52 protein-coding genes and 2 pseudogenes are annotated in these 54,457 nt (G+C 35.5%); 19 read left to right on the top strand and 35 right to left on the bottom strand.

What is annotated here, in order from left to right; all coding sequences use genetic code 11:
• The 18 genes from ACFFHT_RS05755 to cyaY form a co-directional block, all read right to left on the bottom strand.
• The coding region (locus ACFFHT_RS05755; protein ID WP_382374421.1) for a thiamine pyrophosphate-binding protein at positions 1-97 on the bottom strand (97 nt) is incomplete at its 3' end.
• A gap of 28 nt (positions 98-125) precedes the next feature.
• On the bottom strand, positions 126-1,079 hold the full coding sequence (gene tal, locus ACFFHT_RS05760) for a transaldolase (RefSeq protein ID WP_382374326.1): 954 nt from the start codon (positions 1,077-1,079) through the stop codon (positions 126-128).
• Positions 1,080-1,116: 37 nt separating this feature from the next.
• Positions 1,117-2,166, bottom strand: a complete 1,050-nt coding sequence (locus ACFFHT_RS05765; RefSeq protein WP_382374328.1) for a triose-phosphate isomerase — start codon at positions 2,164-2,166, stop codon at positions 1,117-1,119.
• A gap of 4 nt (positions 2,167-2,170) precedes the next feature.
• Positions 2,171-2,851 (bottom strand): cyclase family protein, encoded by a 681-nt coding sequence (locus tag ACFFHT_RS05770; RefSeq protein ID WP_382374330.1) that lies wholly within the window; start codon positions 2,849-2,851, stop codon positions 2,171-2,173.
• Positions 2,852-2,865: 14 nt separating this feature from the next.
• Positions 2,866-4,158: a TRAP transporter large permease gene (locus ACFFHT_RS05775; protein WP_382374332.1), complete on the bottom strand. Its 1,293-nt coding sequence runs from the start codon at positions 4,156-4,158 to the stop codon at positions 2,866-2,868.
• Positions 4,158-4,634: a TRAP transporter small permease gene (locus tag ACFFHT_RS05780; RefSeq protein ID WP_382374334.1), complete on the bottom strand. Its 477-nt coding sequence runs from the start codon at positions 4,632-4,634 to the stop codon at positions 4,158-4,160. Before ACFFHT_RS05780 ends, ACFFHT_RS05775 begins: the two co-directional genes overlap by 1 nt.
• Before the next feature lie 43 nt (positions 4,635-4,677).
• Positions 4,678-5,655 (bottom strand): TRAP transporter substrate-binding protein, encoded by a 978-nt coding sequence (locus ACFFHT_RS05785; protein ID WP_382374336.1) that lies wholly within the window; start codon positions 5,653-5,655, stop codon positions 4,678-4,680.
• A 57-nt stretch (positions 5,656-5,712) separates the two neighbouring features.
• Complete coding sequence (rpiB, locus tag ACFFHT_RS05790) at positions 5,713-6,165, bottom strand: ribose 5-phosphate isomerase B (RefSeq protein ID WP_382374338.1); 453 nt, start codon at positions 6,163-6,165, stop codon at positions 5,713-5,715.
• 20 nt (positions 6,166-6,185) lie between these two features.
• Positions 6,186-7,139: a sugar-binding transcriptional regulator gene (locus ACFFHT_RS05795; RefSeq protein WP_382374340.1), complete on the bottom strand. Its 954-nt coding sequence runs from the start codon at positions 7,137-7,139 to the stop codon at positions 6,186-6,188.
• Between the two features lie 15 nt (positions 7,140-7,154).
• Positions 7,155-7,991: a sugar phosphate isomerase/epimerase family protein gene (locus ACFFHT_RS05800; RefSeq protein ID WP_382374342.1), complete on the bottom strand. Its 837-nt coding sequence runs from the start codon at positions 7,989-7,991 to the stop codon at positions 7,155-7,157.
• Between the two features lie 23 nt (positions 7,992-8,014).
• Positions 8,015-8,935 (bottom strand): amidohydrolase family protein, encoded by a 921-nt coding sequence (locus tag ACFFHT_RS05805; protein ID WP_382374343.1) that lies wholly within the window; start codon positions 8,933-8,935, stop codon positions 8,015-8,017.
• Between the two features lie 22 nt (positions 8,936-8,957).
• On the bottom strand, positions 8,958-10,232 hold the full coding sequence (locus ACFFHT_RS05810) for an MFS transporter (RefSeq protein WP_382374345.1): 1,275 nt from the start codon (positions 10,230-10,232) through the stop codon (positions 8,958-8,960).
• Between the two features lie 71 nt (positions 10,233-10,303).
• Positions 10,304-10,930, bottom strand: a complete 627-nt coding sequence (gene dhaL / locus ACFFHT_RS05815) for a dihydroxyacetone kinase subunit DhaL (RefSeq protein WP_382374347.1) — start codon at positions 10,928-10,930, stop codon at positions 10,304-10,306.
• Position 10,931: 1 nt separating this feature from the next.
• The gene (locus ACFFHT_RS05820; protein ID WP_382374349.1) at positions 10,932-11,936 is read right to left on the bottom strand and encodes a dihydroxyacetone kinase subunit DhaK; all 1,005 of its coding nucleotides are present in this window, start codon (positions 11,934-11,936) and stop codon (positions 10,932-10,934) included.
• Between the two features lie 19 nt (positions 11,937-11,955).
• A complete protein-coding gene (locus ACFFHT_RS05825) occupies positions 11,956-12,972 on the bottom strand; it encodes a 4-hydroxythreonine-4-phosphate dehydrogenase PdxA (protein ID WP_382374351.1) in 1,017 nt (338 codons plus the stop codon).
• A gap of 296 nt (positions 12,973-13,268) precedes the next feature.
• Positions 13,269-15,119 (bottom strand): DNA helicase RecQ, encoded by a 1,851-nt coding sequence (recQ, locus tag ACFFHT_RS05830; protein WP_382374352.1) that lies wholly within the window; start codon positions 15,117-15,119, stop codon positions 13,269-13,271.
• Entirely contained in the window at positions 15,109-15,951 is an 843-nt protein-coding gene (locus ACFFHT_RS05835) for a phospholipase A (RefSeq protein WP_382374354.1), read from the bottom strand. The genes recQ and ACFFHT_RS05835 overlap by 11 nt, the downstream gene beginning before the upstream one ends.
• A 21-nt stretch (positions 15,952-15,972) precedes the next feature.
• Positions 15,973-16,281, bottom strand: coding sequence for an iron donor protein CyaY (cyaY, locus tag ACFFHT_RS05840; protein ID WP_382374356.1), 309 nt, complete (start codon positions 16,279-16,281; stop codon positions 15,973-15,975).
• 110 nt (positions 16,282-16,391) lie between these two features.
• Between cyaY and lptM the strand changes: the two genes are divergently transcribed.
• From lptM to ACFFHT_RS05860, 4 genes are all read left to right on the top strand, one after another.
• Positions 16,392-16,517 carry an LPS translocon maturation chaperone LptM gene (lptM, locus tag ACFFHT_RS05845; RefSeq protein WP_382374358.1) on the top strand — a complete coding sequence of 42 codons (126 nt, stop codon included), beginning with the start codon at positions 16,392-16,394 and terminating at the stop codon, positions 16,515-16,517.
• Between the two features lie 24 nt (positions 16,518-16,541).
• The gene (lysA, locus tag ACFFHT_RS05850; protein WP_382374360.1) at positions 16,542-17,795 is read left to right on the top strand and encodes a diaminopimelate decarboxylase; all 1,254 of its coding nucleotides are present in this window, start codon (positions 16,542-16,544) and stop codon (positions 17,793-17,795) included.
• Between the two features lie 106 nt (positions 17,796-17,901).
• Positions 17,902-18,177: a helix-turn-helix domain-containing protein gene (locus tag ACFFHT_RS05855; RefSeq protein ID WP_382374362.1), complete on the top strand. Its 276-nt coding sequence runs from the start codon at positions 17,902-17,904 to the stop codon at positions 18,175-18,177.
• Positions 18,177-19,463 carry a type II toxin-antitoxin system HipA family toxin gene (locus tag ACFFHT_RS05860; protein WP_382374364.1) on the top strand — a complete coding sequence of 429 codons (1,287 nt, stop codon included), beginning with the start codon at positions 18,177-18,179 and terminating at the stop codon, positions 19,461-19,463. The genes ACFFHT_RS05855 and ACFFHT_RS05860 overlap by 1 nt, the downstream gene beginning before the upstream one ends.
• A gap of 28 nt (positions 19,464-19,491) precedes the next feature.
• On the opposite strand, the gene ACFFHT_RS05865 is transcribed toward ACFFHT_RS05860, so the two are convergent.
• Positions 19,492-20,793, bottom strand: a complete 1,302-nt coding sequence (locus ACFFHT_RS05865) for an MFS transporter (RefSeq protein ID WP_382374366.1) — start codon at positions 20,791-20,793, stop codon at positions 19,492-19,494.
• A gap of 184 nt (positions 20,794-20,977) precedes the next feature.
• Entirely contained in the window at positions 20,978-21,355 is a 378-nt protein-coding gene (locus ACFFHT_RS05870; RefSeq protein WP_382374368.1) for a PepSY domain-containing protein, read from the bottom strand.
• Positions 21,356-21,589: 234 nt separating this feature from the next.
• On the opposite strand from ACFFHT_RS05870, the gene ACFFHT_RS05875 reads away from it, so the two are divergent.
• From ACFFHT_RS05875 to ACFFHT_RS05905, 7 genes are all read left to right on the top strand, one after another.
• Positions 21,590-22,282 carry an AzlC family ABC transporter permease gene (locus ACFFHT_RS05875; RefSeq protein ID WP_382374370.1) on the top strand — a complete coding sequence of 231 codons (693 nt, stop codon included), beginning with the start codon at positions 21,590-21,592 and terminating at the stop codon, positions 22,280-22,282.
• On the top strand, positions 22,279-22,572 hold the full coding sequence (locus ACFFHT_RS05880) for a branched-chain amino acid transport AzlD family protein (RefSeq protein ID WP_382374372.1): 294 nt from the start codon (positions 22,279-22,281) through the stop codon (positions 22,570-22,572). Before ACFFHT_RS05875 ends, ACFFHT_RS05880 begins: the two co-directional genes overlap by 4 nt.
• A 122-nt stretch (positions 22,573-22,694) precedes the next feature.
• Positions 22,695-24,401, top strand: a complete 1,707-nt coding sequence (proS, locus tag ACFFHT_RS05885; protein ID WP_382374374.1) for a proline--tRNA ligase — start codon at positions 22,695-22,697, stop codon at positions 24,399-24,401.
• 86 nt (positions 24,402-24,487) lie between these two features.
• Positions 24,488-24,739, top strand: a complete 252-nt coding sequence (locus ACFFHT_RS05890; RefSeq protein WP_382374376.1) for a YhdT family protein — start codon at positions 24,488-24,490, stop codon at positions 24,737-24,739.
• A gap of 2 nt (positions 24,740-24,741) precedes the next feature.
• Positions 24,742-26,193 (top strand): sodium/pantothenate symporter, encoded by a 1,452-nt coding sequence (gene panF / locus ACFFHT_RS05895; protein WP_382374378.1) that lies wholly within the window; start codon positions 24,742-24,744, stop codon positions 26,191-26,193.
• Complete coding sequence (gene prmA, locus ACFFHT_RS05900) at positions 26,174-27,055, top strand: 50S ribosomal protein L11 methyltransferase (protein ID WP_382374380.1); 882 nt, start codon at positions 26,174-26,176, stop codon at positions 27,053-27,055. Before panF ends, prmA begins: the two co-directional genes overlap by 20 nt.
• A gap of 394 nt (positions 27,056-27,449) precedes the next feature.
• Positions 27,450-31,457 (top strand): autotransporter domain-containing protein, encoded by a 4,008-nt coding sequence (locus ACFFHT_RS05905; RefSeq protein WP_382374382.1) that lies wholly within the window; start codon positions 27,450-27,452, stop codon positions 31,455-31,457.
• Between the two features lie 58 nt (positions 31,458-31,515).
• On the opposite strand, the gene ACFFHT_RS05910 is transcribed toward ACFFHT_RS05905, so the two are convergent.
• From ACFFHT_RS05910 to ACFFHT_RS05925, 4 genes are read right to left on the bottom strand one after another with little or no spacing between them, the layout of a single operon-like run.
• Complete coding sequence (locus ACFFHT_RS05910; protein ID WP_382374384.1) at positions 31,516-32,259, bottom strand: amino acid ABC transporter ATP-binding protein; 744 nt, start codon at positions 32,257-32,259, stop codon at positions 31,516-31,518.
• Between the two features lie 2 nt (positions 32,260-32,261).
• A complete protein-coding gene (locus tag ACFFHT_RS05915; protein WP_382374423.1) occupies positions 32,262-32,945 on the bottom strand; it encodes an amino acid ABC transporter permease in 684 nt (227 codons plus the stop codon).
• Positions 32,946-33,003: 58 nt separating this feature from the next.
• Entirely contained in the window at positions 33,004-33,780 is a 777-nt protein-coding gene (locus ACFFHT_RS05920) for a transporter substrate-binding domain-containing protein (protein WP_382374386.1), read from the bottom strand.
• Between the two features lie 28 nt (positions 33,781-33,808).
• On the bottom strand, positions 33,809-34,627 hold the full coding sequence (locus ACFFHT_RS05925; protein WP_382374388.1) for a transporter substrate-binding domain-containing protein: 819 nt from the start codon (positions 34,625-34,627) through the stop codon (positions 33,809-33,811).
• A gap of 185 nt (positions 34,628-34,812) precedes the next feature.
• Between ACFFHT_RS05925 and ACFFHT_RS05930 the strand changes: the two genes are divergently transcribed.
• Positions 34,813-35,196, top strand: coding sequence for a YybH family protein (locus ACFFHT_RS05930; RefSeq protein WP_382374390.1), 384 nt, complete (start codon positions 34,813-34,815; stop codon positions 35,194-35,196).
• A 2-nt stretch (positions 35,197-35,198) separates the two neighbouring features.
• Here the strand turns inward: ACFFHT_RS05930 and lacZ are convergent, their stop codons facing one another.
• On the bottom strand, positions 35,199-38,249 hold the full coding sequence (lacZ, locus tag ACFFHT_RS05935; RefSeq protein ID WP_382374392.1) for a beta-galactosidase, LacZ type: 3,051 nt from the start codon (positions 38,247-38,249) through the stop codon (positions 35,199-35,201).
• Between the two features lie 319 nt (positions 38,250-38,568).
• Here lacZ and dusB point away from each other — a divergent pair, with 319 nt between their 5' ends.
• Entirely contained in the window at positions 38,569-39,543 is a 975-nt protein-coding gene (gene dusB, locus ACFFHT_RS05940) for a tRNA dihydrouridine synthase DusB (protein ID WP_382374394.1), read from the top strand.
• A 27-nt stretch (positions 39,544-39,570) separates the two neighbouring features.
• Complete coding sequence (fis, locus tag ACFFHT_RS05945) at positions 39,571-39,867, top strand: DNA-binding transcriptional regulator Fis (protein ID WP_065234168.1); 297 nt, start codon at positions 39,571-39,573, stop codon at positions 39,865-39,867.
• 99 nt (positions 39,868-39,966) lie between these two features.
• Here the strand turns inward: fis and ACFFHT_RS05950 are convergent, their stop codons facing one another.
• From ACFFHT_RS05950 to ACFFHT_RS05995, 10 genes are all read right to left on the bottom strand, one after another.
• Positions 39,967-40,296 carry a ComEA family DNA-binding protein gene (locus ACFFHT_RS05950; RefSeq protein WP_382374396.1) on the bottom strand — a complete coding sequence of 110 codons (330 nt, stop codon included), beginning with the start codon at positions 40,294-40,296 and terminating at the stop codon, positions 39,967-39,969.
• A gap of 184 nt (positions 40,297-40,480) precedes the next feature.
• A complete protein-coding gene (locus ACFFHT_RS05955; protein WP_382374399.1) occupies positions 40,481-41,032 on the bottom strand; it encodes an NUDIX hydrolase in 552 nt (183 codons plus the stop codon).
• Positions 41,010-42,143, bottom strand: a complete 1,134-nt coding sequence (locus tag ACFFHT_RS05960) for a hypothetical protein (protein WP_382374401.1) — start codon at positions 42,141-42,143, stop codon at positions 41,010-41,012. Before ACFFHT_RS05960 ends, ACFFHT_RS05955 begins: the two co-directional genes overlap by 23 nt.
• 196 nt (positions 42,144-42,339) lie before the next feature.
• Entirely contained in the window at positions 42,340-43,434 is a 1,095-nt protein-coding gene (gene glpQ, locus ACFFHT_RS05965) for a glycerophosphodiester phosphodiesterase (protein ID WP_382374403.1), read from the bottom strand.
• A 65-nt stretch (positions 43,435-43,499) separates the two neighbouring features.
• Complete coding sequence (gene glpT, locus ACFFHT_RS05970) at positions 43,500-44,957, bottom strand: glycerol-3-phosphate transporter (RefSeq protein ID WP_382374405.1); 1,458 nt, start codon at positions 44,955-44,957, stop codon at positions 43,500-43,502.
• Positions 44,958-45,260: 303 nt separating this feature from the next.
• Positions 45,261-46,151 (bottom strand): UTP--glucose-1-phosphate uridylyltransferase GalU, encoded by an 891-nt coding sequence (gene galU / locus ACFFHT_RS05975; RefSeq protein ID WP_382374406.1) that lies wholly within the window; start codon positions 46,149-46,151, stop codon positions 45,261-45,263.
• 85 nt (positions 46,152-46,236) lie between these two features.
• Positions 46,237-47,601: a phosphohexomutase domain-containing protein gene (locus tag ACFFHT_RS05980; protein WP_382374408.1), complete on the bottom strand. Its 1,365-nt coding sequence runs from the start codon at positions 47,599-47,601 to the stop codon at positions 46,237-46,239.
• Between the two features lie 28 nt (positions 47,602-47,629).
• Complete coding sequence (gene csrA / locus ACFFHT_RS05985; RefSeq protein WP_382374410.1) at positions 47,630-47,818, bottom strand: carbon storage regulator CsrA; 189 nt, start codon at positions 47,816-47,818, stop codon at positions 47,630-47,632.
• 111 nt (positions 47,819-47,929) lie between these two features.
• Positions 47,930-50,554, bottom strand: coding sequence for an alanine--tRNA ligase (alaS, locus tag ACFFHT_RS05990; protein WP_382374412.1), 2,625 nt, complete (start codon positions 50,552-50,554; stop codon positions 47,930-47,932).
• 323 nt (positions 50,555-50,877) lie between these two features.
• Positions 50,878-51,471, bottom strand: a complete 594-nt coding sequence (locus tag ACFFHT_RS05995) for a UbiX family flavin prenyltransferase (protein ID WP_382374414.1) — start codon at positions 51,469-51,471, stop codon at positions 50,878-50,880.
• Between the two features lie 238 nt (positions 51,472-51,709).
• Here ACFFHT_RS05995 and asd point away from each other — a divergent pair, with 238 nt between their 5' ends.
• The 5 genes and pseudogenes from asd to ACFFHT_RS06020 form a co-directional block, all read left to right on the top strand.
• Positions 51,710-52,822, top strand: a complete 1,113-nt coding sequence (gene asd / locus ACFFHT_RS06000) for an aspartate-semialdehyde dehydrogenase (RefSeq protein WP_382374416.1) — start codon at positions 51,710-51,712, stop codon at positions 52,820-52,822.
• Positions 52,823-52,878: 56 nt separating this feature from the next.
• Positions 52,879-53,469, top strand: coding sequence for a uracil-DNA glycosylase family protein (locus ACFFHT_RS06005; RefSeq protein WP_382374418.1), 591 nt, complete (start codon positions 52,879-52,881; stop codon positions 53,467-53,469).
• Between the two features lie 28 nt (positions 53,470-53,497).
• A complete protein-coding gene (locus ACFFHT_RS06010; protein ID WP_382374419.1) occupies positions 53,498-53,656 on the top strand; it encodes a zinc-ribbon domain-containing protein in 159 nt (52 codons plus the stop codon).
• A pseudogene (locus ACFFHT_RS06015) lies at positions 53,644-54,012 on the top strand (RDD family protein); the annotation flags it as partial. The gene ACFFHT_RS06010 and the pseudogene ACFFHT_RS06015, both read left to right, overlap by 13 nt.
• Before the next feature lie 147 nt (positions 54,013-54,159).
• Positions 54,160-54,457: pseudogene (locus tag ACFFHT_RS06020) on the top strand (hypothetical protein); the annotation flags it as partial.

A 54,457-nucleotide genomic window follows, 5' to 3' on the forward strand; every position in this document is an offset into this window, starting at 1 on the left:
TTCCCATTGGGGCACCTGGATGTCCTGATTTTGCTTTTTGTACTGCATCCATACTTAAAAAGCGGATCGCATTCGCACGTTCTCTTCTTGTAGGCATAAATTCACCCCTATATTCTTTGTTAAAATTAAAGTTTTACGAGAAGCATTGCTTCTAATTTCTCAATATCTGCAGCAAATTTACGGATACCTTCAGCTAATTTTTCCACGGCCATTGCATCCATATTATGTTGCCAATAGAATTCCGCTTCTGTCATTGCTGCTGGGCGAGGTAACACTTCACCTTGATAATCAAGTTTACGTGGTAATTCTTCATGACTCTCTTGTAATTCTTTTAATAATGCAGGAGAAATAGTTAAACGGTCACAACCTGCTAATTCAGTAATTTCTCCAATATTACGGAAGCTCGCTCCCATCACTACTGTTTTATAACCATATTGTTTGTAATAGTTATAGATTTTCGTCACAGAAATTACGCCTGGATCTTCACTTGGTGCAAACTCTTTTTTATCCCTATTCGCTTTATACCAGTCTAAAATACGACCAACAAATGGCGAAATTAAGTACACACCAGCTTCCGCACATGCCCGCGCTTGTGCTTCAGAGAATAACAACGTTAAGTTACAGTTAATTCCTTCTTTTTCCAGAATCTCCGCTGCACGAATACCTTGCCATGTTGACGCAATTTTAATCAAAATACGATCATTACTGATACCTGCTTCGTTATAAAGCGAAATAAGCTTACGTGCTTTTTCTACTGTTGCTTGTGTATCATAAGAAAGACGTGCATCTACTTCAGTTGAAATACGTCCTGGGACAATTTTCAAAATTTCTAAGCCAATATTTACTGCTAATTTATCTTCTGCATCAATCAGTTGTTGAGCTTTATCTGCACTTTTACTTTTCGCATAAGCCACCGCTTCATCAATTAATGAAGCATATTGTGGTAATTGAGAAGCGCTTAATACAAGTGATGGATTAGTTGTGGCATCTTCTGGTTGGTAGTTTTTGATTGCTTCGATATCACCAGTATCTGCTACAACCACAGTTAATTTTCTTAATACATCTAATTGATTTACCATTTCTATTTCTCCTGAATATTGATTATAAAATTCTTTATCAAAGTTGTTCTTGCATTTTCTGATATACAATATCAACAATATCCTTCCCAAAAATAATTTGATATTGATTAGTAATAGAGAATAAACCTTTTACTAATTCTAATTTTTCTATTTTATTTTTATCTATATTTTCTGGATTATTTAATACAACTCTGATTCTTGTTGCACAATGTGTTAAAGCAATAATATTTTTCTTGCCACCTAAATATTCAATTAATTTAGTAGCAATTTCATAAAATTCATTATTGTCATCTTTATTATTAGTTAACGACTTTAATGCACCTTTTATTAAATCAACAAAATTTTCCGCATTCCAAGCACTTCTACCAACAAATAATCCATCAATATGTTTTTTATTAATCAATTTATTCGCATTATCGGGATTAACACTTCCACCATATAGTACAGGAATATCTAATCCTTCTTTACCAAACATTTCATACAGACATTGCTTAATAACAGCATGTTTTTCTTCTGCATATTCTGCAGAAGCAGGAATACCATGTTCGCCAATAGCCCAAACAGGTTCATAAGCTACTCTAACAAGTGATATTTGTTCTTTAGTGACCCCATTTAAACCGATCTTAAGTTGTGACATTAACACTTCATCAGAAATACCAAATTCTTTTTGTTCTAATGTTTCACCAATACACAACAAAGTAATAAATTTATGCTTTAATGCTGAAAGCACTTTTTTATTTTCTTCTTCATCCGTTTCTCTAAAAATATGACGTCGTTCAGAATGCCCTATCATTACTAATTGAACGTCTAGCTCCTTTAGCATTAATGGCGATATTTCTCCAGTAAACTGTCCAGAATCAGCATGACACATATTCTGTGCACCAATAACAATCGAATTATTTAACTCATCTTTTACTAATCTAGTCGCATCACTTAATGTTGTATATGATGGTATTACGAATAATTCTGTACTATTAGACTTAACATCCTTTTGATATAAATCCCCTAATTTTGACAAATAATGAATAACATCTTTGTTCCCTTTATACATTTTAAGATTAGTACCAAAATAAATTTTACTTTTCATTTATTTATTCCTTAATATTTTTTACTAATACCCTACAAGGAGAACCATCAGCATTTTCAATAGCTATTGGTACCATTACAGCATATACTTTATTACTAGTAATACTTTTTGTATTACAAATATACTCTACTAGAGTTACTCCTTTAGATAATAAATGATAATGCGTTGTATGTTTTTCTAATGGTTTATCAATCTTATTTTCTACCCAAAATCTAATTGGATAATCCTGAGGAAAATCAAATGCTACAATAGTAATATTTTTATTTTTCATAAATATTACAGCATCTTCTGTTAAATAAGGTGATTTAGTCCAAAACTCTTTTGAGTTATAACTATAAAAAGTATCCCAATGTGTTTTAAAAATAACTTTATCTGGATTACTTTTTGGCCAAATACTTTTTAATAATTCCGCCGTAATCGCAAAGTTTTCCATAATATATTTTGCAAGATCTAAAATATAAAATTCACCAATATAAGTGTTTGGATTAATATCCAATATATTATATCCACCCTTACTAATATGACTTAATGCATCCATATGGGTAAACGCATGACAAGATACTTGTATTTGTGTAGCTTCAAACAGATCTCCACTATCAAAATTACCTTTTTTCTCAATAACTGTTTTCCAACGCACATGTTTATTTGAGATAGGCATAGATAAGTCAACCCAATCTTTTTCCATAATGAATCTCCCATTTATTCAAAGAATACATTTGGTAAATAAGTACTGAACTCTGGTACCAATATTAAAATTACTAATAACCCTAATAAGGATAATAAATATGGAACACTACTCTTCAAGACTTTTATCGGTTCACACTCAGCAATATTTGCAGATAAATATATTAAATAACCGACTGGAGGGGTTATTAACCCTATCATTAAATTTAAAATAATTACTAAACCAAAATGGATAGGTGAAATACCAAATTGGTTAATAATTGGCATAAACACTGGAACTAATATTGTTAATGCCGCCGTAGGATCCATAATCATTCCAATAAAGAGAACAATTACATTGATTAAAATTAATGCAGATAAAGGAGATGAACAAATTTCTGACACATAACTCGCAACTTGATGGCTAATTTGTAGTCTTGCAATAACCCAAGCAAAGATTGATGACGCACCAACAATTAACATTACAGTTATTGTACCTTTTAAAGATGAAATCAACGCTTTCTTGAGTCTTTCTATACTTAATTCTTTATAAATAAATGTTCCAACTAAATAAGCGTACACTACAGATACGGCACCAGCTTCAGTCGCAGTAAAGATACCAGAAATAATTCCATATAAAATGATAATTGGACAAAATAAAGCCCAAATAGCATCTTTTGAACTCTCCTTAACTTCCTTCCAACTAAAAGATGTTGCTTGATTGCCAAATCCTTTAGCTTTAGAAATCACAAAAGTAACTAGGAGCAGTGTAAGCGCAATTAATAATCCTGGTATAACTCCAGATAAAAACATTTTTCCAACAGAGACACCTGCACCAGCTAATGCAGCAAATACGATCATCGGTACACTTGGTGGAATAATTGGTCCAATGATTGATGCTGATTGTGTTAAAGCAGCAGCAAAAGGCGCTGGATAATTATTCTTTTTCATCTCAGGAATTAATGAACTACCAATTGCAGCTGTTGAGGCAACCGCTGACCCACTAATAGATCCAAAAAATAAACTAGAAAAAATATTAATATACGCTAATGAACCTTTCCACCGTCCAATAAATGATGTCACAAAACGAATAATACGTGTTGTAATTCCACCAACGCTCATCAACTCGCCAGCTAAGAAAAAGAAAGCTAACGCTTGTAAAGCATTGGTATCAATTCCTTGCATCACTTGTTGAGCAACAATAGTTACTGGTACATAAGGTAAATATAAAAATAATGTAACAATCGAGGAAAAAATAATACTATAAAATAATGGTAATCCAAGGACAGTTAAAATAAACATAACTCCCAATAAAACAATAAATGACATTATAATTCCCCCACTACTTTAGTTTTTGCTAATGATATAAAAGCAATAATAATTCTGATAATTTCAAGAGATAAACATAGAATAAATGGAACATAGACCCAAGAAATTGAAATTTTAAATGCAGAATAATAACTATTCAGATTCATACCATATAATTTAATTCCACCTTTAATTAATAAGACTAATGAAATCAACATCACAATATATAATACCGATGATAATAACCATCCATATTTAAATTTCTCAAATATAACTATTCTTAATAGAGGTACTTGTATTTGTGTTGTTGTTAATATTCCAAACAAAATCATATAGGTATAACAGAATCTTAAAAACTCTTCTGCCCAAGGGAATGAAATATTAATAACATATCTAGTAATTACTTGAATAAAAGTCATTACAACAAGAATAAGAAAAAAGAGACATCCTAAAGATAAAAATGTCTTATTAATAAAATTTTCATATTTCTCAATCATAATGTCTCTTCCTCCTTATATAGATAAAGATCAAAATTACATATTATTTAGTTTCAGAAATTTTCTTAATGTCTTGATCACCAAATTTCTTAGCATAGTCATCCCATGCTTTCTTAGCACCTGCTTGGAAAGAAGCTACATCAGGAGATTCTTCAACTTCCATACCTTGTTGTTTTAATTTTTCAAGATAAACTTTATTCTCTTCAACATTTAATTGTTTTTCTAAATCAGCCCCTTCTTTTGCTGCTTTTAACAATATTTCTTGATCCTCTTTATCTAATGAATTAAAACGATCTAGATTCATCGCCATTGGTGCGGCAGTGTAAGCATGATGAGTTAGAGATAAATATTTTTGTACTTCTTGAAGATTATTATTGTAAATATGGTGAATTGGGTTTTCTTGACCATCGATTACTCCAGTTTTTAATGAAAAATACACTTCATTAAATGGCATCGGTGTTGGATTTGCTCCCCACTCCTTAAATGCAGCAATATGAGCTGGATTTGGAGTTGTTCTTAATTTGAGATGTGATAGATCTTTTACTGATTTAACTTGCCTTTTATTATTAGTAATATCTCTAAAGCCAATTTCATAAAAAGCCAATCCTTTTAATCCATATTGTTCGAGAGATGCCAAAAGTTTTTCACCAACTTCACTATTTATAACTTTTTCTACATGTGCTTCATCTCTAAAGAGAAATGGTAAATCTAATAAATTAAGTTGTTCATTAAAAGTTGTGTAATAAGGGTTTCCTACTACAACAATATCAATTGTCCCCATTCTGGTTCCATCAATCTGAGTACCTGAGGCGCCTAACTCACTATTTGGATGTAACTTAATAGTGATTCGTCCTTTAGATAATTCATTAACTCTTTTCGCCATGAATTCTGTTGCTTTAGTCACTGTATCAGTTGGCGAACCATAGTGACTTAACGCTAATTCATATGTTCCTGCAGCAAAAACACCTGAAGAACAAATTACTGACAATACTGTTGCTGAAACAAAATTAAGTTTTTTCATAAGTACACCCTCATCTATGTGTTATTAAATGAACATTTATGTATTTTCTATGAAATATCAGCATCTATGATATTTCTGATCAATTTCATTGATCTTAGCAACTTTAGGTGTAGAACCACCTCCAGCAAAGTCACAGTCTAACCACGTTTTTAATAGTGATTTAGCCAACTCAACACCAATTACCCGTTCCCCAAAACAAATAATTTGTGCATTGTTACTCTTTCTAGCTCTTTCTGCTGAAAAAACATCATGACATACAGCAGCTCTTATACCAGGTATTTTGTTTGCTGTGATACACATACCAATACCTGTACCACAGGTCAAAATAGCACGCTCATATTTTCCTTCAGCAACTGCTAAAGCTACAGCTTCTGCCACATCAGGATATAAAACAACATCTCCTTCTTTAGCGCCAAAATCATCATATTCAATACCTAACGTATCTAGGTATTTCATCAATTCAACTTTTAAGTTATATGCTGCCTCATCACAGCCAATCGCAATTTTCATATGAAATTCTCCTAAAATAATTACACTTTCGTTAAATTTAGAATGGTATTTACATTGTTCGCAGTCGTTGCAATGATATTAATAATGCCTGTTCTCAATGCACCTAATATAGCCATTGCTTTACTACTTTCAGATGCAATACCAATAACACAAGGTATTGCTCTTAAATCTTCTAGGCTTAATCCAATTACTCTATTACTCATCACTGTTTCTACTGGTTCGCCTTGTAAGTTAAAAAAGCCATAACCAGCAATATCTCCAATCACCCCTAAATTCATTTTTGCTTCTGTTACTTCTTGTGGCGTAAACCAACCTAATTGCACCATGTAACTGTTTTCATTCATATCACCAATACCAACTAATGCAATATCAGCTTTTCTAGCCCTATCAAGAGTCTCCTTAATCACACCATTTTTCATAAATACATCTCTAAACTCTTTATTCTCAAGATATGCTGGTGCATATAAAGTCTCATTTATGCCACTAAAATTTCTAGCTAAATTTCTGCACGTATGATCCGCATCTACAGGTTCACCATTTCGCTGAACTCCACCAATACCACAAATAAACTTGCAAGATTTTGCTGGGAAAATACCTACATGCTCTCCAACCGACGCTACATTACGGCCTTGACCTACAGCGATAGTCATACCATCTTTTAAAGTATGTGATAAATATGAACTCACTAAAGCAGCTACCTGTCGTCTTTGTTCATTTTCATTCTGTGCATCTATAGCAATTAACGCTCTATGAATACCAAATTCATCAATTAATCTTTTTTCTAGTTGAGAGGTAAAAATTGGATGGTATTTGACATTAATCTCGACCACTCCTTCCTCTCTTGCTTTTTTTAATAAACGTCCAACTTTTATTCTTGAAATGTTAAATTTCTTTGCAATTTCTTCTTGAGTTAATTCATGCTCATAATATGCAATTGCAATTTCTGTTAATAAATCAATTTCTTTTAAATCCATTTTGTGACCTTATCTCTAGACAATACTATTAATATATTGCTTAGACTCAATTAGAGTTTTTTCAATTACATCAAGATCTACTTTATTAGGTAATCTTTTTGGCGTTGAGTCTAGTTCTCTATATATTCTTAGTGGTATTTCTAAACTACAAGGAATACTATTTTCTCCTAACTGTCGAATAATCTCTTTATAATTAATTATTCCTTTTCCTATAGGTAAGAATTTAAATTTTTCATCTTCGACAATGACATCTTTAATATGAAAATGTTGACAATATTTTATTGCTAGTAAAGATTGTTCTATAACATCTAAATTTTGATTATAAGTTACCATATTTCCCGGATCGAAATTTATAGAATAAACTTCACTATCTAATTCTTTCAATATTTCAAAACCATCATTAAAATCAATAAAAGCATTAAAATTATAATCACCACCATTTTCCAAACATAAAACACAATCATTATCCTCTAACAATGGCTTTAACGATTTTAAATTACTGATTAATTTAGATTTATTTTCCAATTTAGTTGTACAAACATTAATATATTTTGCACCAATTAAATTAGCAAATATGAGGCGAGGAGAGAAAATATCATATAAATTATCTGTTGACAGATCCATTGTACAACCCAAAGCAAATGTATCTAACTTATATTTATTCTTAAGTTGATTAATATAGTCAGCATGTTCTTTACTAAATAAATCTTGATTTAAATTACCGACATAACCTTGATTATAAGCCAATTCAAAATAATTAAACCCGCATTTTTTGATAGAAGAAAATACCGTACCTAAATCATACCCATCATAAATAGAAGTATTAACAGCTAATTTAAAATGATTGTTCATATTTACCTCACCACTTTATATATTTAGATCAAAATTCGATAAAATTTCTTAGCATTCGAAAAGAATAATTTATACTGATCTTCATAATTATAATGTTTCACAGCTTCTTTAAATCCTGTGAATATTGTGTCAAGACTTCCGCATAAACTATCCACTGGGAAATTACTTGCAAACATACAACGTTCTACACCAAAAATTTTTACTGTTTCTTGAATAATCCATTTATTATCATCAATACTCCATTTTTTATCAGGTAATCCAATTCCTGAAATTTTCACAACAACATTTGGTACATCTGATAATTGTTCCATTGATTTATGCCAAGCATTTAAACCTTCTTGTGAACGATCTGATGGCAACCCTGTATGATTCAGAATAATTAATGTTTCTGGAAAATCTTCTGCTAATTGTTTAGCTTCATGTAAATTCCACCAAGGTGTTTGCAAATCAAAATTCAAATTAAATTTCGATAATAATGAATATCCTTGGCGCCATTTATCATCACTCATCAAAGTGCGTATTCCATTTTTTTCCTCCTCTGGGGTTACTGCTCCAGCAGGCTTATGTCGTACACTTCTTACTAACGGAAAAGCAGATTGCCTTGCCAATACTTCTGATATATCTTCATGATGTAACCATGCTTGAGCAACTACCGCATTAGGCATATTGAATTTATCTGCTACAGTATGAATATATTTTGTTTCTCCTATTGGATCTTTTGGATCCCATTCTGCATCTATATATACTGTTGCGACAACATTATGTTTAGATGTAGCGTCTTTTAAATAATCTGGCGGCAAGTACTCTTTCTTAATTGCTGTATAATCACCATATCTAAACGGAATTAATACCCCTGGTGCTAACCAAGGATGTGGGTTAATTTGGGGTTGCCAAAAATGTTGATGCGCATCGATCATCGGGCCATCATATAATTTAGTTTCCATAGTTATAGTCTCCTTTTATTCATTATTTATTATTTCTACTTAGTTGAATGCTCAACGTACCTAAAATATAGATAACAGAGCATCCAGCAAAGAAGAGTAAAACATTATTGTAATCATTAGACATTTGTAAGATATAGCCAACTAAAATAGGAACTGTAATACCACCAATACTTCCAGCCATATTCATAATGCCACCTATAAGCCCTACTTTATTTTTTGGGGCCAATAGTGCTGGAAAACTCCAATACAGACTTCCCCACATTAAGAAAAATGCAGCAATAGATAATGTGATAATTGCAACTACAGGATCATTCATACTAGGTAAACAAGAGAAGGCAATTAAAGTACTAAGACCTGAAACCATTAATACTCCCTTCACTGCTAAACGTTGCGGGATACCTCGTTTAATAAGGGAATCTGAGAAAAAGCCACCACAAAGTGAGCCAATAGATCCGCAAAGAAAAATAATGAATGTTGCATTTCCTACACCTTTAATGTCAAATCCTCTAGCTTGTGCCAAATAGCTAGGTCCCCATGTTAGCAATCCAAAAAACATCATTGCCCACGCAGCACGACCAAATAAAATAGCAATAAGAGAACGTATAGTTACACCTAAACCAACAGAAGTAGTTTCATCAGCTGAATTAGCTGTTAATCGCTCATTATTTTTCTCTTCAAGGATGATATTTAATTCTTTTTCATTAACACTTTTATGTTCTTGTGGGTTATCTCGTAAATACTTCCAAGTCACAATTCCAAGCAAAACAGTAAGTACACCAATAATGCCGAATACAAGCCGCCAAGAACCTAAAATTGCAATCATATATGCAATAATAATTCCACCTAAAGCAGCTCCTAAAGGACCTCCACAATCCATAATAACTGCACCACGACCACGTTCCTTGGATGATAGCCATGTTGCATTCAACTTACCCCCTGCTGGAAATAACGGGGCTTCACCTGCTCCCAGCATAAAACGCGAAAATAATAATGAAATCCCACCTGTAGAAAATGCCGCTAGAGTTTGGAATATACCCCACAATAAAGTAGATCCTGTAATCATCTTACGTGGACCATATTTATCAACTAACCAACCTCCAGGAATTTGCAACAAAGCATAAGCCCAAAAGAAACTGCTTAAAATAATACCTTGCATTGTCGGAGATAAATCAAATTCTTTTGCAATTGTCGGAATTGCGATAGATAATGAGATTCTATCTATCAAATTCACTACCACTAATAAAAAGATTATTCCAAAAACAATCCAACGAACATTTGATGTTTTCTGTTCTGTCATAACGTTTCTCCTTTATACACAAGGTATATTTAAAATTAAGATTTAAAGAAAACTCAAACTAATAAATCATGTTATCTATTCACAAAGTCTGACATATATTTAAGAATTAAAGACATAGATACTGCACCTGGATCAACATGACCTAATGAACGCTCGCCTAAACTCTTCGCTCGTCCAAAAACAGCAACTTGATTACGAGTATTTTCAGCCCCCTGCTCAGCTGCTTTTGCCACACTTAATAATGCGCTATTTAAATCTTCATTAGTCACTTTTTCTGATTGTTTTTCTGCTGCCACTAGAGCATCAATCATTGTTTTATCACCAGGTTTTGCTCCACCTCTAGCAAAAACAGCAGTAGATCCAGCAACTAAAAATTGTGAAAGTACAGTGCTATCAAAGGTTTGTTGGCCAGCAATCGCCTTTCCACCAGCTCTAAATAAAGTACCGAATATCGCACCAGAAGCTCCTCCCATGCTTGACATCATCTTAGTACCAGCAGTTAAAAATAATTCACCAATATCTTTAGGTGAAAAAGCATCACTTGTAAGTAAATCACGAACGGCTGCAAAACCACGTTGCATACCTAATCCATGATCGCCATCACCAATTTTTAAATCTAACTCTGTCAACATTGGTTCACTACTAACCATTTTTTCAGCTGTATATAAAAGCATTTCTCTTGTTTCTGTTAAATTCATGTTATTTTCTCCAAGCAAAACTATCACAAGGCATGTCATATAATTTTTGTAATTCATCATCCAAACGGAAAATAGTTATTGAATAACCAGCCATTTCTTGAGATGTACAATAAGGACCAATTAACACATCATGAATTTGAATATTTCGTGCCGTTAATTCTTGATAAACTTTTCGATAAGCAATTAATAATTCGGTATAAGTTGAACCACCTAGGTTATTAATGGTCACACACACTTTGTCTCCACTATATAATTCAATGTCATTACATAAACGCTCAACCATTTCACCATTAATTTCATCAGCAGTTGTCATTTTTTGTCTTCTAACACCTGGCTCACCATGAATTCCCATACCAAGTTCCAATTCATCATCTGCTAATTCAAAGTTGAATTTCCCTGTTTGGGGAATAGAACAAGCTCCTAGAGCCACCCCTATTGTTCTAGTATTAAAGTTAGCCTTTTTAGTAGCTTCATAAACTTGTTCAAGATCGTAACCCGATTCAACTGCTGCACCTGCAATCTTTAAAACATACATATCACCAGCAACACCACGTCTATCACTCATTTTAGAAATTGGCGCTGCAGAAATATCATCTGTTACACGTACAGTTTTAACTTGAATACCATCTTCTTCTAGTAGTTCTGCTGCAATATCAAAATTCATATTATCGCCAGCATAATTACCATAGACGAACAACACGCCTTTACCTTTTTCTGCGGCTTTTGTGGTTTCAATAATGATGTCAGGTGATGGAGAAGCAAAAATTTCTCCTAATGCAGCAGCATCTGCCAAGCCTTGTCCCACATAACCCGCAAACATAGGTTCATGTCCACTACCACCACCAGTAACAACTACAACCTGATCGTTACGAATATCTTCTCTATATACTCCACTATAACCTTCTACTTTCAATAATTTACCGCCACAAGCATAAAGTAATCCTTCTAACTGCTCTGATGGCACTTCAGTAGGATTATTAAGCAATTTTTTTGGGTTTCTAGCCATAATATGTCTCCAAATTATCTTATTCTGATTCAAGTACACCGTTACCCATACGTACTGCAATATTGAAGGCTGCTTCAAATGCAGTTGGAACAGCAACATTCTTACCATGTAAATCATATGCTGTACCATGATTAGCAGTAGCTATCGGAATAGGAATACCACCTTGAACTGTTACCCCACGTTCAAAGCCAAGTAGCTTAAGTGCAGTAGAAAATTGATCATGATACATAGATACCACACCATTGATGTTTAAACGTTTGACTTCATGCATAGTGGTATCACTTGGGAAAGGGCCATATAACTCAATTCCATATTTCTGACGAGCTTGTTCAATAGCTGGTTTAATGATAGTAATTTCTTCGTTACCGAATACCCCACCTTCTCCGCCATGAGGATTTAAAGCTTGTACAGCAATTTTTGGATGAGTAACTCCTGCACGAATAAGTGATTGATTTAATAAACAGATACAATCAACAACACCTTGAACAGATAAATTAGAAACAATATCTTTGAATGGAATATGAGATGTAACTCGACTTGCCCAAATATCATCAACAACATTTAATTCACATACAAAACCATGGAAATCTGTTTGTTCCGCAAACCAATGCAACTCATCACGATATTGCAAGCCACCTAAATGCATTGCTTGTTTATTTAATGGAGCAAAGCAGATTGACTGAGCATATCCTGCTTGAGCATATTCAACAGCTTTTTTCAATGTTTCTAAAATATACATTCCACTTTGTTTTGTGGCTTTACCATATTCAAATGGTTGTTGGTTTGAACATTTATATGAAATTAAAGCAGGTACCCCTGTTTTATAAGAATATGAAGGTAAGTCAGCTTCTGTGATTTCATCATAAGAAAATTGTTGCTGCGCAATATTCATCCCTTTATGTAATTCATCTTTATCCGCAATAATCAAAACATTGGCTTTCTGCCTTTGTTCTTCTTGAGCTAATAATTTTGCAACTAACTCAGGACCAATACCTGCAGGATCACCTAGAACTAAAGCAATTGTTGGTTTTTGCATAATTTTCCTCTTACATGTGCTAATGTTGTTTAATCCAACTTTGATATAACAAATGTTCACAGTATTAACTTTTGTTAAATTATATTAATAAAAAAAAGTTTTATAATTTGTGATAAGATTCACAATATTTATTAAACACTCTATTTTTTTATAAAATTTGTGATTCATATCACACAAATATATAATAAAAAAATAAAATTAATAACCAATGGAGTATAAGTGGAGTATAGAATAAGATAAGAACTAAAATAGAATGAAAAACAAATGTAAAAATAATGTTCATTTAAACAAGAAAACTAAATACGTCTTTGATACTCAGCAATAATATGTAAAAAAGGCTGTGCATAACGCTCTAGTTTTTTAAAACCTACTCCATTAATTTGTAACATTTCTGATAATGAAGTTGGCATTTCACGAGCCATCTCTTCAAGCGTTGCATCATTAAATACTGCATAAGGTGGGATGTTATCTCGATCTGATAATTGTTTGCGTAATTGACGTAATTGATTAAATAAGACCCGATCGCCTTGGCGAGCTTGTTGTAGATGAGCGTGATTAATCATAGAAAGATTTTGTCGAGGCAAGGCTAGTGATAATGGAATTTCACCACGCAAGATAGGTCTGGCTGCTTCCGTTAGTTGCAATGCAGAAAAATTGGTAATATTTTGCGTTAAAAAACCAAGATGAACTAATTGGCGGATCACACTATGCCAATATTCTTGTGTATGATCTTTGCCAATCCCAAACACAGATAATTTATCATGTTGTAATTCTTGGATTTTTTGATTATTCACACCACGCAATACCGCAATCACATAATAGCTACCAAAACGCTGTCCAGTACGATACACCGTAGAAAGTATTTTTTGTGCATCAATCAATCCATCATATTTTTTCGGTGGATTTAAACAAATATCACAATTTTGACAAGGTTGATGACGATGTTCAGCAAAATAGTTGAGCAAGACCAAACGGCGACAAGTCTGTGCTTCTGCAAATTCCCCCATCGCTTGTAACTTATGCTGCTCAATCATTTTTTGCGAAGAATCGGGTTTCTCTTGCAATAATTTATTTAGCCATAAGTAATCTTGATGATCATAGAATAATACCGCTTCCGCAGATAGATCATCTCGTCCTGCCCGCCCTGTTTCTTGATAATAGGATTCTATGCTACGAGGTAAGTCATAATGCAGAACAAAGCGAATATTCGGTTTATTAATCCCCATACCAAAGGCAATCGTTGCCACAATAACCTGAATATTATCACGTTGGAAATCATGCTGTGTTTGTTCTCGAACTTCATTACTAAAGCCTGCGTGATAAGGTTTCGCCGCAATTCCTCGTCGTTGTAATAATTCAGCCAATCGCTCCACTTTATTCCGACTGTTGGCATACACAATGCCACTTTTACCTTTTTGTGCTAACACAAACTGGACTAATTGTTCTTGCGGTTTAAATTTTTCTACCACGGTATAACGAATATTAGGGCGATCAAAACTACCAATATAAATAAATGGTTGATCTAAATTGAGTAAAGATAAAATATCCTGTCGAGTTACCTGATCCGCCGTGGCAGTTAATGCCATAATTGGCACATTAGGAAATACCCGAGTAAGGCTACTTAATCGTGCATATTCAGGACGAAAATCGTGCCCCCATTGCGAAATACAATGTGCTTCATCAATTGCAATTAAACTCACCTGACATTGTTGGATAAAATAGAAAAAGGCGTCTGTCATCACTTTCTCAGGTGAAATATAGAGTAATTTTAATTGTCCTGATAACGCTTGATGTTCTGTAGCTCGTTGTTGTTCTAGTGTTTGGCTAGAATTTAGATAAGCAGCAGCGACACCATTTGCAACCAACTGATCCACTTGATCTTGCATTAACGCAATCAATGGTGAAATCACTAACGTCAACCCCGAGAAACACAATGCAGGAATTTGATAACAGAGTGATTTTCCACCACCTGTTGCCATTAAAATAAAACTGCTTTGCCCTTTTAAGGTTGCTTCAATAATTTGTTGTTGACCTTGGCGGAATTGCTGATAGCCAAATACATCTTGCAAAATTGTTTTGGCATATGTGAGAGAAAGCGGAGAGTCGTTCTCGATGATCTCCGCTTTATCATTATGGTTAGAATACATTGTTTAAGCTAATACCAATCCCAATGCGATCAATAGAACGATTATAGTCTAATAATGATTCACCATAACCGTGATAATACTGTGTATATAAACGCACATATTTAGCAATTGGATAGCTCCAAGATACCTCAACACCACCTTTATTGGTTGAAGTATTATAACGAGCTGTTGTTTTCACAATATGATCGCCAAAGCGATAACCGATACTTAAATCTCCATAACCATAATAATCAACAATATCAGGATTATCATCACTGGTAGATTTTTCTGGAATACGCCAATAAGGTTTAAGTTCTACTAACCAATCATCTTTGGTAAAACTTGCACGCAAATAAACTCGATTCCAACTGCGAGATTTGCCTAATTGATCATTACGACCATTAGAAAGATGTACTACCCCAGTTTCAACATCGGCTAATGTCCAACCCCACCATAATGGATAGTCAGTTGCCCAAGCAACAAATAGTTGTGGCTGATAATTACTTTCTCTGAAAGGCGAAGATTGATCACGATTACTTAATTGGAACCAAGAGCGTTGCGTATAAGCTCCTGCTAATACCGAATTTTGTCCTAAAATACCTTTCCAAAGAGGTAATGCAACACTAATTTGAAACTTCACTTCATCATGCTTCATATTTTCAGGATAATTAAAATTCCGATTAGAATAAGTTTCCATTAAATAGTTTTGTTCATAAGGTCTTAAGCCAACAAAATTCTCAGGTGCCGCGGTTAGCAATAACGCTGTCCGACTCTGGTAAGGCAAGACACTTGCCATTGTCGCAGGCACAGCAGCTAACGTAGATAAAACTAAAAAATAATGAGTTAAACGCATCGATCTTATTCCTTTTATTAATTATACAAATGTGACCTGTTCACCATGTGCAACACAAGCTTTCGTTAAGTATTCCCAGAAATTTTTTCCTTCTGCATTTAACCACTGCTCTTGTTGATAACTAAAGTGATAACCACCCAATTTACTTGCTAACCACAACTCTTGTAATGGTTCTTGCTTATTGATCACAATTTGACTGCGATCGGCAAAGGTAATGGTAAATACTGAACCTTGAGTATCACAATCGACATCACAATCTTGCTCTTCTAATTGTTCTTCGATTTGTTGCCAAATTTGCTCCACTCTTTGATGATATTCTGCATTATTCATAACATCCTCCTAAAAAATAGCAGCCCATTATAGAGATTTTCCCTTCTTAGAGATAGCACAAAGCACAAATTAATGGTAAAAAGAACACCTATTAAACGAGGAGTTAAGTTATGAAAAAAGTATGGTTTATGCTGTTATTAAGTAGTGTTTGTTTTAGTTTAACTGCTTGTGGTGTAAAAGGGCCTTTATATCAACCAGCTAACGATCAACCTATTCAACAACAAAATTCACAATAAATTTCGAGGTTTAAGCAATCGTCTATGGACTATTTTAATTATAAAAATAATCAACTGATGGCAGAAGAGTTAGCTGTCAGTTCGCTAGCACAACAATTCGGTACCCCACTCTATATCTATTCTCGTGCCACTTTAGAACGTCATTGGCACGCTTTTGATTCAGCACTTACAGGGCATCCACATCTTATCTGTTTCGCCGTAAAATCTAATCCTAATATTGCATTATTAAATTTATTAGCAAAATTAGGTTCAGGATTTGATATTGTTTCACAAGGTGAATTGGAGCGTGTTTTAGCTGCTGGTGGTGATCCAAGTAAAGTGGTATTTTCTGGAGTAGCAAAATCACATACGGAAATTGCCCGTGCTTTAGAAGTGGGTATTCGTTGTTTTAATGTTGAGTCTGAAGCTGAATTACTCAGAATTAATGATGTTGCTGCCCAATTAAATAAACAAGCACCAATTTCATTACGAGTTAATCCTGATGTGGATGCCAAAACCCATCCTTATATTTCAACAGGCTTGAAGAAAAATAAATTTGGTATCAGTGTTGCTCGTGCCAGAGAGGTTTATCGTTTAGCTAAGCGTTTAGGTAATATCCAGATTGTTGGAATGGATTGTCATATTGGTTCGCAACTCACGGAAATTCAACCTTTCTTAGATTCTGCAGATCGTTTATTAGTTTTGCTAGAACAATTACGCCAAGATGGCATTGAATTACACCATTTAGATTTAGGTGGTGGCTTAGGTGTTCGTTATAGTGATGAAACCCCTCCTCATCCAACAGAATATGCAAGTGCGTTATTAGCAAAATTTGCAGACTATCCTGAATTAGAAATCATTCTTGAGCCAGGGCGTGCGATTAGTGCAAACGCAGGTATTCTAGTAACTAAAGTAGAATATTTAAAATCAAACGAGGATTTCAATTTCGCGATTGTTGATGCTGGAATGAACGATATGATTCGCCCAGCACTTTATCAAGCCTATATGGAAATTATCGAAGTTGATCGTACACTAGATCGAGAAACGCGAACCTATGATGTTGTTGGGCCAATTTGTGAAACCTCTGATTTTTTAGGCAAAGGTCGTCAACTTGCCATTGCTGAAGGTGACTTCTTAGCCCAACGTTCTGCGGGGGCTTATGGAGCAAGTATGGCATCTAACTATAATTCACATCCAAAAGCAGCAGAAGTTTTAGTTGATGGCAATAAAGCCTATCTCATCAAAAAGCGTGAAAATTTTGCTGAATTATGGGCAAATGAACAGTTAATTGAAGAATAACGCTTATTAAATAAACTCATCTTTTTTAGCCTTTATAGGGGATTAACTTGATTTTATCCCCTGTAAGAGATATTATTTCTTTTATCCTCTATAAGGAATAAAAAAGATGAATACTTATATTACAACCAGTAAATTACTCGCTCACACTTTACGTGAATATCGTTATCGTGCTGGCTTATCTCAAGCAGATATTGCTCGAATAGCTAATGTCAAACAATCAACAATCTCAGCATTTGAAAATCATCCTGAAGCCACCAAAATTGAAACTTTTTTTAAAATTTTATTTGCTTTGGAATTAGAACTTTCTGTCCAACCTCGTCCCAATCAAAACAATAAATATGCTACTCAAGACCCAAACACAATAAATAACGAGGATTGGTAATGCGTGATCGCTTATATATTGCAATGAATGGCGAATTAGTTGGTCATTGGTCAAAATTAACCAATGGAGCAACTGAATTTTGTTATGTAGAAAGTTGGTATCAATCTAAGCATGCACGCTCTATTTCTTTATCTCTCCCTTTATCGCAACGAGTTTATCGTAGTGAAGTTGTTTATAATTTTTTTGATAATCTACTCCCTGATAGCGATGCGATTCGTGCAAGAATCCAACAACGATTTCAAACTACAACTAAGTCACCTTTCGATTTACTTTCTGCAATTGGTCAAGATTGTGTCGGCGCAATTCAACTTTATTCAGATGCACCAACACCAATACATAAAATACAAGCAATACCATTAACTGATACAGAAATTGAATATCTCTTAAAAAATTATCAAACATTTCCTCTTGGAATGGGGCATTCCTCACAAGAATTTCGAATTTCTTTGGCTGGTGCACAAGAAAAGACCGCATTACTTTATCATCAAGATCAATGGAAACGCCCTATTAATGCCACGCCGACTAGTCATATTTTTAAGTTACCAATAGGCTTAGTCGCTCAGAACCAATTAGATTTATCGACAAGTTGTGAAAATGAGTGGCTTTGTTTACAAATCTTGCAAAAGCTTGGTTTAATTGTACCTAAAGCCGATATTGCACAATTTGGTCAAACAAAAGTCTTAATTATTCAACGTTTTGACAGGCGTTGGACCACTGATGGAGAACAACTCCTCCGTTTACCACAAGAAGATATGTGTCAAGTTTTTAATATCGCACCTGCTCGAAAATATGAAAATGATGGTGGTGTAGGAATACTACAAATTATGGAACTATTAAAAGGTTCATCTACTCCACAACTAGATAGAGAACAATTTTTTAAAGCCCAAATATTATTTTGGCTGCTATGTGCAATTGATGGCCACAGTAAAAACTTTAGTTTGTTCTTAAAATCAGGTAATCGTTATTGTTTAACGCCTTTTTATGATGTTATTTCAGCTTATCCATTAATTCGGCCTCGTGGTTTACAGAAACAAAAAATAAAAATGGCGATGGCCTGGTATGGCGAAAAAGAAAAGCATTACTTGTGGCATAAAATCCAATTACGACATATTTTTCAAACTGCATCATTAGTAGGATTAACACAACAGACAGTAGAAGAATTATTACATCAGATTTATCTAAATTATCCTAAATTATCAGAAATTAAAGTAAGCCATTTACCCGATTCTATTGTTGAACCAATTCTTTTAGGCATTGAAAGGCAAATGAAAAAAATTAATGGATGATGTCGGATACAACGTATCCGACATAAAATTAATGTTCTTGATGACTTTTTAAGTAAAAGAGAGCAACCGTAGAAATTAATAGTACGATTGCCACGCCAATATATAAACTCTGTTTATCCCAACCTTGATCTAACAAGATACCAGCAATTGTTGGTGCTAAAATTGCCCCGATCCGACCTACACCAATTGCAGTACCCACACCAGTACTACGAATATCCGCAGCGTAAACGCTTGGATTTAAGGTATAAAGTCCACTAATACAACCATTAATTAATGCACCGACTAAAATACCTAAAACCATTGCTAACCAAAGAACTGAACTTGATAAAATAAATAATACTACGATACAAGCCGCTGCAACTGTAAAAAAGAGTAATACAGATTTTGCACGCCAATAAGTCGCAATAAAACCATATAACAACGCTCCAGCTGTTCCACCTAATGAGATCATCATACCAATACTGACACTCTGTTCGACTGTCATTCCAGCTTCTTTAAGTAATGCGGGTGTCCACGAACTAATAAAATAGAAACTAAACATAATTGAGAAAAATGCGAGCCATAATAATAGGCTTGAACGGCGATAAGTTGGCTCAAGTAAGCGAGTAAATGAAAAACGCTGCGAGTCACTAATAGAAACTTTTTCAGGTAATTGCCATTGATCACCTAATCCCATTTTAGTGGTGATACGATTTAATCTAGTTAACGCATTTTTTGGCTGTTTAACTAATAAAAATTCGAGTGATTCAGGTAGCCAGAATAGAATGATAATAAAACAAATTGTTGTTAATACCGCACCAGCTAAAAAAACTGCACGCCAACCATATTCTGCCTGCAACATTACTGAGAACATTCCACCCAATACTGCACCAACACCGAAGCCAGCCGCATAAATACTGATCGCTAGACTACGCCAACGCTTAGAAGAATATTCACTCGTCAGTACATTGGTACCAACTAAAATTCCGCCGACGCCCAATCCAGTAACCACTCGCCAGACACCAAGCCAAAATTGACTGCCTGCAAATGCCGAACCAAACATACCAATAGCAGAAAGTAATACTGCAATAATTAGTAGCGATCGGCGTCCAATTTTATCGGCAACTGGTGCTAAAAATAATGAACCAGCAGCCATTCCAAATAGCCCTGCACTTAATAATGTACCTAATTGCACACCACTTAAGCCAAATTCTTGACGAATTGCAGTTGCAGTAAAAGCAAGGGCTAAAACATCAAATCCATCTAATAAATTCATAATTGCCGCAATGACAACAATTCCCCACTGATAAGCCGTCATTGGACTACTACTAATCTTATCGCGTAAATTCATACTACTTCCTTTTTTATCTATTTATCACCACCAAGGTCTTAGATAATAACGGAAATAAATCAGCAAAGGAATGGATATTAATAGGGATAAAAAAACAGTAGCCAAAATGACTACTGTAAAGTTGGGGGATCATTAGAATTATTATAATTATTAAGGGGAATCTACTAGCAACTGATGTTTTTTATTAATCTTTATGTTTTCTATGATGATGTGGTTCTTGTTGTTTTACCTCATTACGTAAAATTTCAGAAGTTACCGCATCAATACGAATTTCTTTAATTTGTTTCTCCTTAGTCAAAATTTCTACATCATAAATTGGATTACCTTGTTTACGAGGGTGAAACTCTGCTTCTAATGCAGTACCACCTACCTTCTGTTGTGCAATCTCAATTGCTTGTGGCAACGTAATTTTACTTGCTCCAACAGCTTGCTCTAAATGTTGTTGAAACTCTGTTGGCGGTGGTGGTGGATTATTATCACTAGCAAATACATACGGTACAGGACCTAATGAAAATAACGCTATTGAAGATACTGCAATTAATTTTGAAGTTAATTTTGTCATGATATTCACCTTTATTTTTTTATCTATTTTCTATTGCTGGAAAAAATTTGTCTCCTTTTGTTTCACAGCGAGAAGCAGTGTAAAGGGTGAAAATTAGAGAAAAATTAGTAATCACTGCTTTATTCATTTTGGTTATTTTTATTTCTTTTTTCATTACTGACAAACTGCCGAAATCTCGTTATAGTAAATGCCTTTTCAATTTCATAAATAATTAGAAAAATAAAAACGATATTTATGGCAAACATACAACAATCAATTTCTCAAGGAATACGAGATACCATTCCTGTACTTATCGGTATTATCCCTTTCGGTTTAGTCCTTGGTGCACAAGCTACTGCACAACATATGATCTTATGGCAAGTCCCTTTTATGACAGGAATTAACTTCGCTGGTGGTTCTGAATTCGCCGCTATTAGTTTATGGGCTTCACCGCCTCCATTATTATTAATTGCTTTAACGACTTTATTAGTGAATTGTCGCCACATTCTGATGAGTGCTACTTTAGCACCTTACCTCAAAGGCCTACCATTATCTAAGTCATTAATTGTTCTCTTTTTTATGTGTGATGAATCTTGGGCATTAGCACTCAATCATCATAAAAAACACGCTTTAAAACAATTAAACCTGAGCTACTATTTTAGTGTTACGTTATCGCTTTATATCATATGGATTCTTTCTAGTGCGATTGGTGCATGGGTTGGGCCTATTATCGGTGATATTCGGGTTTATGGTTTAGATATGGCATTTGTTGCCGTATTTTTAGTGTTACTTAGAGGAATGTGGAACGGGTTACGTCCTGCGATAGCTTGGGTGGTCAGTTTAGTTGTTGCTGCACTTTCATATAAATTTATCGAAGGTGCTTGGTATGTGCCATTAGGTACACTAAGCGGCCTAGCGGTAACTTGGTGGTTGGAGAAAAGCAAATGAGTTGGGAAGTTTTAACTATTTTAGCTATGGCCTCAGTCACTTATTCAACACGTTTGCTTGGCTTTTTTCTCTTGCAAAAAAAGCAGCTGTCTCCAATGGCACGTAATTTATTGGCTCAAGTTCCAGCGTGTGTATTAATTTCTGTTATTGCACCAGAATTTACCAGTAGTCATCCCGCTGATTGGGTGGGATTAATTATCACTTTATTGGCGGCTATTCGTTTCTCTTTTCTCCCAACAGTGACAATCGGTATTATTGCGACGGCATTAGCACGCCATTTTCTTGGTTAACGAATAAACACGAAAAACAGTAAATTTTAGCCTACGGAATAAATTTAATTTACTGTATTTCACCAAATAGGTGCTAATGCTAGAATACGGGCAATTTTTTTGTTTTATGATGGAATTTTATTATGCGTACTAGTCAATATTTACTTTCTACTCTTAAAGAAACACCTGCAGATGCAGAGGTTGTTAGTCATCAATTAATGTTGCGTGCTGGGATGATCCGCAAACTTGCCGCTGGCTTATATACCTGGATGCCAACTGGTGTGCGTGTACTTAAAAAAGTAGAAAAAATTGTGCGTGAAGAGATGAATAAAAGTGGTGCGATCGAAGTGATTATGCCCGTTGTTCAACCAGCCGACCTTTGGCAAGAATCACAACGTTGGGATCAATATGGTCCTGAATTACTTCGCTTAAATGACCGTGGCGATCGTCCATTTGTATTAGGCCCAACCCATGAAGAAGTTATCACTGATTTAGCTCGTCGTGAACTCTCTTCTTATAAACAATTACCACTCAATCTTTATCAAATTCAAACAAAATTCCGTGATGAAGTTCGCCCACGTTTTGGGGTAATGCGTTCACGTGAATTTATTATGAAAGATGCTTACTCATTCCACTTAACCAGAGAAAGTCTACAAGAAACCTATGATGTGATGCACCAAACTTACTGCAATATTTTCAATCGTTTAGGTTTGGATTTCCGTCCAGTACAAGCTGATACTGGATCGATTGGTGGAAGTGCTTCTCACGAATTCCAAGTATTAGCTGCAAGCGGAGAAGATGATATCGTTTTCTCCACTGAATCTGATTATGCAGCAAATATTGAATTAGCCGAAGCATTGCCATTAGGAGAAAGAACAGCAGCGACCGAAGAACTCCGTATTGTAGATACACCAAATGCGAAAACCATTACTGCATTAGTTGAACAATTTGGTTTACCTGTTGAAAAGACAGTGAAAACGTTAATTGTACATGGTGTTGAAAAAGGTAAGTTAGTAGCGTTATTAGTGCGTGGTGATCATGAATTAAATGAAGTGAAAGCAGAAAAATTACCACAAGTAGCCAGCCCATTAACATTCGCAACAGAAGAAGAAATCCGCGCAGCTGTTGGTGCAGGTCCAGGCTCTTTAGGTCCGATTAATTTACCATTAGAAATCGTCATCGATCGTACTGTTGCTAATATGAGTGATTTTGGTGCGGGTGCGAATATTGATGGTAAACATTATTTTGGGATTAACTGGGAGCGTGATTTACCAATACCAGAAGTTGCCGATCTGCGTAATGTTGTTGAAGGCGATCCAAGCCCTTGTGGAAAAGGGACATTACAAATCAAACGAGGCATTGAAGTGGGACATATTTTCCAACTTGGTACTAAATATTCAGAAGCAATGAAAGCTACTGTACAAGGGGAAGATGGTAAGCCGCAAATTATGATGATGGGTTGCTATGGTATTGGGGTAACACGTGTGGTTGCTGCTGCCATTGAACAAAGCCATGATGAACGAGGTATTATTTGGAGTGATGCTTTAGCCCCATTCCAAGTAGCGATTGTCCCAATGAATATGCACAAGTCACCTGCTGTCCAACAATATGCAGAAGAACTCTATCAAACCTTACAACAACAAGGTATCGAAGTGCTATTCGATGATCGTAAAGAACGCCCAGGTGTGATGTTTGCAGATATGGAACTGATTGGTATTCCTCATATGATTGTAATTGGTGAGAAAAATCTAGAAAAAGGTGAGATTGAATATAAATCACGTCGTACAGGTGAAAAACAGATGGTCGAGAAACAACAGTTAGTTGAGTTCATTACGAATAAATTGAAATAATTGTAAATTGTTATAAAGTTATGAAGGCTTGGTTAAAATCAAGCCTTTTTCTTCTTTGTAATTAAATGGTTCATTCAGGAGGTACTGTGTTAAAACTACAACGATATAAACAAGCTACCAAAGAAGCTAAAATTACTTTAGTTTTGGCAATCCTTTATGTGATTGGTTGGTGCTTATGTGCTTATCTACCAACAGGTACTCATGGTCCACTAGGTTTCCCACTTTGGTTTGAATTAGCTTGTATCTATTTACCGATCCTGTTTATTGTAGTTGGGTACTGGACCATCCGTATCTTCTTCCAAGACATTCCACTAGAAACTCCAGATGACAAGGAGTAGTCATGAACTTAGGTGTTATTTTTCCATTAGTCATCTATTTAGTTTTTATTTTTGGTGCAGCACTTTATGCGTATAGCAAACGTCATCAAGGTGATTTTTTAACTGAATATTATGTTGGTAACCGCTCAATGACAGGTTTTGTCCTCGCAATGACCACTGCAGCAACTTATGCCAGTGCAAGTTCTTTTGTGGGCGGGCCAGGGGCAGCCTATAAATTTGGACTTGGTTGGGTGTTACTCGCAATGATTCAAGTGCCTGTGGTGTGGTTAGCCTTAGGGACATTAGGAAAAAAATTTGCGATGTTATCACGAGAAACAAACGCATTAACAATTAATGATTTACTTCTCTATCGCTATAAAAATAAATATTTAGTCTGGATCTCTTGTATTGCACTACTCCTCGCCTTTTTTGCAGCGATGACCGTACAATTTATTGGTGGGGCAAGATTATTAGAAACGACTATCGGCCTAAATTACACACAAGCATTATTAATTTTTGCCGTTACCGTAGGACTTTACACCTTTATCGGTGGTTTCCGTGCCGTAGTGCTTACCGATGCAATTCAAGGAACGGTGATGATTCTCGGGACAATTATTCTACTAGGTGGTGTGATTTATGCGGCTGGTGGCGTTGAGTCAGCAGTAACAAAATTAGGTGAAATTGATCCTGCTTTAGTTTCACCTTATGGTCCTAATGAGATGTTAAGTTTTTCCTTTATGGCCTCTTTTTGGGTATTAGTCTGTTTTGGCGTCATTGGTTTACCACATACCGCAGTTCGCTGTATGTCTTACAAAGATAGCAAGGCATTACATCGAGGTATGATTATCGGCACTATCGTATTAAGTATCATTATGCTTGGTATGCACCTTGCAGGGGCATTAGGGCGTGTCATCATTCCTGATTTAACCATTCCTGATCAAGTCATTCCTGCATTAATGGTCAAAGTCTTACCTCCTATTGTTGCTGGTATCTTCTTAGCAGCACCAATGTCGGCAATTATGTCCACGATTGATGCACAACTTATTCAATCCTCATCTATTTTTGTCAAAGATCTCTATCTTTCTGCTAAACCAGAGAGTACTAAAAATCAAAAGAAAATTAGCCGTTTTTCTTCTTTGATTACCTTATTGCTCAGTGCCTTATTAGTGTTAGCCGCCTTAAATCCACCAGATATGATTATTTGGCTAAATTTATTTGCCTTCGGTGGTTTGGAAGCAGCATTTTTATGGGTTATCATTCTCGGTCTTTATTGGGAAAAAGCCAATGCCTACGGTGCCATTGCTTCTATGGTAACGGGATTAGGTATTTATATTGGTTTTACAACTGCAGCAATTAAGCCATTCGATTTACACGCAATCGTGCCATCACTCGTATTAGGTTTAATTGCGTTCTTAATTGCAAACAAATTTGGTGAAAAACGAATCAAGGATAATTATGGCGTGGCTACAAATTAGATTAAACAGTACAAATGAACAAGCAGAACAATTAAGCGATATTCTAGAAGAATTAGGTGCGGTATCCGTGACTTTTATGGATAGCAAAGATACACCTATATTTGAACCTCTACCAGGTGAAACACGCTTATGGGGTAATACAGATGTGATGGCATTGTTTGATGCGGAAACCGATATGCAAGCAATTGTTGAGGCTCTGTTTGCTGAACAAGCGATTACAGCAGAAACCGCTTATAAAATTGAACAAATTGAAGATAAAGATTGGGAAAGAGAATGGATGGATAATTTCCACCCACTTAAATTCGGTCAACGATTATGGATCTGCCCTAGCTGGCGTGAAATTCCTGATCCAACTGCGGTAAATGTGATGCTTGATCCTGGTTTAGCCTTTGGTACAGGTACCCATCCAACCACCGCACTCTGTTTAGAATGGTTAGATTCACTAGATCTTAATGGTAAAACAGTGATTGATTTCGGTTGTGGCTCAGGTATTTTAGCGATTGCTGCCTTAAAACTTGGCGCAAAACAAGCCATTGGTATTGATATTGATCCGCAAGCGATTCAAGCTAGCCGTGAAAATGCCAAACGCAACAATGTCGAAGATCGATTACAGCTCTATTTATCTGCTGATACACCAAAAGCTCTACAAGCAGATGTGGTAGTCGCCAATATCCTTGCTGGCCCATTAAAAGAATTAGCACCAATCATCTCGACACTGGTTATTCCACAAGGGCATTTAGGGTTATCAGGTATTTTGGCAACACAAAGTGAAGCCGTCGCTACTGCCTATAAAGCTCAATTTACTTTGGACGAAGTGGTGGAAAGAGAAGAATGGTGTCGGATTACGGGCCTCAAAAAATAATTACGATTAATATTATTTGATAACATCAATCTCTATTCTAAAAATAGAGATTGATCCAATTTGTTGATAAAGCCATATTTATTCATTTTTAATTTATTTTTCACACAAATTAAGATTCAAGTTTTGCTATAAAAGCACTCCATTTTCTACTTTCCTCAACAATAAACTTGTACAAATTCGTGAAATTCTTGTACTTTTCCGTAAAGTGAAACATTCTTTATGTCAATAATTGTGTTTAAGATCACAAAAACATAAAAAACACCTCAAAACAACAAATAAATTTACAAACAAATCTAAAATAAGTGTATTCTAATGGAGCGTTATTAGTAACGGTTTATTATTTTTTTGCAAAGTCATCTCTATTTAATATTAATAGTAATTAAGGAACAACATCATGAATCATACTTACCGTCTTGTTTGGAATGCGATACTCCAAGTGTGGCAATGTGCTTCAGAAAATACACGGGCTAAAAGCAAAAGTCACTCGGTGAAAACCGCGACGGTGGCTAGTCAAATTCCCCCTCCCCTAACAACAAATTTAACTAATTATTTCAATCTCTTAAAATTTAAACCGACTTTTCTCTATTCTGCAGTTGCTTTATCGCTACTTGCTCTTACCCCACAACTGAGTTTCGCCGATGAGATTCCTTATACTTGCAAGATTGGCGCAAGTGTGACGAATGAGGGGGTCCCTCGTGGTACTCAACTTAGCCTGAATTCGGGTACGCCCCTTTGTCCAGATCGGATGTATGTATCAAACACCAACACGTTAACCATTCGTGGAAAAGGGACGCTATTGAATCTTACCTACAATAATCCTGGGAGTGCTGCTCTCACTATTGGCGCTGGGCACACAGACGATTCAGCAACCGTTAAGGTAAGCGATGGAGCCACCTTAAGCACAGAGTCCTTTATTGATGTAGGGGCGTACTACAACAAAAACCCTTTGCGAGGAATAGGTAATGGTACATTGATGATTGATAATGCGAATGTACTGATTAACTGGAAAAATGACCCAGAGTTTTTCGGCAGAGGAATTCTGGCTGTGACAAATTATGGTCGAGGAACAGGTCTTGTTGAAATTTCTGGCAAGAGTTTTGTCTATGCTGATAAAGGGATTAAACTCGGCGATTTGGGCGGCAGCAAGGCAGGTGATGCTACCCTAAAACTCAATGGTGGGCAGCTTTTCTCCGATATTTATCGAGGCGTGCATATTTTAAATGCAACTCAAGAAAATCAATCAATAGCCACTAACCATGCTACCTTTGCCTTTGGTGGTGGTACCCTTATTCTGGCTAACCGTAGTGCTCAAGCTGCATTCATTACCCCCACCCTGTTCTTTGATGGCTTTGATAGCTCGTTCACTGATAAAGCAGAGAATAAACGCTACAAAATCACCGTAGGGGATAATGATATCAATCTACTACTTCATGAGTCATTAGGGGGTAACGCTGTCATTCAAAGTCCCAAGGTAGAGATTACCCCTGTGGGATCAGGTGGTCTTACACTTAAAAAATCAGAAATCAGCAACCTAGATGGTAGCCTGATTCAAGGTGGTGGTACTTTAGTACTGACTTCTGAGAATAAATATAAAGGTACAACTCATGTAGAAGCCGGTACCCTAGAAATCGGGGGTGAGGGTTATGTAGGCGTCAAAGATAGAAGAATGGTAACAAATAAGGAAGGAACCGTAATCCAAAGAGATGAGAGTGGAAATATCCAGTATGGTGATTACGTTGGGGTAAATCGTAGCTATACCCTCGATAATTTGCCAAGTTATACCAAGGACAATCCTGACGATGTTATCTATACCTTTGGTGAGACAGGTGATGTCGGTGAGGGTGATGTCTATCTCGGTACTGAGGATAGCCTTGGTACCTTAAAAATCTCTCGCAGTAATGAATTCACGCTAGATAACCCTGTTCACGGTCATGGTATTCTACGTCAATCAGGAAGTGGTGAAACTTACTTGACAAGCACTTATGATTATGATGATAAAACCATTGTTGAAAAAGGGACATTAACCTTAGATGCTACCGCTAAAATCACGCAAACTTCTGCCGTTGAGATAGGGGCTGGGGCAGCCTTTGAGCAAGGAGCTACCCTTAACCTACGCACTGGCAGTGAACTTATCGCAAAAGGCCCGATTACCTTAGCCACTAATCAAGGTAAAGGTATCCTTAATGCCGAACAAATGCGTTTAGGGGCAAGTACAATACAAAAAGCCGCCGATGGACAAAGTGCAATAGTAACGTTTGATGGCACTACCTTAGCGATTAGTGATAGCGGACTTTTATTTGATGGCTTTAATTCTGATAAAGCGGCGGATGCTAATGCCCCAGATAGTATTGAGCTTAAAACAAAAGGCTTAAATCTAGAAGTTGCCGCAGGGCAAGTGAGCCGTCAAGCGGATAAAGCTGTCTTCTCAGGTGAAGGCAATCTGATTAAATCAGGTACAGGACAATTTGTATTACGTGCAGCCAATACCTTTACTGGCAATACGGAAGTACAAAACGGGAGCTTAAAACTGGCGAAAGCAAATGGCTTATTACCACAAGGCACTATCACTATTGACGAACCAGCCGACTTCACGATTGAAATGGAAGACCAAGGGGATAATACCTTAGCCAATACCTTAATCGGTAGCGGAAAATTGATTAAACGTGGTGCAGGGACAACCAAACTCACTGCCAACAACCAAACCTTTAGTGGCGATGTCTTTATCCAACAAGGTAATATTTATGCTGAACACCTTAATCAATTAGGTAGTGGTAAACGTATTGTCTTAGGTAATGAAAATGCATCAAGTGCGACAGCAAGAGCAAAAACCACCGCAGCAGCAATGGCAACCGAAACCGGTACGTTAACCCTTAATCTGGCAGAAGATGCTCGTTTAAACCGTGATATTCTTGGACAAGGGGATGTGATTAAAAATGATGGCTTTACCTTAAGTTTACTGCCAGATTACCACTATACTTTTACTGGCAATCTACAAGTGAATGCGGGTGAGCTATTCTTAGCGAAACAGGCGAATGTGGAAAATGCTCACGTCAACATTGGCCAAGCGACTTTACATGCGGCGAGTGGTTTACACCAACTTGGTGGCTTAACCCTTGCCCCGACGAGCCAAGTGAAACTTTATGCCAATAGCTTTACCGATTACTCGCAATTACAAGCGAAAGAGGCAGTGACCTTAGCAGGGGCATTATTTGTCGATTCCAGTGCTTGGAATGAGGTCAGTGAAGGAAACGGTAAAATTTGGAATGTTATCCGTTCTCAACAAAGCCTTTCAGGTACATTTACTGAGTATCAAGACAATAACGTTCTCTTTGATTTCGTTCCAGAATATGATTATGCCAATCAAGCAATGCACTTAGTTATGAAACATTCTGCAGAGTGTGCCAATACGAGTGCGGGTATCATTGGTTGTTATATTCCAACCAATAAGCCGAATATTACCCCAACGGAATTGGAACAATCTGTTCCATTGCTTACTGGCTCAGGTAATTCTGTCCTCAATAATGATTCCAGTCGATTGGCATTATATATTCCACGTACCCCTTGTACTGCCCAATTTAATCGTGGTGAACAAAATGTTTGGGTAGAAACCTCGGGTAACTGGGATAGACAACGGTTCCAAAATATCTCAACAGGCTATCGTGGTCATCATAATGATGTTGCTGTAGGTACCGATACTTGTGTGGAAAATAAACATCTCCGTCTTGGGGTCATGGCTGGATATGCGTATTCTGATGTACATAGTGTTGGCACCCCAGCAATTCACAATTTTGATAGTGATTTATTCCAAATGGGTATCTATGGCGACAAGATGTTCTCTTCTAAAGTCGATATGGATTTCCAAGCGGGGTATGGTAAAGCCTACATTGATGGCAAACGCTATTTACCTTTTGCGAATTTAGTGGCGAAAGCCAAATATCAAGCAGATATTGCTTATGCAGGATTAGGCGTGAATTATCGGATGGAGAATATTTCGCCATTCTTACGTGCAGATTATGCCTTAATTAGCAGTAAGGGCTATCACGAAACGGGGGCAAATGTGTATAACTTTATTGTGAAGTCCCAATATCGCCAATCTTTACTTTTCCAAGCTGGGGTGAATTTCGATAAAGCGGTGAATGAGAAATTTATCGTTAAAGGTCAAGTTGGGGTAGGTATTGAAGCGTTAGATGTGAAAAATTATATCGAAGCGGCATTTGAAAGCAGCCCTGACCATTTCTTTACTACACCAAGTGCGGAACGTGGTCGCTTGTATGGCAATGCGAAATTAGGCTTTGATTATCACTTAGAGAAAAATGTAACTTTCTCCGTTGATTATCGCTTAAGAGGCAACCAAAGTTATTATGAAAATAGCTTAATGGCGAATTTGAAAATTACCTTCTAACTCTCATTACTATGGGAAACAAACACCACAGCCAAAAGGTTGTGGTGTTTTTTTGTATTTACCGTCTAATTGATCGCAAGAAAGCATTAGTACGAGGATTGGTACTTAGTTCAAACAACTGTTCTGGCGTACCTTGTTCAATAATTTGTCCATCTCCCATCAAAATCACATGATCTGCTACCTCACGCGCAAACTGAATTTCGTGGGTTACAATAACCATTGTCCAACCTTCACTCGCCAATGATTTCATTAATGCCAACATCCCTTGTACTAATTCTGGATCTAGAGCAGAAGTTGGTTCATCGAATAACATCAATTCAGGCTCGATTGCTAATGCACGTGCAATTCCTACACGTTGTTGTTGTCCACCTGAAAGTTGGAATGGGTAGAAGTTGGCTTTATCCGCTAACTCCACACGCGCTAATAAATGGTGAGCTTTTGCTTCGGCTTCTGCTTTTGGTACTTTCTGCACCACAATTAGCCCTTCAGTGATATTCTCTAATGCGGTTTTATGGGGAAACAAATTATAGTTTTGGAACACCATACCGCTTTTTTTACGTAATGCTTGAATTTTTTCTTTGGTTAATGGTTTAGCAAAATCAATCACTAATGAACCATCATCAAAGGTAATTTCTCCCGCATCAGGTGTTTCTAATACATTTAAACAACGCAATAATGTGGTTTTCCCTGATCCAGATGCTCCTAATAGGACGATCACTTCCCCTTTATTAATGCGTAAATCTATCCCTTTTAATACTTCGTGATCCCCAAATGCTTTATGTAAATTTTTAATTGATAACATACTTACCTCGCCACATACCGTTCAAAATGTTTTTCTAAGCGTTGTTGAACATAACTTAATACGGCACACACAACCCAATACATTAAGGCTGCTTCGCAATAAATAAGTAAGAATTCATAGGTGCGAGAAGAAATGACGTTAGCTTGACGCATCATTTCTGGTACTAATACCACACTCGCTAATGAGGTTTCTTTGACTAAACCAATAAAGCTATTGGATAGTGGTGGTACTGCGACTCGCAACGCTTGCGGACCAATAATCCGAAAAAAGTTTTGCCAATAACTCATCCCAATGGTATAGCCCGCTTCCCATTGCCCTTTAGGTACAGAAAGAATCGCTGCACGAACGGTTTCAGAAGCATAAGCCCCTGTATTCAAAGAAAATGCAATAATTGCAGTTGGTAATGGATCTAATGTAATACCTACGTTCGGTAAGGCGTAGAAAATAATAAAGAGTTGGGCTAATAGTGGTGTACCACGAATCGCTGAAATATAAAAATTAGCAATCCAATTCGCTACTTTATGTAACAAATTTTTTTGTGGAGTCACACGAATTAACGCAATCGCTAACGCAATTAGCATCCCAAGTAAAAACGAAATAATGGTTAGTGGAATTGTAAAATAAACCATTCCTTCTAACATAGGCAAAAAAGCATCAATCGCGATTGATGCTTTATTATCATCCATCCAAGGAAGTACACTCAAAATTGAGTGGAAAAATGCGGTAATACTCTCCGCTAAATGACTACTCACTAATATCTACTCCGAAAAATTGTTTAGAAATGGCGGCTAATTTACCTTCCTTTTTCAATTCTGTTAAGGCTTGATTTAATTTTTTTAACTTTTCTTCATCACCTTTGCGCACAATGAAACCTGCAGTAACTTTACCTTCTTCAGGTAAATCAATCACTTGGATCTTATCATTCGCATTTAATTTTTTCTGATAATAAAGAACCGCCAACCGATCATTCAAAGTAAAATCTACTCGCCCTTGAGCTACCAATGCCATTTCCTGTCCTAAGCCACCTTCCACAGGGATTACTTCTCCCTGATTTTGGCGTACTATGTCAGCAAAATTGCTGGTAAAAGCTAATCCACCTTTTAGTCCTTTTAAATCTTTTACTGAATGAATATTTTTAAAATCAGTACGAATCGCTAATGCTGCACCAGAATAGCTATAAGGTAATGAACTTTGATACTTTTTGCTACGTTCTGGATTCATAGATACTTGATTCACTACGGTATCAAAGCGCCCATTATTTAAGCCAGCTAACAAAGCATTCCATGCAGTTTCTTTAAACTCAATTTTTAAACCTAACTTTTCTGCCACAGCTCGTGCAACCTCAACATCGTATCCTGTTAATTTGCCCGATTCATCATGATAAGTAAAAGGCGGATACATTCCCTCAGTCCCTACTGTTAACGTATCTTTTGTCATCCAATCAGCTTGATCAGCTATTGCAACTGTCGCACTAAAAGTTGTTAACACTATCAATCCTTTAATTAGGTTACGAATGAACATATCCACCTCCACTTATAAATTTTATTTATTATTCAAGTACTGAAACGTCTTCACCAAAGAATTGTGTAGAGAGTTCTTTCAATTTGCCCTCTTTTTTCAATTTTTCGATAGCCGCATTAAATTTCTCAATAACAGCTTGATTACCTTTATTAAAGACAAAACCTGATCCCACTGGTTGTGATTTATCACGCAATACAATTTCTAAGTTTGCATTTGGATGTTTATGTAGGAAATCTAATACGGCAAGACGATCATTTAAAGTTATATCAGCACGCTTTTGTAGCACTAATTGAATCGCTTGTGCTAACCCATCTACACCAACAATTTCAGCCCCATTTTTTGTGGCTAATTCACCATAGTTACTGGTAAATGATTGTGCAGATTTTAATCCTTTAAGATCTGCCCAATCTTTAACACGTTGATCGCCTTTACGAGCTACGACCACTGCACCTGAATAACTATATTCAGTTGTTTTATCATATTTCGCTCGACGTTCTGGTGAGGTTAAACCAACTTGGTTAGCCACTAAATCAAAACGGTGATTGTTTAAACCAGATAACATCGCATCCCATTGAGTTTCTTTAAATTCAACTTTTACGCCCAATTCTTGCGCCACTAAACGAGTCAACTCCACATCATAACCTGTTAACTTGCCTGACTCATCGTGATAAGTAAATGGAGGATAAGTCCCTTCTGTCCCAACAATGATAGTACCGTGATCATTAACACGCTTAGCGAGATCTGCCGCTGCTTCATCATTAGTTAAGGCGAATGCAGATTGTGCTAAAACTAAGCCTAAAGATAAGAAAAAAGTACCTTTTAAGTAATTTTTAATTGTTATTTTCATAGTATTGTCCTTTGCAATAAAATTTGAATTTTTACAAGTGCAGTTTAGTCATAGCCTAAACAGAAAGAAAATAGCTTTTTGATTTTATTTATAACTAAAAGTTATATAATTTATTTTCGTAGAGAAGCCCCTTGCATCAACGATGAAACTGTTCTCTCCCGAACAATATTTGATATGGAGTGCTTATGAATGTCGAAATTAAAGCATTAATTGAACAAGCTGATTTAGCCATTACTGAAGAACGTTTTGATGATCTGATCGAGTTTTATACAGAAGATGCCATTTTAGTTATCAAACCTGGCTTACAAGTACAAGGAAAAGCAGCAATTAAACAAGCATTTATCAAAATTGCTGCTTACTTTAAAAATAGTATTAAACCAACACAAGGCAAAATGATCATTTTAGAAACCAACGATACTGCTTTGGTACTATCGCAAACCTTTTTAGCTGCAGATAATCAATCTACATCTGAATATAGTATGGAAAGGCAAGCTACTTATATATATATAGAAAAATCGAAGGAAAATGGTTATGTGCCATTGATAACTCATATGGCACAACTTTATTAACCTCAGAAATCTAAACAATGCGATAAAGAAAAACTAAAGCGTAATTTTCCTGCTGCTGGTAAGCGATATTCTGGATGCACTTCTGCTCCCCAACTATCATCACCACCAATCCCCATTTGTTTAGCGGCAATGGTAACAACGGTATAGTGGCTATTTGGTAATTCATAATGATGCTGTGCTTGTTCTAATTCAAAAGCAGTGTAAGGCAAGAAATTACACTCTAATGGTTGATCAACTGCACTCACCTTGAATCCTTTGGTTTTTCCCTTGTTATAACATTGTACCCAACGTACGCCAGTTCGATTGCCCGTTTCTTGCGGAATACTATAAGGTGCATAATTTTCTTGAACACTATTATGGAAAATACCTAATCTTGCTCCCGAACAACGATCTTGATAGTTTTCTGCTGGCCCTAACGCATACCAACTAAGTTGTTGATAATCCATATCAGTACGGAACGTCAATGCAAATGTTGGTAAATCTGGTAATCCTGTTTCTCCTTGATATTCACAATGCACCATTATTTCACCTGATGGTGATACTTGATAAATCACGCTTACACTCAGTTGCTGATAAATCGGATAAATATAACAAAAGCGTACCTCTACTCGTCCATCATCTAACAGTTGCCACTCCATTGCACGACAACGAGCAGATAGACTCGCCATTAACCAATACCCAGCCTTAAAACGGCGTGCTGTACCACGATCATTATCCGTCGTTGCCCGCCAAAAGATCGGCATTGGTGGGGTTTTAATCACTTCTTTACCATGATAGATCAACGAAATTAGGCTGCCTTCTTGTCGAGAAAATAGTACTGAAAAATGATCCCCAATAACGCCAAGATTAATATCACCATTCACAACTTTTAATTTTGTTGATATCGGTAAACATTGAGAACTTTCTTGCGTAACACGAAAGATTGTTTGACCAAAAGCAAGTTCTGTATCTGCTGCCGCCCATAAAGTTTGTTGTTTTAAATGTGCGGTTACTTGGACACAATACTCACCAGCTTGCTGCAATGTTTCTGCTTGCCAATTTAAGCTAATCTCTTGTTCTGTTAAGGCTGGAATCGCTGCTTCAAATCTAATTTGTTGTTGTGTTTTACCATTCAACAGTAGATGAGCAACAAAATAATATTCTGATGTATCAATAAAACAGTTGTCATTGCGAATCAGCACAGTAGCCTGTGTAGGCGTAATCTTGATGTTTTGATACAGGAATTTTATTTCTTGCATTTTTGGTGAAAGTGTCCGATCCGCAAAGATCACACCATTACAACAGAAATTACGATCTGTTGGACGATCGTCAAAATCTCCACCATAAGCAAGGTATGTTTTACCATAACGATCTTGTTGTAATAATCCTTGATCAATGAAATCCCAAATAAATCCTCCTTGATACTGAGGATATTTTTCTAATGTAATATATTTGTGTAAATTTCCATTTGAGTTTCCCATCGCATGGCTAAATTCACAACTGATATAAGGTTTGGCGGGACTTTGCTGCAAATAGGCTTCAATTTCATCTGGTTTTGCATACATACGGCTTTCCATATCACTAATTTGATCAAATTCACGACAATGGAAAACACCTTCATAATGAACTAAACGATAAGGATCTTGTGAACGAAAATAGTTCGCTACATTTAATAATACTTCACCTGCATAAGATTCATTACCACAAGACCAAATTAAAATGGATGGATGATTTTTATCACGTTCATACATTGATTTAGCTCGATCTAATACGATCTCATTCCAGCGTAAATCACTCCCTGGAATATTCCAAGATGGTTCAACTTTCCCCATTTTTTGCCAAGAACCATGCGTTTCAAGATTCATTTCATCAATCAAATAAATGCCATACTGATCACAAAGTTCATACCATAAGGATTGGTTTGGATAATGTGAAGTACGCACAGCATTCACATTATGTTGTTTCAACGTTTTAATATCCCATAACATATCTTCTTTAGTGATTGCCCGACCTCGTTCACAATTAAATTCGTGTCGGTTAATCCCTTTAAACATAATACGTTTACCATTCAATAACATCACACCGTCTTTCAATTCAAAACGGCGTAAACCGATCTGCTGTGGAATGACTTCAATCACTTGTTGTTGCTGATCCAAGATGGTTACATATAATTGATAGAGATACGGTGATTCCGCACTCCAAAGTTGTGGCTGTGCTACGGTTAAGGATAATTCACAATAAGGTGCGATTGTTGATGTTTCTACTTCTGCAACTAAAAGCCCATTTTGATCATATAGCGTAGCTTTAATGTTTTTTTGGACTGCTGTATCCGACCAAATTTCACCTTTAATTTGAATCGTTGCTTCGGTTAAATCTTCAGTTACTAAAGTTTTACAATCTAAATCATATAAATGAATTTCTGGAATAGTATAAAGATAAACATCTCGAAAAATACCAGAGAAACGCCAAAAATCCTGATCTTCTAACCAACTTCCTGTACTACGTTGATAAACTGCAACGGCTAATTTATTCTCTCCTGACCGTAGATATGGCGTTAAATTAAATTCTGCTGGGGTAAAGGAGTCTTCACTATAACCAATAAATTGCCCGTTCAACCAAACAAAAAATGCTGTTTCAACACCTTGAAATGAGATAAATACTGGTTGCTGTTGCCAATCTGATGGTAGAGAAAAATATTTCACATAGCTACCCACGGCATTCTCTTGCGGAATCGCTGGTGGTCGAATATCTGCATTACCGTCCCATGGATACATCGTATTGACATAGTGTGGTTTAGCAAAACCTTGTAATTGAATATGTCCTGGTACAGTAATTGTCTGCCAACTACGATTATCATACTCAGCTAAATAGAATTGTTCTGGTTGTAATTGCGGATTCTTCGCATAATGAAAGAACCAATCACCATTTAATGAATAACGCATCTCCATATCGACTCGACGTTGTGCGTCAAGCAATGTGGTGTAATAGCAATGATCTGAATGTGCTTTTAAGCGATTAACAGCAAAAATGGCTGGATCAGACAACCATTGCAAACTAGGCTGTGAATTTGGCATAGATTCTCCTTAATTCCTGTACTATCACATCTATCGCAGTAATATTTGCCACAGAATCATCCTCTTTTATTATTTTTTTCGCAATCAACTTTGATCAATTTTCGCTTTTAATCATAAAAATTTCATACTGTTTAAACTTTCAACGAATTAAGCCGAAAAAAAGTACATTTTTTCTGCATAAAATCACATTTAGTGCTTCACTATTACTATAAAAGTGCGTATGATAAGCGACCGTTTCAGTCCCAAAGACTGGCGATTTTGTCATCATCAATTAATCCATAAAAGAACAAAAAACGATAGGTAGTAATAGGTAATAAGTGTGCAGATTGGTCAATTTATTTTGAAAAATCCCGTTATCTTAGCACCTATGGCTGGGATCACTGATCTTCCTTTTCGGCGGATTTGTTCTGAATATGGTGCGGCATTAACTTTCTCTGAAATGATGTCCACTAATCCTGATGTATGGCATACCGAAAAATCTAAATTACGTTTAGCCCATCATCCACAAATTGGTATCAATGCCGTGCAAATTGCTGGCAGTGACCCAGATGAAATGGCGCAAGCAGCACAGGTTAATGTCGGTTACGGCGCAGAAATTATTGATATTAATATGGGATGTCCTGCCAAGAAAGTGAATAAAAAATTGGCAGGTTCTGCATTATTACAATATCCAGATCTGGTCGCTAAAATTTTAAAAGCCGTGGTAAACGCTGTTGATGTTCCTGTAACGTTAAAAATAAGAACTGGTTGGGATCAACAACATCGAAATTGCAGTTTGATCGCTAAAATTGCAGAAGATGCTGGTATTCAAGCACTTACTATTCATGGGCGGACACGAGCCTGTTTATTTAATGGTGAGGCAGAATACGACAGTATTAAAGCAGTCAAACAGGCTGTATCAATTCCCGTTATTGCCAATGGCGATATTGATTCGGCAAGCAAAGCCAGAGAGGTTTTAGAATATACAGGCGCAGATGCTGTAATGCTTGGGCGTGGGACACTAGGAAACCCATGGATTTTTCGAGAAATTACCGAATTATTAGAGAAGAACAGATCAATATCTGACTTACCCTTTTCTGAAAAGAAAGCAACTATTTTGCAGCATATCGCTGAGCTCCATCAGTTTTATGGTGCAGAAAAAGGTTATCGTATCGCACGTAAACATGTTGCTTGGTATGTCGATCATTTATGTTCAGGCTCTGATTTTAAGCGTACTTTTAATACATTAACTGATCCTAATGATCAGTTAGCTGCATTAGAAGAATTTTTGTGTTCAATCCGACTTACGTCGTAATCATAATAAAGTAAATAAAGGAAAAAAATGTTCGAACAACGTAGCACTGCTGAAGCATTAACAGTATCAACGTTAAATGCACAAGCTCAAGTAACTAATAAACCATTACGTGATTCTGTAAAACAAGCATTAAAGAACTATTTAGCACAACTAAATGGACAAGATGTTAATGATCTTTATGAATTAGTCTTAGCAGAAGTTGAGCATCCAATGTTAGATATGGTTATGCAATATACTCGTGGTAACCAAACTCGCGCTGCAACAATGTTGGGCATTAACCGTGGCACCTTACGCAAAAAACTAAAAAAATACGGTATGGGCTGATTAAATCTCATCATTAATTAAAAAGATCACTTTGCTCCTAAGTTCTCCTTTACTTAGGAGCAATTTTTTTATGGTGATAATTTCCTCTTTTAGCTGCTATTATTCTATCGTAATCCTATCTTTATTCTTTTCAAACGTTGCAGCACCAATACCTTTCACTTCTGTTAACTGCTCTAATGAAACAAAAGGACCATGTTGCTCACGATATTCTACAATCGCTTGTGCTTTTTTGGCACCAATACCAACTAATCCTTGTTGTAGCTGCTCTGCTGTTGCGGTATTAAGATTAATTTTATCACTTTGATTGACTGGAACTTGAGCTTGCATTGTTTCTGGTTGAGTTGTTGTCTCTGTTGTCGCCAAAGATAATGGCGAAAATAAAATTGATAAACAACTTCCCAGTAGAATAAAAAGATATTTTAGTTTCATAAATTACCTCAAATTAATTAATAACCATAGAATGTCATATATAATGACGTAAACATTGTGTGAAACAATTAAGGTAGAAACGATATTGAGGTATGAAAAATGGAATGAAGATCGCAAAAAATAAATTTAATAAAAAATGCCTAACATTTTACATATTAGGCATTTTTTATCATTGATATAATTATTATCTAAATAATTGACTAAAACCAATTCCACAGATCGTAAAACTATCAACAATCTTATTTTCTTTAATAAGGTTAATAATATTATCAATACTTTCCCATTTAAAATCTTCTATATTTTCTTCTTTTTGCAAATGAATTTCTGGTAAAGATTGTTTAATTTCAATTAAATAAAATGGTGTCATTGTTGCCATAATAGAAGAACTTACAGCAACTTCGCCTAATTTTTTAATTGAGTCCACAGTAGGATTAAAAATAACGCCTGTTTCTTCAAATAATTCTCTAATCGCACACTCTTCTAAAGTTTCCCCTTTTTCTACATAACCTCTAGGAAATTCCAGACTCATTCGGTTAATACCATATCGATAATTATTAATTAATAATAATCTATCCTCAAACTTACAAATAGCAACTGCTCCTGGGTAATCAGTTTCTTTTTCAATTAAACGAATATGTTCAAAAGATTTATTAGTTACCTCATCTACTACATTATTATTTTGTAACTCTAAATATTTATTCTTAAATATAGTATTAATTTTTATTGTCTTTAACACTTGCTTTTACTCCTATTAATAAATTTTTTGACTCAGCTACTCCAAGTAACCTCGTTTTTGGTAAGAGATATGATATTGCTTTATGTGCAGCACTTATACCCCTATCACTTGCCTCATTTAATAGTTCATCTACAAGATAATTTACAATACCAGTTGGGTTACTTACCAAGTCTAAAATTTCTATTTTTGATTTAATTTTTTTAACTGTTTTGTATAAATTATAAGCTGTTATTAATAATCCACTCGTAGCATAAGAATCAAATAACTTTTCATATATAATATCTAAGGCATCTATACTTTTATATCTAAAGATTTCACCTTCTTTGATAAAAGAACTATTATAGGAAATATCTATAATATCTGTTTTTAACTTTTCTTTCAAAATGACTGCATATTCAGAAAATTCTTGTGCTAACATATTCTCTAGCAAATGATAGATCTGCGATCTATTTTTAATCTCAGCATTACTTTCAATCAGTTCTCTAAATTGTTGCAATGACTCAATATATATGTTTTTAAGATTTTCATCCATTTCTGAAAATTTACTCATATCTGCCAACATATAATTTGATCTGTTCAACAATGATGTTCTTAGATCTAAAACAGCATTATCATTTCTTATTTTAAAAATATTAGATCCAGTTTCATTATAAATATATTTAACAAATTCATTTAATGCTATTAATTTCTGATGAATTTTTTCTTTCATTACAGGATCATTTTCTATATCCTGCTTAGTTAAATTATATGAACTAAATAAATAATGTTCTCTTAATTTTTCATAATAATATCGTTCAAAAGGATTTTCTCCAGAATTAAAATCAAAATATCCATCTTCAATAAAATTATTATAAATGTGAACATTAATATAATATTCTAACCCTGCTTTCTCCTTTTCTTTCACCTTTTTCGCAAAGAACTTCTTTACTTTATGATCTAAAATAACATCTTCAAATCCCTGACTGTCAAAAATCATATTAGGATTCATCCCTATACTTTTTGCCATCAAAATGCCTGATTTAAAGCGTCTTGTGTAATTCACACTATTATAAGTAGAATTAACACTATCGCAGTCTGCCACGTATAAATTTGCTCGAAATAATTCTTTCATAAAAGATATCCTTAATTAAATGGAAATTAGATGAATACTTAGTTAACTGCAATAGTACATATTACTGATATCTTATGATTAAGATAAATAATATAAATCTAAAATAACTTACTCAATATAATCTCTTTTAAGAATACCAAAAATGAAAACATCCAATCAATAAATTTGATTGGATGTCCATATATATTATTCATTATTATTTTTTACACTGTTTCTCCATAAATTGCACAGCAAGATCTGGAAAATCTGTAAATAATCCTGTTGCTCCAGCTTTATTATATAAAGCATCATACATTTCATTTACATCTTTCATATATTTCGGAAGAGCATCTTTTCGAACAGTATAAGGATGTAGTTCTAATTTTTGTTTTGCAATTTCTTTTACCATTGGAGTATATTGGATATTACCTAAAGTTGATTTCTCATCATCAACCAGCATATACCAACCTGGACCAATACCATCCGCATATTTAGCAATTTCTGCAATAGCACCTGGCTTAAACATCCAATCATAATCATAGTTTACCCATTTACCTTGTGCATTTTTTTCTTCCGTTTCATGCCAATCAGTATATGCGACAAGCTGAACTAATTTAAGATCCATCCCTAATTGTGGTTCTAATTCAGTCTTAATACGCTTTAACTCATTGAAATCAAATGTTTGAAGATAAACTCTGTCAGTTTTACTGGTATATCCATATTTTTTCAATACTTTTAATGTTGCTAAAGCAATATCTTTGCCTTCTTGATGATGCAACCATGGTGCTTTTATTTCTGGGTAAATACCAATTTTTTTACCTGTTGATTTTTCTAAACCTTGAATAAATTCAATCTCTTCTTCAAAAGTATGGATTTTAAAGTTTGATTTCCACATTGGGAAACGCTCTGGATATACTTGTACCTGTTTACCGTTTTCCACTTTAAAGTTTTCTGTCATATTTAAACTTTTAATTTCAGCTAAAGTGAAATCCATTACATAATATTTCCCATCTTTACGATGACGATTTGGAAATTTCTTTGCAACATCAGTTAGACCATCAAGAAAATGATCATGAATAACAACTAAGTGATTATCTTTAGTCATCACCAAATCTTGCTCTAAATAATCAGCATTTTGTCCAAAAGCTAACGCTTTAGATTCTAAAGTATGTTCTGGTAAATAACCGCTTGCACCACGGTGAGCAATAACTAATTTATGTTCGCATGAAACAATCTGTGTTGTAGATTGTGTTGCACACCCTGCCAGGACGCCAGTCCCCATTAATGCAGTAATAAGACATTTTAATTTCATAATTGATCTCCTAAATAATAGATATAAAAAAGGCGATAAACCAAGTTATCGCCTTATTGAAGTTATTAATTGCCGTATCGATCTTCACGAGCAATTTTGGCTTTATGTTTGCCTTCTTCTACCATTGTGATTAACATCAACACACATGCTAATACTGAACCACCAATCATGACATAGAAACCACCGTCCCAGCCATAAGTATCAGATGCCCAACCAACAACCGCACTCGCTGCTACTGTACCACCAAGATAACCAAATAAACCTGTAAATCCTGCTGATGTACCAGCTGCTTTCTTCGGTGCTAATTCAAGCGCATGTAAACCAATTAACATTACAGGACCATAAATTAAGAAACCAATTGTTGTCATCAAAATAAAGTCCATTAATTGATATGGATTTTTATACCAAGGTAAGTTTGCATATTGCGCTAATTCATCTTGTGGTGTTGCTGGATTCAACCAGAAAACAATAACGGCAATAGTGACTAACACCATAAATACGAAACCAGTTAAACCACGTTTACCTTTGAATACTTTGTCAGATACCCAACCACAAAGTAATGTACCTGGAATTGCTGCGAATTCATAAATCGCATAAGCAGATGCTGTACCTTTAATATCAAAGTGTTTTACTTCACCAAGATAAACTGGTGACCATTTTAAAATACCGTAACGAATGAGATAAACGAAAACGTTAGCAATAGCGATATACCAAAGTAAGCGATTCTTCAACACATAAGTAATGAAAATATCTTTGGTACTAAGATTATGTTCATAAGTTTTTTCATCATAATCTTCTGGATAATCGTTTTTATATTTTTCAATTGGCGGTAATCCACAAGATTGTGGAGTATCTTTCATTACAAAGAAAATAATAACCGCAGCAATCATTGCAGCAATACCAGGGTAATATAATGCTTCTTGCCATACATGACCGAATGTTACTTTCGCTACCTCAGGGTGATTTGCAGCATAAATAGAGCTTGCAATACCTACTAACACTGCTGGCATCATACCACCTAAATTATGGGCAGTATTCCAAATAGATACGATTGTTCCACGTTCTTTCTTTGACCACCAATGCACCATAGTACGTCCACAAGGAGGCCATCCCATACCTTGGAACCAACCATTAATAAACAAAATCACAAACATAATTAAAATGCCTGATGTTGCCCATGGAATTAGTCCCATCAATGTCATACATAAACCAGATAACGCTAAACCAAATGGTAAGAACATTTTCGGATTGGAACGGTCTGAAACGGCTGCCATAAAGAATTTTGATAAACCATATGCCAATCCTGGCGCGATACCGATAATACCTAACTCGGTCTTAGTATACATTCCAGCTTCAATTAATCCTTTTTGCGCCAAATCGAAATTACTACGCACAAAATAATAGGCTGCATAACCAAAGAAAATACCAAAAAATACTTGCCAACGTAACCGACGATACGTTGGGTCAATTTGTGCTTCCGGAAGCATTGGCTTCTCAGGAGCAGGTTTTAAAAAACCAAACATAATGTGATCCTCCAATTTTTTATAATAAAGACTCAAAAGACTCCATATATAAAATATCACAAAACCGTACTATTGTTATCGAGATGATTAATTATTTGTGAGCGTTATCACAAATAATTTTGTTTTTTTATTTTCTTATCCTCACTTTTTACATAAAAAAGCACAACAAACGCTCAAATTATTATAAAAATAAGCGTTTTTAGTGAAATTTTTAGCGAAAACCAATAAAAAAGAAAGAAGACAAAAAATAGGCTAACCTCTTGGTTAGCCTATAATATTAAATTAAAAGTAATAAAAAGATTGTTATTTCAAAGTCTTAGCTAGTTGTAATAAATATTGTTTAAATTCATTACCTAATTTTGGATGATGTAAACTATATTCTACAAATGCTTGCATATAACCAATCTTATCACCACAGTCGAAGGTTATTCCCTTCATCGTGAAAGCTTCTACTGTTTCTTGTTTAATCAAAAGATCGATTGCATCAGTTAATTGAATTTCATCTCCAACACCAACTGGTGTTCTAGCAAGAAGATCCCAAATCGCTGCAGAAAAAACATAACGCCCTACTACTGCATAATTTGATGGTGCTGCTTCTACACTTGGTTTTTCAACGATATTATGAATGACTGCATTTTCATTTACATTTAAATCTACACTGCCACAATCCACAATACCGTAACTAGACACATCTTCTTGTGCAACTGGAGCAACCATAATTTGACTTGCTTTTGTTTCATTAAAACGTTTGATCATTGCTGCTAAATTATCTTTCTTCTGATCAGCACTGAATTCAGCCAAAATGACATCAGGTAATACTACTGCAAATGGTTCATTACCAACCAAAGCACGTCCACATAACACAGCATGTCCCAATCCTTTTGCATACCCCTGACGCACATGCATAATAGTCACATCTTTAGGGCAAATAGAACGAACTTCATCTAATAGTTGACGTTTTACCCGTTTTTCTAGCATTGTTTCTAGTTCAAATGAGGTATCAAAGTGGTTCTCGATTGCATTCTTTGAAGAGTGAGTAACTAAAATAATTTCTTTAATCCCAGCGGCCACACATTCATTAACAATGTATTGAATTAATGGCTTATCTGCGATAGTTAACATCTCTTTCGGAATTGCTTTAGTTGCGGGTAACATTCTTGTACCTAAACCTGCAACAGGGATAATTGCTTTCATGCTTTTTCCTTTTTCTCTAAAAATCAGATAGAAATAACCGCACAAATGTGCGGTTACCTAAATTATACCCTTTCAGGGAAAATTGCTATTGACGCAATAATGCTAAAACTTCAGCGGTTTTTTCTTCCATTAAAGCTTTATCGCTTCGAGTTTCTAAATTTAAACGAACAACTGGTTCAGTATTAGATGAACGTAAATTGAAACGCCAATTTGGATATTCAATACTAATACCATCTAAATCACTTACACTAACAGCATTTGGTGCATAGGCATTCTTCACACGTTCAATTGCTGCTTTTGCATCAGTTAATTTACTGTTAATTTCACCTGGTGATGGGAATGTCTCTACACTATTACCAACTAATTCACCTAATGTTTTACCTGTAGTACAAAGTAATTCAGTTACTAATAACCACGGAATCATACCACTATCACAATAGAAGAAATCACGGAAATAATGGTGTGCACTCATTTCACCACCATAAACCGCATCTACACTACGCATTTTTTCTTTAATGAAAGAGTGGCCAGATTTTGACATTACTGCCTCACCACCGTTTTCAGCCACAATTTTTTCGGTATTCCAAATTAAGCGTGGATCATAAATGATTTTTGCACCAGGCATCTTTTGTAAGAATGCTTGCGATAACAATCCTACAATATAATAACCTTCAATGAATTCGCCTTTTTCATCGAACAAGAAACAACGGTCGAAATCTCCGTCAAAAGCAATACCCATATCTGCTTTATGTTTCAATACAGCATCAATTGTATCTTGACGGTTTTCATGTAGTAATGGATTAGGAATACCATGCGGGAAAGTACCATCTGGTTCATTATGCACTTTCACAAATTCAACTGGCACTTGTTTTTGCTTAAAGACAGCTTCAATTTTATCAATGATTGGACCTGCTGCACCATTTCCTGAGTTAATAACTAATTTAAGCGGTTTTAACTTACTTAAATCAATATATGAAAGTAAATGCGCAACATAATCATCTACAACTGAAAGTTGCTTATATTCTCCTCGTTTGGTTACTTCAGGGAAATTATTCTCTTCTGCTAAACGTTGAATATCTTTTAAGCCAGTATCACCACTAATTGGACGAGAACCTTCACGCACTAATTTCAATCCATTGTAATCCATTGGGTTATGACTTGCTGTTACTTCGATTCCACCATCAGTCTTTAAAAATGAGGTTGCAAAATAGATTTCTTCTGTTCCAGTTTGCCCAAGATCAATAACATCTACTCCTGAGTCTAATAAACCATTTGCGACAGCACTTTTTAACTCTTTACTTGTCAGGCGCACATCTCCACCTACAACAATGCTCTTTGGTTTTAAATATTGTCCAAAGGCTCGCCCAATTCGATAAGCAATATCTGCATTTAGCTCATCGCCTAATCGTCCACGAATATCGTAGGCTTTAAAGCAGGTTATTTTCTCCATGTTTTACCTCATTTTTATGTTGTCAAAATTATTCTTTATCTTGCTCTTTTAATTGAGCTTCTTTTACCTTGTGGTAAATTTCTTCGCGATAAATTGCAATATCCTTTGGTGCATCTACGCCAATTTTGACTTGGTTTCCTCGTATTTCTAACACACTGATCGTAATATCATCACCGATTAACAATTTCTCATCCATTTTTCGAGTCAGAATTAACATAATTCACTCCTTATCCTGTATTTATATTATCGAAATTTATCAATCTCTACTTTCAGATAGGTTCATTGTTAACGAGGAAATTCACCTCCATTTATTAGGAGGTGAAATTTGTTATAGCTTATCCGCTAACCAACTTTGCGCAAAGGCTAATGCTTCGTTTAATTTTTCAGGCTCATTACCACCAGCCATTGCCATATCTGGACGGCCACCGCCTTTGCCACCGACAAATTGTGCTAATAAATTCACTAATTCTCCAGCTTTTACTTTATTAGTCACATCTTGGGTAACACCAACGATAAGATTGACCTTTTCACCTTGTGCTGCACCAAAAACAATAACAGCGGAACCAAGTCTATTTTTCAGATCATCTACCATCAAACGTAATGATTTTGGTTCAACACCATCTACTGCTTCTACTACTACTTTAACACCATTTAACTCTTGAGCTTGTTGCGCTAGATCAGAAACTGCTTGAACAGCCGATTTTTCTTTCAACTGTTGCAACTCTTTCTCTAATTTTTTCGCTCTATCTTGTAATTGTTGGATTTTTTCCACAACCGATAAAACATCTGACTTCAAGAGTTCAGCACTTTGTGTTAATAGTGCTTGTTGTGCCAATACAGCATTAAATGCTTCCTCACCTGTTACTGCTTCAATACGGCGAGTTCCTGCTGCAATCGCACTTTCTGAAACAATTTTGAAGAAACCAATATCTCCAGTACGTTTTACATGGATACCACCACAAAGCTCAACAGAGAAATCACCCATCGTAATGACACGAACTTCATCACCATATTTCTCACCAAAGAGCGCCATTGCCCCTTTTGCTTTAGCAGATTCAATATCCATCACTTCAACAGTAACTGGATGATTTGCACGAATTTGTTCATTCACTAAACGCTCAATTTCGGCAATTTGTGCTTTTGTAATAGCTTCTGGTTGAGAAAAGTCGAAACGCAATACTTTATCAGAAACTAAAGAACCTTTTTGTGCAACGTGTGTACCTAATACTTGACGTAATGCTGCATGTAATAAGTGTGTTGCAGAGTGATTCAATGAAGTAGCTTGACGACGTTTAGCATCTACGACTGCATTCAAGGTTTGCCCAACTTTAATTTGTCCTTTCTCAAGCTCACCAATATGTCCAAATACTTGTCCATATTTTTGCGTATCTTTCACTTGGAATAACACACCCGCATTTTCTAATACGCCGCTATCCCCAACTTGACCGCCTGATTCAGCATAGAATGGTGTATTTTCAAGGATAATGACTGCACTTTGTCCAGCATTCACTTCATCAACTTGTTTACCATCGATAAAAATTGCCGATACTTTCGCTAAACTTTCAACTTCACTATATCCCTCAAAGGTAGTTACACCTTCAACACGGATCAGATTGTTATAATCCATACCAAATTGGCTTGCGGCTTGAGCTCGTTCACGTTGTGCATCCATTTCACGATTAAAACCATCTTCATCAATCGTAATATTGCGTTCACGACACACATCTGCGGTTAAATCAAGTGGGAAACCATAGGTATCATAAAGTTTAAATGCTACTTCACCAGAAAGAACATTACCTTGTAAAACAGCTAATTCTGAATCTAATAACGCTAAACCACGTTCTAATGTTCTCGCAAATTGTTCTTCTTCTAAGCGTAATAATTTTTCAACGTGTGCTTGTTTTGCTTTGATAATTTCACCAGCTTGTGCCATCACTTCAATTAAAGTTGGCACTAATTTATAGAAGAAAGTTTCTTTCGCACCAAGTAAATGTCCATGACGTACTGCACGACGAATAATACGACGCAAGACATAACCACGACCTTCGTTAGATGGATAAACACCATCCGCAATTAAATAGGCACAAGAACGAATATGGTCAGAAATAACACGTAATGATTTGTTGGTTAAATCTTTTTCACCAGTAATTTCTGCCGTTTTAGCAATCAATACTTTGAAAATATCAATGTCATAATTTGAATTAACGTGTTGTAAAACTGCACTAATTCTTTCTAATCCCATCCCAGTATCAACAGATGGTTTTGGTAATTTTTCCATTGTGCCATCTGCTAGGCGGTTATATTGCATAAAGACCACGTTCCAGATCTCGATATAACGGTCACCATCTTCTTCTGGTGATCCTGGAGGACCGCCCCAAATATGATCGCCGTGATCGTAGAAAATTTCAGTACATGGGCCACACGGACCAGTATCCCCCATTTGCCAGAAATTATCTGACGCATAAGGTGCTCCTTTATTATCACCAATACGAATAATGCGTTCTGCTGGAACACCAACTTCTTTATGCCAAATGTCATATGCTTCATCATCAGTTTCATAGACAGTTACCCATAATTTTTCTTTTGGTAACCCTAACCATTGTGATGAAGTTAAAAATTCCCATGCATAATGAATAGCATCTTTTTTAAAGTAATCACCAAAACTAAAATTTCCTAGCATTTCAAAGAAAGTATGGTGACGTGCGGTATAACCAACATTTTCAAGATCGTTATGCTTACCGCCTGCCCGCACACAGCGTTGTGCAGTTGTCGCACGATGATAAGCACGTTTATCTACGCCTAAGAAAACATCTTTAAATTGGTTCATCCCTGCATTGGTAAACAACAATGTTGGATCGTTTTCTGGCACTAAGGAGCTGCTTGCTACAATCTGATGTCCTTTACTATGAAAGAAATCTAGGTAAGCTTGTCTAATTTCTGCCGTTGTTTTCATAAAAATCCTATTAATTTTAAAAGAAAATTTTTCTTTTATATGTACTACAAAATTTCACAACTTCTTGAAGAGAAAGGAGAGGAGAAACTTGTACTCTACTGATAAAATAAACGCTGCTTATTTTTGCATATTTTTCTATTTTATTGAATGTAGAATAGATATTTTCAGAGAAAATTCTTACCTAACACTTAATGAAAACAAAATCTCACTAATAATAATCTTGCCAAAAAATACTCCATACGAGTTATATTAGCGCAATCTATTCCTTAATTTAGTGCGTTACCTCTCAAAAATGAGATCTTTTTCTCAAAAGTCATTACTTTCTATTTTGAATCTTTGTTAGAGCGAGGAACACCCTGCCAACGTTCTGCTTCTGGATATGCTATTCCTAATGAATCTAACATTTTGGTTGTTTGTTGACGGATCAGTTCATCTATTGATTGTGGTGGATGATAAAACGCAGGAATAGGCGGGATAATATGTGCCCCTAATTTAGCCAATTTAGTTAAATTTTCTAAATGAATCACACTTAATGGTGTTTCCCTCGGTACAATAATTAATTTTCGTTGTTCCTTTAAGGTTACATCCGCAGCTCGCCCAATTAAACTATCATGAAAACCACACGCAATTCCAGCCACTGTTTTCATACTTGCTGGCACAATTACCATAGCATCAATCAAATAAGAACCCGATGCAATAGTCGCTGCCATATCATGATTGTTATAATGATAATCCATCAAATCATATAACTCAGATAACTTCATTGTTGTTTCAATACGTAAGTTTTCTCTTGCCCATTGACTAACAACACCATGAATTTCAATATCACTACTTAATCTGCGTAGCGTTTTTAACAAGTCAATTGCATACACTACGCCAGACGCACCTGAAATACCGACAATAATGCGTTTTCCCATCTTTTTTCTCCACGTGAATTATTCACATCATTTAGCGTTATATCATAACAAATAAATCTAAAACGCACCGTTGTTATCACGATTTCTCTTCTATCCTGATACCATTTCAACAAAATTTAGATTTTTTCATCTTTTTTTAGTATCAACTATTGATTTAATTTATTTTATAGAGTAATTAATTAATCCTTGTCAAAAAAACACAGCATTTATTTCAAAATTAACTAATGAGGGTATAACAATGAAAAAAGTCGGTTTTATCGGTTGGCGTGGTATGGTCGGTTCAGTCTTAATGGATCGTATGCAACAAGAACAAGATTTCGTTAATATCACACCAACTTTCTTTACCACATCTCAAGCTGGGCAACCAGCCCCAACATTCGCAGGCAAAGATGCCGGCGTTTTACTCAATGCTTATGATATTGATGCATTAAAACAACAAGAAATTATCGTAACTTGTCAAGGTGGTGATTACACCAATGAAATTTATCCAAAATTACGTGCAACAGGTTGGGACGGCTACTGGGTTGATGCAGCGTCTGCACTTCGTATGGAAAAAGATGCGATTATCGTGCTTGATCCTGTAAACCAACATGTTATTGATAAAGGATTAAAAGAAGGTATTAAAACCTATGTCGGTGGTAACTGTACTGTAAGCTTAATGTTAATGGCATTAGGTGGCTTATTCGAACGTGATTTAGTTGAATGGGTATCGGTTGCAACTTACCAAGCTGCAAGTGGTGCTGGTGCAAAAAATATGCGTGAACTCCTCGTACAAATGGGACAACTTCACGGTGTTGTTGAAGCAGAATTAAAAGATCCAGCTTCTTCTATTTTAGATATTGAACGTGCCGTAACCGCAAAAATGCGTGCTGATGATTTCCCAACTGATAACTTTGGTGCTGCATTAGGCGGTAGCTTAATTCCTTGGATTGATAAACTCCTCGAAAGTGGTCAAACCAAAGAAGAGTGGAAAGGATATGCAGAAACCAACAAAATTCTTGGTTTATCCGATAATCCTGTGCCGATTGATGGTTTATGTGTACGCATTGGCGCATTACGCTGCCACAGCCAAGCTTTCACCATTAAAATGAAGAAAGACTTACCATTAGCTGAAATCGAACAAATTCTTGCTTCACATAATGAATGGGTGAAAGTGATTCCAAATGACAAAGAAACGACTTTACGCGAATTAACACCTGCGAAAGTAACAGGCACATTAAGTGTTCCAGTTGGTCGTTTACGTAAACTGAATATGGGACCTGAATATTTAGCGGCATTCACCGTTGGTGACCAACTACTTTGGGGTGCTGCAGAACCAATCCGCCGCATCTTAAAACAATTAGTTGCGTAATAACTTGAATCACTCTAGCTCGCTCTTCTTGGGCGAGCTTTTTTATTTATTGCTTTATGACTGAAAATAATATTGAAACTCACCCACTTAAACCCTTTTTACCTACCAATGCCACATTACTTATGTTAGGTAGCTTTCCACCACCAAAACATCGTTGGAAAATGGACTTTTATTATCCAAATTTTCAAAATGATATGTGGCGGATTTATGGTTTAGTCTTTTTTGAAGATAAAGATTATTTTTTAAACGCCGATAAAACAGCATTTAATCAAGCAAAAATCGAGCAATTCTTACAACAAAAAGGTATCGCCGTTTTTGATAGTGGCTATAAAATCTTCCGTCAACAAGGCAATGCGTCTGATAAATTCTTACAAATTATTGAACCCGTGGATATTGTGAGTTTGTTAGGCAAAATTCCACAATGCCATACCATTATGACGGCTGGTGAGAAAGCAACGGAAACCTTACTTTCATTATTACCTACAACAATAAAAACACCTGCCACAGGAGAGAGTTGTGAATTTGAGCTAAACGGTCAATCCTATCGTTTATATCGCTTACCTTCTTCCTCTCGTGCCTATCCATTAGCACTGAGTAAAAAAGCTGAGATTTATCGGCAGTTTTTTACTAAAATTAAGTTAAAATAAATTTTTTCTTTTTTATCTGGAGGAACAAATGTATTGTAAAAATTGCGGGCATTCATTAACAGAAGAGCAAAACTATTGTAGTCATTGCGGTAAAATGCAAAATAGCATAGCTACGACTGATTCTTTTACCCCCCCCCTAATACTAAAAAACACAAATCTGACCCTACTTCTGCAATCAATAATGTAACATTACGAGATCGTTTATTAGCCTTATCTGCCGAGATTTATTTCAATTATTGGCTACTAATTATCATAATCCTCTCTTGGGTATTCCAATACTCTGATGTAATCAATAACAATGAAGAAATAAATGAAATCCTATTCGTAGTCTCTGCTATCTATTTTTTCATTGCCTTTATTGGTACTAGATTTCTGTTCTTTTATTTTAAAAGAAAAGGTTTTTTTGGCTATATTCTAGGACTAGCATTAAATAATCAGGATAGAACACCAATCTCACTTTTAAAATATATATTAAGGCTAATTCTTAAAAATATTATTTTATATTGTGTTTATCTACTTTTTTTATTTATAGCCACATTCTTTATTATATTTGATTTTATTACTAAGAAAACGGATATAATTACTGTCCTACTCGGTATTCTCCTTATCACAGGCGCACCTACCTTATTATATATATTTAGTTTTATTATTAAAAAAGAATATGCTCCTCATTTATTTTACGATAAATGGTTGAATATTTATGTTGAAAAAACGCCTGAGCCAAAATATGGTAGAGTATTCACTCATTCTTTTATTATTTTTAATATAATTCTTATTATCATCATTAAATTTGCAGCACCTTATGCCCAACAACATATAAATGCCAAAAATTGTATTAATTTTTTTGATAAACAAAATTTCCAACAGGCAATAACACCTTGTCTGAAAGTACATGATTCAACAGATAGTGGGATTCAATGGCGCTTAGGACTTCTATATGATTTAGGAAACGGTGTTAGACAAGACTATCAACAAGCTAAATACTATT

This window comes from Gallibacterium melopsittaci (assembly GCF_042433085.1).
GTDB classification, from domain to species: Bacteria; Pseudomonadota; Gammaproteobacteria; order Enterobacterales; family Pasteurellaceae; genus Gallibacterium; species Gallibacterium melopsittaci.

Bases quoted from the DNA above. Each gene is read 5' to 3' on its own strand.
- lysA (WP_382374360.1), top strand. From the start codon at position 16,542: ATGGACTATTTTAATTATAAAAATAATCAACTGATGGCAGAAGAGTTA.
- ACFFHT_RS05920 (WP_382374386.1), bottom strand. From the start codon at position 33,780: ATGTTCATTCGTAACCTAATTAAAGGATTGATAGTGTTAACAACTTTT.
- ACFFHT_RS05805 (WP_382374343.1), bottom strand. From the start codon at position 8,935: ATGGAAACTAAATTATATGATGGCCCGATGATCGATGCGCATCAACAT.
- ACFFHT_RS05870 (WP_382374368.1), bottom strand. From the start codon at position 21,355: ATGACAAAATTAACTTCAAAATTAATTGCAGTATCTTCAATAGCGTTA.
- lacZ (WP_382374392.1), bottom strand. From the start codon at position 38,249: ATGCCAAATTCACAGCCTAGTTTGCAATGGTTGTCTGATCCAGCCATT.
- galU (WP_382374406.1), bottom strand. From the start codon at position 46,151: ATGAAAGCAATTATCCCTGTTGCAGGTTTAGGTACAAGAATGTTACCC.
- ACFFHT_RS05930 (WP_382374390.1), top strand. From the start codon at position 34,813: ATGAATGTCGAAATTAAAGCATTAATTGAACAAGCTGATTTAGCCATT.
- lptM (WP_382374358.1), top strand. From the start codon at position 16,392: ATGAAAAAAGTATGGTTTATGCTGTTATTAAGTAGTGTTTGTTTTAGT.
- ACFFHT_RS05765 (WP_382374328.1), bottom strand. From the start codon at position 2,166: ATGAAAAGTAAAATTTATTTTGGTACTAATCTTAAAATGTATAAAGGG.
- ACFFHT_RS05865 (WP_382374366.1), bottom strand. From the start codon at position 20,793: ATGAATTTACGCGATAAGATTAGTAGTAGTCCAATGACGGCTTATCAG.
- ACFFHT_RS05915 (WP_382374423.1), bottom strand. From the start codon at position 32,945: ATGGATGATAATAAAGCATCAATCGCGATTGATGCTTTTTTGCCTATG.
- glpQ (WP_382374403.1), bottom strand. From the start codon at position 43,434: ATGAAATTAAAATGTCTTATTACTGCATTAATGGGGACTGGCGTCCTG.
- ACFFHT_RS05780 (WP_382374334.1), bottom strand. From the start codon at position 4,634: ATGATTGAGAAATATGAAAATTTTATTAATAAGACATTTTTATCTTTA.
- prmA (WP_382374380.1), top strand. From the start codon at position 26,174: ATGGCGTGGCTACAAATTAGATTAAACAGTACAAATGAACAAGCAGAA.
- ACFFHT_RS05770 (WP_382374330.1), bottom strand. From the start codon at position 2,851: ATGGAAAAAGATTGGGTTGACTTATCTATGCCTATCTCAAATAAACAT.
- cyaY (WP_382374356.1), bottom strand. From the start codon at position 16,281: ATGAATAATGCAGAATATCATCAAAGAGTGGAGCAAATTTGGCAACAA.
- proS (WP_382374374.1), top strand. From the start codon at position 22,695: ATGCGTACTAGTCAATATTTACTTTCTACTCTTAAAGAAACACCTGCA.
- tal (WP_382374326.1), bottom strand. From the start codon at position 1,079: ATGGTAAATCAATTAGATGTATTAAGAAAATTAACTGTGGTTGTAGCA.
- ACFFHT_RS05810 (WP_382374345.1), bottom strand. From the start codon at position 10,232: ATGACAGAACAGAAAACATCAAATGTTCGTTGGATTGTTTTTGGAATA.
- ACFFHT_RS05800 (WP_382374342.1), bottom strand. From the start codon at position 7,991: ATGAACAATCATTTTAAATTAGCTGTTAATACTTCTATTTATGATGGG.
- ACFFHT_RS05910 (WP_382374384.1), bottom strand. From the start codon at position 32,259: ATGTTATCAATTAAAAATTTACATAAAGCATTTGGGGATCACGAAGTA.
- ACFFHT_RS05795 (WP_382374340.1), bottom strand. From the start codon at position 7,139: ATGGATTTAAAAGAAATTGATTTATTAACAGAAATTGCAATTGCATAT.
- alaS (WP_382374412.1), bottom strand. From the start codon at position 50,554: ATGAAAACAACGGCAGAAATTAGACAAGCTTACCTAGATTTCTTTCAT.
- ACFFHT_RS05860 (WP_382374364.1), top strand. From the start codon at position 18,177: ATGCGTGATCGCTTATATATTGCAATGAATGGCGAATTAGTTGGTCAT.
- ACFFHT_RS06005 (WP_382374418.1), top strand. From the start codon at position 52,879: ATGACTGAAAATAATATTGAAACTCACCCACTTAAACCCTTTTTACCT.
- rpiB (WP_382374338.1), bottom strand. From the start codon at position 6,165: ATGAAAATTGCGATTGGCTGTGATGAGGCAGCATATAACTTAAAAGTT.
- ACFFHT_RS05995 (WP_382374414.1), bottom strand. From the start codon at position 51,471: ATGGGAAAACGCATTATTGTCGGTATTTCAGGTGCGTCTGGCGTAGTG.
- fis (WP_065234168.1), top strand. From the start codon at position 39,571: ATGTTCGAACAACGTAGCACTGCTGAAGCATTAACAGTATCAACGTTA.
- ACFFHT_RS05875 (WP_382374370.1), top strand. From the start codon at position 21,590: ATGGCAAACATACAACAATCAATTTCTCAAGGAATACGAGATACCATT.
- ACFFHT_RS05905 (WP_382374382.1), top strand. From the start codon at position 27,450: ATGAATCATACTTACCGTCTTGTTTGGAATGCGATACTCCAAGTGTGG.
- ACFFHT_RS05825 (WP_382374351.1), bottom strand. From the start codon at position 12,972: ATGCAAAAACCAACAATTGCTTTAGTTCTAGGTGATCCTGCAGGTATT.
- ACFFHT_RS06010 (WP_382374419.1), top strand. From the start codon at position 53,498: ATGTATTGTAAAAATTGCGGGCATTCATTAACAGAAGAGCAAAACTAT.
- ACFFHT_RS05980 (WP_382374408.1), bottom strand. From the start codon at position 47,601: ATGGAGAAAATAACCTGCTTTAAAGCCTACGATATTCGTGGACGATTA.
- csrA (WP_382374410.1), bottom strand. From the start codon at position 47,818: ATGTTAATTCTGACTCGAAAAATGGATGAGAAATTGTTAATCGGTGAT.
- ACFFHT_RS05785 (WP_382374336.1), bottom strand. From the start codon at position 5,655: ATGAAAAAACTTAATTTTGTTTCAGCAACAGTATTGTCAGTAATTTGT.
- ACFFHT_RS05820 (WP_382374349.1), bottom strand. From the start codon at position 11,936: ATGGCTAGAAACCCAAAAAAATTGCTTAATAATCCTACTGAAGTGCCA.
- ACFFHT_RS05835 (WP_382374354.1), bottom strand. From the start codon at position 15,951: ATGCGTTTAACTCATTATTTTTTAGTTTTATCTACGTTAGCTGCTGTG.
- ACFFHT_RS05880 (WP_382374372.1), top strand. From the start codon at position 22,279: ATGAGTTGGGAAGTTTTAACTATTTTAGCTATGGCCTCAGTCACTTAT.
- recQ (WP_382374352.1), bottom strand. From the start codon at position 15,119: ATGTATTCTAACCATAATGATAAAGCGGAGATCATCGAGAACGACTCT.
- ACFFHT_RS05925 (WP_382374388.1), bottom strand. From the start codon at position 34,627: ATGAAAATAACAATTAAAAATTACTTAAAAGGTACTTTTTTCTTATCT.
- ACFFHT_RS05960 (WP_382374401.1), bottom strand. From the start codon at position 42,143: ATGAAAGAATTATTTCGAGCAAATTTATACGTGGCAGACTGCGATAGT.
- panF (WP_382374378.1), top strand. From the start codon at position 24,742: ATGAACTTAGGTGTTATTTTTCCATTAGTCATCTATTTAGTTTTTATT.
- dhaL (WP_382374347.1), bottom strand. From the start codon at position 10,930: ATGAATTTAACAGAAACAAGAGAAATGCTTTTATATACAGCTGAAAAA.
- ACFFHT_RS05855 (WP_382374362.1), top strand. From the start codon at position 17,902: ATGAATACTTATATTACAACCAGTAAATTACTCGCTCACACTTTACGT.
- ACFFHT_RS05775 (WP_382374332.1), bottom strand. From the start codon at position 4,158: ATGTCATTTATTGTTTTATTGGGAGTTATGTTTATTTTAACTGTCCTT.
- glpT (WP_382374405.1), bottom strand. From the start codon at position 44,957: ATGTTTGGTTTTTTAAAACCTGCTCCTGAGAAGCCAATGCTTCCGGAA.
- ACFFHT_RS05950 (WP_382374396.1), bottom strand. From the start codon at position 40,296: ATGAAACTAAAATATCTTTTTATTCTACTGGGAAGTTGTTTATCAATT.
- asd (WP_382374416.1), top strand. From the start codon at position 51,710: ATGAAAAAAGTCGGTTTTATCGGTTGGCGTGGTATGGTCGGTTCAGTC.